Here is a 53,061-nt window from a genome sequence, read left to right as displayed (position 1 = left end):
TGTCGAGCGCCGCGGTGATCTCCTCGATCAGGGGCGCGATGTTGTCGGCTTCGTTGCGCACGGGAACGACGATGGAAACCGAAGGCTGGGACGTCGACAAATGAGGCTCGTGGTTGGAATTGGCCTGCGCCTCGGGGAACCGGCGGCCCCGGCAGGCAGCCGCTTTTATGGGGCGGAGGCCCCGCGGGCAACCCTTTTGAGGCGGCCGCCGACCGGTCCTGGAATGGCCAAGATGCTGCCATCGGCGCGGATGGCGAAGCCGAGCCTACGGGCCGCGAACCAGTAGCGGACCGCCATGGCGCCGACCATGCCGACCAGGGCGCCGGCCACGACGTCGCTCGGATGATGCGCGAGCAGCACCAGGCGCGTCAGCAGGATCACGATTGCGTAAGTGAACATGAAGACGCGCAGCCGCGGCCAGAGTGCCGACACCGCGAAAGCGAGCGCGAACGCCGTCACCGCATGGCCGGATGGCAGGCTGGCATAGGCCCCGCTGCCCTCGAACGGGATGAAGTTGAACGGGTCGGCCTTGCCGCCGACGAACGGACGTCCGCGGCCAATGAGATATTTCAGGATCTCGGCGATCAACACCGAGAATGCAACGGATAGAAACAGGAACTGGAGCCGCGTACCGAGGCCGAGCAGCAGCGCGCGGCGGGTGCCGTAAAGGCCGGCCGCAACGAGCGCCACGACCACGAGGGCGACGGCCAGCGCCGAGAGCACATACTCGTCCTTGCCGAAATCGGTCAGGATGCGGATCGGCCACAGGCCGGGCGTGCCGCGCGCCGGCATCAACTGGATCTCAGTCAGGTCGAACGCCAGCATCAGCGCGATGACCAGGGCCGCGCCCGCGGCGCTGAGCCATAGCGAATGGCGCGCCAGCTTTCGCGCGGCCTCGGCGCGGCGCGAATGCGAGGGCGAACGCACGAGCTGCGCCAGCGCACGCCCCGTCACGGTCAGAAACTGCGCGGGATAGCTCGGCCGCGGCGCGATGTTGGTCGAGGCCGGCATCCTATTCGGTGCCTTCCGAGCGGAAGATCGAGATCGAGATCGCGCGCCCTTGCGAGAAATTGTAGCCGTCGATGCGGGCGCCGACCTTGTAACGCAGCCCGATCGCCTCGGCGCGCTGCACGAAGCTGCGCTCCGAGCGCTGCTCGATCAGCGCGAAGCGGCAGCTGCCCTGCCGCAGGAAGTCCGCCGCGCCCGAGCCGTCGGTGAGCAGCGTCTGGGTGCCCGTCAGGAACACGAGGCTCGGCTCGTGATAGCCGGCGGCGGCCGCCTTCGGCCCGACGCAGGTGACGTTGCGCAGAGCACGCGCGACCTCGATGCTCGGAAACACCGGCGTCAGCGACGGCAGCACGATGCCGTAGACCACGACCGCAAGCATCAAGGCTGCGACCAGCGCGTTCAGCACCGAGCGCTCGGCGTGGTTGGTGTCGAACAGCCACCAGGCGAACAGGCCGAAGATCAGGGACGCCGCGATAAACGGCCAGGCCACGAAAGCCGGCTGCCGCGTCAGCATCACCGCGCCGACCACCGCGATGATCGAGGCGGCCGCGGGGATCGCGAACCACCAGGCCGAGCCGCGCATCAGCCAGGAGCGCGACAGCACGCGCCGCTCCAGCGCGCCCACGGTCAGGATCGCGATCGCCGGGTACAGCGGCAGCACGTAATGCGGCAGCTTGGTCAGCACCGCCTCGAACACGATCCAGGACGGGACCAGCCAGGCCAGCAGAAATTGCGCACCGGGCTCACGCCGCGCCCGCCACACCGCAGGCGCCGCCATTGCCGCGAGCGGCGCGCCCGGCCAGAAGGTGATCCAGAACAGCGCGAGGTACAGTCCGGGCGGCGCGCCATGGGATTCCTGCGCGCCGATCTTGCTCAGCATGTCGCCGCCGACGGAGTCCGCGAAGAAGGCATCGCCCGCGCGCCAGAAGATCGCGACGAACCAGGGCAGCACCAGCACCAGCATCCACATCAAGCCCCAGAGCGGGCGCAGCTTCCACAGCCAGGAGGCATCGCGGTCCTGGATCGCCAGTGCGACGATGGTCAGGCCGGCGAACATCAGGATCAGCGGCCCCTTGATCAGGATCCCGACGGCGAGCGCGGTCCAGAAGATCGCGGGCCAGCTCCAGGGCGGATGCGTCTCGTCCTCGGCGCGCTGCCACGACAGATAGGCCCGCGCCATCGCGCCCATCGCGGCGGTCACGCAGAACAGCAGCATCGCATCGGTCTTGGCGAGCCGCGCCTCGACGCCGAGCAGCACCGAGGCGCACATCAAGAGCGCCGCGAGCACCGCACCGCGCCGCGTGACGAAGCCGAGCGCCGCCCAATAGGTCATGAGCACGGCGCCGATCGCCCCTAGCAGCGACGGCAGCCGATAGACCCAGATCCGCAACTCGGCCTTCGGCAGCTTGAGCGCCGCGGCGGTTTCAACTGCCGCGGATTGCAGCCAGTAGATGCCGACCGGCTTCTTGTAGCGGACGTCCTCCTGGAAGCGGATGTCGACATAGTCGCCGCTCTCGACCATCTGCTTGGTGGCCTGCGCAAAGCGCGCCTCGTCGCGGTCGACAGGCGGGATCGTGAAGAAGCCCGGCAGGAACAGCAGCAGCGCGCACAGCACCAGAAAGGCCACCGCGCGGGCGTGGCTAGCCGTGACGACATCGAGCATCGACACCAGCCGGCTACCCGGATTTACGGGCGATTTCGGCTCGCGGGGGGCTCCAAAACGGGGGCTTGGGTAGGTCTCGGCCATTGGTTCCGCTTACGCTGAAACCGTCATTCCGACAACCGCTTAAGGCCGGGTCATTGAATTCGAATGACAACTGTGTCCGCGGCGCCAGTGGCATCGATCACGGTGAGCCGCGCAAAGCCCGGACCGGGCGGATCAATCAGGCGCTGGCGGCGCCCGTCGATCTCGCCGAGCGCCGTGCCATTAACCATGACGGTCATGGGCAGAACGCCGCCGGCGACCTTGACCGGCATGGCTGCGGCCTCAGAGCCACCCGACCGATCGACGTCGATCCGCGAGCCGTTCAGCGGGAACTGGATGTGCAGCGCCTGCTCGCTGCCGGTCCGCACCAGTTCCCCGACCGGGCGGAACCGTCTCAAGGGCAGCGGCAGCTTGGCGTTGCTGGCGACCAGGGTTCCCTTGGGCGGCTTCGGCAGCGGGGCCAGCGTCTTACCGGTTCGGGCGAAGGCGTCGAACAGGATGGGCGCGGCGGCGACACGGCCGATCAGACCGGGAACCGGCGCTCCATCGGGCCGACCGACCCAGACGCCGATGGTCATGCGGCCATCGAAGCCGACCGACCAGGCGTCGCGATAGCCGTAGGATGTGCCGGTCTTGAAGGCGATCCGGTTGTGGGCCGCGTTTTCCGGCGGTGGCGTACCCAGCAGCACATTGCCGACCTGCCAGGCCGCGACCTGATCGAGCAGCCGCAGCGGCTCGCGGTCGTCTCTGGCAGCCACGACCTCGCGCAGCGGCTTGGTGGTTCCAAGGCGGGCAAACCCGGCATAGAGCTGCGCAAGGTCCTGAAGCGTCACGCCGACGCCGCCGAGCCCCATGGCAAGCCCTGGCGCTTCGTCCTTGGGCAGGATGAGATTGCCGCCGGCCTGCCGCAGCCGCGACGCCAGCCGGCTCGCGCCGACGCGGTCGAGCAGCACGATCGCCGGCACATTCAGCGACAATTGCAGCGCCTTCTTCACCGGCACGGTGCCCTGGAACGTCATGTCGAAATTTTCCGGCGCGTAAGAGCCGAAGCGGACAGGCCGGTCGTCGATCAGGCTGTCGGGATGGACGAAGCCGTCCTCGAAGGCGAGGCCGTAGATGAAGGGCTTGAGCGTCGAACCCGGCGAGCGGATGGCGCGCGTCATGTCGACCTGCCCTGCCCGGCTCTCGTCGAAATAATCAGCCGAGCCGACGCGCGCGAGCACGTCGCCGCTCTCGTTGTCGACCACGATGATGCCGACCGAGATGTTCGCACCGAGCGCAACCGCGCGGTCGCGCGCCAGCGGTTCCAGCACCTTCTGAAGATTGGCGTCCAGCGTCAGCTTGATGACGGGCGCATCCTTGACCGTCGCAAGCGCGGTGTCGGACGCATGCGGCGCCAGGACCGGCATCGGCTTGCGCAGCTTCGGCACCGGCACGGCCTTGGCCTGCTTTGCGTCATCGAGGCTGACCACGTGCTCCTCGACCATGCGGTCGAGCACGCGGTCGCGAGCCTTGAGCGCCGCATCGGGATAGCGGTCGAGCCGGCGCGTCTCCGGCGATTGCGGCAGCGCCACCAGCAATGCGGCTTCAGCCAGCGAGAGCCGCTTCGGCTCCTTGCCGAGATAGGCGATCGAGGCGGCGCGGATACCTTCGAGATTGCCGCCATAAGGCGCCAGCGCGAGATAGAGGTCGAGGATTTCGCTCTTGCTGAGGGTCCGCTCGATCTCGATCGCGCGGACCATCTGCCGCAGCTTCGCATAGAGCGAGCGCTGCCGCCGCGGCTCCATCAGCCGTGCCAGCTGCATGGTGATGGTCGAGCCGCCGGACACGATCTGGCCGCGCGTTCCGAGCTGCAACGCGGCGCGGCCCAGCGCCAGCGGATCGATGCCGTCATGGGCATAGAAGCGCTGGTCCTCATAAGCGAGCAGCAGCTTGAGATAGATCGGATCGACGTTCGTCCTGGCGTCGACCGGAAGCCGCCAGCGCCCGTCAGCCATGGCATAGGCGCGCAGCAGTTTTCCGTTGCGGTCTACGATCGTGGTGGAGACCGCGCGAGCCTCGTCGAGGGGAAGCGGGCCGAGGGAGTAGACCCAGGTAACGAAACCGATGATGGCGAGGATGAATGTGAGAGCTGCGGCCGAGACGAGGCGACGGCCCCTGCCCCGCACTCCGCCGTTGTCATTCCGGGATGGTCCGAAGGACCAGACCCGGAATCTCGAGATTCCGGGTTCGGTGCTGCGCACCGCCCCGGAATGACGAGTTGAAATCGGAGTGTCAGTCATCCCAACCACTCACTTCGCCGCCCGTACCTCGACATTGCCCGTGCCCGTGCGGCCGTAGCGCGAGGGGTTGTACATGTCCTCGACATAAGCCTGCGGCAATACGTATTTACCCGGCGAAACGGCGCGGACAACATAGGCGACGGTGAAGACCGACTTGGAGTCCGAGGCCCGGTCAACGGCCGCCGTGAAGCGGTCGTCGCGGAACTCGGTATCCTCGGGCTCCTCGCCGTCCTCGATCCAGTCCAGCGTACCGCTGTCGCCGGACGAGACCAGCTTCGGATTGTCGATCTCAAGGCCCGCCGGCAGATAGTCGGACACCATGATGTGGCCGTACTCAGGCTTGGCCTCGGTGATCTTCAGCACCACCGCGAAGCGCTGGTTCTGCTTGACCTTGCTGATGTCGGCGGGCTTGCCGTCGAGCGTGAAGTAATTGCGCTCGATCTTGAAGCCGTTGGAGGCCGCCGGCTCCGGCGTCACCGGCGAGCCCGACACCGAGACCACCGCCTGCACCGGCGCATCGCCGGTGTTGGTGATCTTCAGCGGCTTGCCGCTCAGCGTGTCCGCCTTGTAGCTGCGGTAGAGCGCGGTCTTGACCGGCTGGCCGTCGACCTCGATCGACAGGTTCTCCTTGGCGAGCGCCCGCGCCGCCAGCACCAGCCACGCGTTCTCCTGCGTGGAGGTGTAGGGCGTCAGCCCGCGCGCGGTCTCGACCCGCGACACCGCCTGCGTCAGCGTCGCCCTCGGCGCGTTGCCTTCGCTGGCAAGCGAGACAAGCGCCGCCGCATCGCGAAGCTGCGAGCCGTAATCGGTGCGGCCGAACTCCAGCACCGGCTTGGGCGCGAGGCTGTCGAGCGCAGCACCATAAACCCGCTCCGCGCGGTTACGGTCGCCGACCAGCGCGAGCGCCGCGGCGAGCTGCGACTTCGCAATCGGCGTCGCAAGGTTGCTCAGCTTGGTGTCGGCGAGATAGCGCAGATCGCCGATCGGGGCCGCGCCGTTGCGTGCGAGCACGTAGAGGCCGTAGGCGAGATCGCGGCCGCCGTCCTTCTCCGGCTCATTGCCGTTGACGACGGAGTTGCGGACGCGGTCGAGCGCGTTCTTGAACAGCACGTCCGGCACCGCAAAGCCCTTCTCGCGGGCCCGGGTCAGGAAGTCCGTCACATAGGCGTCGAGCCAGGCATCGTCGCCGCCGGCCGACCACAGGCCGAACGACCCGTTCGAACCCTGGCGCGCCAGCAGCCGCTCGATCGCGTCGCGGATGCGCTGGTCGACCTCGGTGTCCATGGCAAGATGCGCGCCGGCCGCAAGCTCGTTGACATAGAGCAGCGGCATGGCGCGGCTCGTGATCTGCTCCGAGCAGCCATAGGGATAGCGGTCGAGCGCTTTCAGGATCGTCGCCGCATCGAGCGCCGTGGACAGGCTCGCCGAGACCGAGACGCTGCCGGTGCCCGGCACGAGGTCGGAGAACATGTCCGAGGTCAGCGTCAGGCTCTCGCCCTTCGCCAGCGTCCGGATCGAACGCCGCGCCAGCACCTGCGTCGCCGCCTTGACGTCGAACGCATAGTGGCGTGCGAGTGCGAGCCCGTTCGGCCCCTTGATGTCGACGTCGAGCGTCGCCTGCCCCGCCGCGGTCGCATCGAGCGCAAGCGAGAACGCGTTGCGCTGCTTGGCGGCGAGCTTGACCGTGGACGCGGGATTGCCGGTCATCTTCACCGGGCCGCCGGTCTTCACGTTGATGACGTAGTCGCCGGCCTGGCCCTCGACATTGTCGATTTCGAGGTTGACCGTGCCGTGGTCGCCATTGAGCAGGAACCGCGGCAGGGTCGTGGTCAGCACGACTGGATCGCGGATCACGACGTCGGTGTTGGCACGGCCGAGCTTGGTCGCGGTCCACGCCACCGCCATGACACGTGCGGTGCCGGCGAACTCCGGAATGTCGAAGCTCACCTCGGCGGTGCCGTCAGCGGCAACCGTGACGATGCCGGAATAGAGCGCGAGCGGCTTCTGCGCCGGCGGTGAGCCCTGGAGCTCGGCCGCACCGGCGTCGCCGCCGGACTTGATCTGGCCGCGCGTGCCCGACATGCCGTCGATGAGTTGCCCATAGAGATCGCGGATCTCCGCGGAAAGGCGGCGCTGGCCGAGATAGTAATCGTCGGGCGCCGGCGGCTTGTAATTGGTGAGGTTGAGGATGCCGACATCGACCGCGGCGATGACGATCTTGGCGTCCTCGCCCGGATTGAGCCCGTCGAGCTTGACCGGGATCTTCAACATCGCGTTCGGCCGGATCAGCGCCGGCGGCGTCAGCTTCACACTCAGCGTGCGGGTCTGCTTGTCGATGCCGAACCATTTCAGGCCGATGGCGCGGCCCGGCATGCGCTGGGCGACGGCATCGAGCGGACGGCGCAGCGTCGCCACCACATAGGCGCCGGTGCCCCAGTCCTTGCCGACCGGAAGCTTCACCTGCGCGGTGCCCTCCTTGACGTCGATCGTCTGCGTCGTCAGCAGGCGGTCGCCGAGCACGTTGACGGTGAGCTTGCCGGCGCTGCGCACGTTCACCGACACCGTCATGGTGTCGCCGGAGGCGTATTGCGGCTTGTCGATCGAGGTCTCCAGCAGGTCCGGCGTATCGGCGCTGCCGTCGGAATACCAGCCGACGTCGAACTGCACCGAGGTCACCGGCCCGTCAGCGTCGTTCGACTTGACGTCGAGCCGGTAGCGGCCGGGCCGCGGGCTGAGCGAGACCCGCGACGGCTTGTCGGCGGCGATGGTGAGATCGCCGTCCGCGACGCGCGAGGTCGACTTGACCGGCTCATACTCCCAGTAATTGTTCTGGCGATACCACTGGTAGCGCGACTCCATCTTCAGGAGCTCGTAGCGCAGGCCGTCACGCGGCAACGTCTTGCCCTCGGGCGAGACGAACACGACGTCGAACTCGGCCTTGTCGCCTTCGGCCACGTTCTTGTCGCCGAACAGCGGCTTGACGCCGATCAGGGCGCTCGCGGGCGCGACCGGCAGCACCAGCTTGCGCTCGACGGCGCGGCCGCCGGTCTCAACCATGCGGACGAAGATCTGCGCCTCCTGCGGGCGGGTCGAGGCCGGCTGCTTGTCCAGCGTCACCGGGAAGGTGGCAACGCCGTTGGCGTCGGCCTCGGGCAGATTCTCAAGCGGCGTGCGCTCGTTCGAGGTGGTCTCCTCGTCGGCGACGCCGAACTGGTAGCCGGCAAAACCCGGACGTTCCGAAGCGGGCGCGATCAGCATGTCGCCTTCGAGCTGGAGACCCGAGGCGGGTGCGCCGTAGAGGAAATGACCGTCGGCCTTAAGCTCCACTGGAGCGTTAGCTTTGATCAGCTTGTCCTTGGCAGACAATTCGAATTCGATCCGGTCGGGGACATAGTCCTCGACCATGAAGGTGGTTTCGCCGACCGACGAGCCCTTCGGATCGGTGAAGGCGCGCACCCGCCAGGTCCCGGTCGGCACAGCCGAGTTGAGCGGCACGGACAGCGCGCGGCCGCCGGCGCCCTGGTCGGACAGTACGGCGCGGCGGTATTCGACGCCGTCAGGGCGCTCGACCACCAGGGTCATCGGCCCGCCGGTGACGGCATTGCCCTGCCCGTCGCGCAAGAGCGCGGTGAGATAGACGGTCTCGCTGGAACGGTAGACGCCGCGCTCCGCATAGACGAAGGCATCGGCGCCAACAGGCACCACGCGGCCCGCCACGCCACGGTCACTGAGGTCGAAGGCCGAGGTCTTCAGGCTCAAGAAGGCATAGTCGGCCTTCTCGCCCGTCACCGTCAGCATCGCCGGCGACAGGCCGCCCTCGCCGCGCGCAAGGCCGGCCTCGAACAGCACATGACCGGAATCGTCGGTCTTGCGGGTGGCCAGGATCTCGTTGTTGCGCGCGACCAGTCGCACCTCGGCTTTGCCGACCGGCTCGGTCGAGGCCAGCGAGTTGATGAACACGTGGATGCCGTCGTTGCCGGAATAGGCCGACACGCCGAGATCGGAGACGATGAACCATTGCGTGGCGAGCTGGTACTCGTCGTCCGAGCCCGGGCCCTTGGCCGCGGCGGTCATCACATAGACGCCCGGCTGGAGCTCGCCCAGTGCCTGGTCAACGGGGAATGCCGTGGTGACGTCCTGGTTCAGCGTCATCGCGGTCGCGAGCTCGCCGGTCCAGACTTTCACGCCGCGCTCGTCGCCGAGATCGCTGAGCTGATACTTGGACAGCGTCTTCTGGAAGTCGCTGTCGACCACCGTGTTGATCAGGTTGCGGTCGCCGATCCGGAAGACGTTGATGTTGACCGCGGGCGTGTTGACGCTGACCACGGGAATGCCGCGCTGGCCGGTCCTGGGCAGCACATAGGCGCGGCTGGTGAAGCGCACGAAGGGCTTGCGGTCGCGCACATAGACGTTGAACTCGGCCGATTTCGGCAGCCCCTCCTTCACCGTGGACGGCAGGCCGGCGCGCAGATTGATGTTGTAGCGCTCGCCGTGCTTCAGGCCGTCGACGCAGAGCTGCTTGCCTTCGGCCGACAGCGCCGGCTTGTCCTGGCCCGCAAGCGCGAGGAACGGCGCAAAGTCGGTGCGCTTGGCGAGTTCCTCCGAGAACTGGAAGCAGGCGCGCGGACTGGCCGAATCCGAATCGACGGTATAGTCGAGCAGGCGGAAGCCGTGCTCGTCGCGCATCTTCTCGTATTGGCCGCGGACGTCGGCGACCTCGCGCATGTCGAGCGACAGCCGCAGCGCGTCCAGCGCCGGCCGCCACAGCTTGCGTTCGGCCAGCGACTTGCCGAGCACGGCGAGCGCGTCGGCCTCCTCGCCCGGATTGCCGGCGCGCTGATAGGCGATGTAGGCCGCGGTCGAGGCGCGCTCCAAAAGGAACGTCTGCTCGCTCGAGTTCTTCGGCCAGATCTGGAAGATCACCTTGGCAAGCCGCAGCCAGTTGCCGGCATCGTCAGGCGTCGTGGCCGCAATCTGGCCGAGCACCGACAGGCCGGCACGGTAATCATTGCGCCGGAAGGCGGCGTCAGCATCCGTGCGCAGCGTCGCGTTGGTCTTGGCGACCGGTCCCGCCTCGCTCTTGATCTGGGCCTCGAGCTTGATCGCGGAATCGGCGAGATCGTCGCGTTTGAAAGCCTTGTCGGCGGCTTGCGCAGCCGAAAGGCCGAGCGCCAGCGCGGCGCAGATTGTGACGGCGCGAACAAGACCGATCATGGATGGACTCCCGGAAATCGCGGACGAACGCCGCTTGTCGCATGAAATGCGTGGAAAGGTGACGGACTCAAGGCGATGGAACCAGAGGTGCAAAACGTCGCATTCGCCATGACAAGGCAGGCCCAGAGGAGACCGATCAAGATACCGCCGCGCACGCCGTCCTAATGGCGCAGCAATATCTAGCCGGTCGACCGGCGGCCGTGTCCCGGAAGCTGTTCAGCGTTCCCGGCGATGTGATCCATCGTCCGGTCCGCTGCCGCTCAACCCGGCACCCTGACACCCCACCGTTCCGTTTTGTCGCGCCATTGAGGAAAACGGTTCGGTTCAGGCTTGGCGGACGTGCGGATTTTTCATATTTGGCGTGATAGAAGACCGGCAGACGGTAGCCGAGGCCGGCTCAAGAGCGGCCTCAAGACGGTCCCATAGCTCAACTGGATAGAGTAGCGGATTTCTACTCCGCGGGTTGCAGGTTCGAGTCCTGCTGGGATCGCCAGTCTTAACTCTCCGAGCCGATCGGCTTCGTTCGGGCTGAGCCGAGCCGACGAGAGCCAGAAATTACCCCGGCCCGCGATCTCCGTGGCGGCGTGATTTGCAGATCCAGCGCACTTCAACAAAGCGTGCGCGGGCCTGTCCAGGCGGCGAGAGAATCCTACCTATCCGGCATGCAGAAAAGGTGTCGAAGGTTTTGTGATGCCGTCATCTGAATGGACAAGAATGGCTGTCGCGTCCGGAATTGCCGTCGGCGCAATGTCGTTTCTGGCGATCGATGCGGGCGTGGACTTGAACTCCAGCGGGATAGCCAAACACCTCGAGGCGGCACAAGCTTCCATTATGAACGTCGCGGCGAGCCAGCATCAGCTGGCCTTCGCCGTTCGTTCGCTGGCGGGCGGGAGCGACCAGAACGGCCATTCGGCGGATCGACCATGCTTCCAGGATTACGAGCACGGGTCGAAACCGGCAGGAATCGATCGCGGCGTGTAACGTCGCTTGCGGTGGATCGCAGGCTCAAGGATTCGGCAGGCAGTCGTCGGCTCGATCCGACTATTCCGTCGGTTCATCGTCGCGCCGGTCGCGGGCCAGCTGATGCCAGGCAATGGCGAGCTCGATGAGTCGTTGCCGGTCCGGGCCTTCTGATGCCGCGGCGCGCTTCATTGCCGCCTCGGCTTCGTGCTGTGGATCGTACTTGTTACACATGGGGCGGATTCTAGCCGTCCGATCTGGACAAGTGCATGGCAATTTCGTCCGTATGATTGCGGATAATCAGCGTTGTCGTGAGCGTTTTCCACACGCTTCAATTGTAGCTGATATGAAACTGCACCCGCGGTTTTAAAGCGCCCCACGGCGACCGTGCGACGCCCATACCGCACGAACCCGTGAGACTCGGCATCATTCAGACGGATGTGAATTGCGTCACAGCCTGCGCCCGGCGTCTCGGCTAGAACATCTCAGCGCTCCCAAAGGCGGGAGAAGGCACGGGTGGTCTTGCGGTCATGACACGAGAAGCAGCAGCTGAGGCTCACGTCCCCACACCGCGAAAAAGGTCCGACGCGTTCGGCGTCACCTTTCTTGCGACCATCGGCATCGTGATGCTGGCCTGGATCGCGGGCCTGGTCTGGGGCCTCATGGCGTTCATGACCTGGCTGGTGTCGTAGGCGCGCGGCAATCAGTCGTTCCGCCGCGGCGCCAAGCCAAGACGACAGACCCGGACAAAAAAGAAGCGGGCTTTCGCCCGCCTCTTCATTTCAGAGCTGCCTGGACCCTCAGTAACACGCGCGAGGATCGGCCTGCACATACTGGCCGCTCGGATAGCGGTAGTAGCAATTGCCCTCGGCCAGGTAGTAGCCGGGACGCGAGGCAGCCGTAGCACCGGCAATCGCGCCGGTGGCGCCGCCGATCACGGCGCCCGCGGCCGCGCCCGTCGCGTTGCCCGAGAGCAGACCGCCGAGCACGCCGCCGACGATGGCGCCGCCAAGCGCGCTCGCGCCGGGATCGGCCGGCGGCGGCGGAGGCGGCGGTTCGTAGGCAACCGGCGGCGGGGCGTAAGCCACCGGCACGTCGTCGTAATATTCCTCCGAGATATAGCCGGGCGGACCGGCCATCCGCTGCGGATAATAGTACCAGACGCCGCCGACATCCCACCACCAGCCGGAGCGGCCGTTGTGGACCTCGTGGCGCCAGCGCCCGCCATCCCAGGCGACGTGGCCGCGATAGGCGTGTCCGCCCCAGTCGCGCGCCGGTGCGGGCCCCCTGGCGTAGTTACGTCCGGGCGGCGGGCCGCCCGCATTGTGCGGACCGGCCCCGGGGCCCGCATGGGGCTGGCCGCCGGGCTGCGGCGCAGGCCGGGCCGCCTGCTGCGGCGGCGGGCCCTTGCGCATGTTCTGATTGTTCTGGGACGGTAAGCCCGGAGCTGGCGCTGCCGGAAATTGGCCGGCGTCCCTCGGTGGCCTGGCTTCCTGCGCCTGCGCCGAGAGCGCGAGCAAAGACATGGCCGAAACCAAGGGAATGATGATCTTCTTGCTGCTGGACGCACTCATGCGTGCTTGCCCCCCTACTCTTTCGATTGCCGTGGCCGATCGCCGTGGTCCCAGCGCGATAGACGATTCGCCGCGCGCTGGGCTGATGCCGGCTGACATGACTGACCTGCCTGATCGGTTAAGTCCCGTTACAAATGATTAAGATCACGGCGATTTTTCGGCCCAAAGAGCTGCAGAGGACAGCATTGGAGGCCTTCTAGCGGGCCGGCTCGATCACGTTGCAATTACTCCGCCCCGACATCAGGCAATCCTGCATCTTGCTGGCGGCGGTGAGATCGCGGGCCAGCCACCAGCCGACCCCGAGGATCACGATCGCGATAATCAGGCCGGCGACCGCGCCGCGGCGGTTGTCACCGGATTGAGGTCTTGGCGGGGATTTGGGCCCCTCACCCAGTTCAGGCTTGGGTTCGGGATTGGGCTCAGACTCGGGCTTGGTCATGACGGGATGATCACGGAGGCGAGCCGGCTTTAACACCTCTGCGGCGTGGCGTCACATCGCCATCAGTTCCGGTTCAGCCTCGGGTCGCCCGGATCGCATCCTTGCGCGAGGTTTCGACCGCGGGGATCGCCTCACGGACGCGTGGTGCGCAAGTCGTGAGCACGAACGCGGTCTGGCTGCACTCCCAGTCGGCGCCCAGGACGGCACTTTCGATCGGCTGCGGACGGGCGAGCAGGAACGCGGCGCCGGCCAAGGCGGCGACAGCGACGGTGATTGCGAGCGCCTTCAGGCTCAATCGGAAGATCATCATGCCCGTGCTCCGTCTCGTTGGCGCGGACGCTAGGCGCCGCTCCGCGTGCTCCCTTATGAGGGACATCACAATTCGGCAGTTTTTCCGGGCTACGAGGATCGTCGGGAGGCGATTTTCGTCTACCTGGTCGGCTGCGATTTGGGTGGCGTTGCGACGCGCGGCGATGTACACGCATCTGCGTCGCGTGGCGCCTGCTATGCCCAGCCGACGTACCAACACGCAGTGATGTAGGGTCGAAAGCGAGGAAGACAAGGCTCGTCGATGAGTGGATTCAGGGAACCAGGTTTCGCAGACCGGCAAAAGGCGGCGCAGGACGCCCGCAAAAATCTTTTGAACAAATTCAAATCCCAACCGGGACCGGATGATCCGTCGGTTGCGGCGAAGCGTGCCGAGCGTGAGGCGCTCGCGGCCAAGCGCGCCGAGGCAAAGGCTGCGCGCGAGGCGGAAAAGGCCGAGCAGAAGCGCCTTGAGGAAGAAGCCAAGGCCGCGGAAGCTGCGCGACTTGCGCGTGAGGCCGAGGAAGCGGCCGCCCAAGCGGCTGCGCTCGAGGCCGAACAGAAGGCCAAGCGCGACGCCCGTTACGCCGCCCGCAAGGCCAAGCGCAAGTAACGTTCACAAGTCACATTCAGTTGAACTTGAACTGAGACATCGCTCCGGGGCGGTCCACGGGACCGCTCCGGACTTTCGAGAGCGCGCGTCTGCCTTGCGCAAACGCCTCCCGCGACGATGGAAGATCAGTTCTTCTTCATCATCCCGTCGTCTTTCTTCATCCCGTCCTTCGACATGTGATCCTTCTTCATGCCGTCGTCCTTGGTCATGGCATCCTTCTTCATGCCGTCCTTGGACATGGTGTCCTTCTTCATCATGCCGTCCTCCTTGCCCATCTTGTCGCCCATCTTGTCTTGGGCAAAGGCGGCCGGCGACAGTGCGAGGCCAAGCGAGAGAGCGGCAACCGAGACGCCGAGCGCGATGCGGGTGCGAATGGTCATGATTGGTCTTCCCTTCGAGATGGTGTTTGTCAGCGACGGACGCCGCTATTCAATCTCGACGGATTGCCACGCGGCGTTGTTACGCGGTCGCTGATAAATTTCTGCGCGCCGCCGCCGTCCCTCGTTCCGCCTGGCCTAGGAGGACCAGAAGTGTGCAGCGCAGCACGGCCGACACTTGCCGCGGCATTCGGTCTCGAACTATCAGATGAGAGAACATCGGGCGAAAGACCGGCTAGGATGGGCCCAGGCACCGGTCTCACAAGGCCTGACCCAAATCACACCAAACAAGAACCGTCCAAGGGAATCACACCATGCTCACGCGCCGCCACCTGCTCGCGACCGCCGTCGCGGCACCCGCCATTCTCCGCTTCGGCACTGGCACCGCGCATGCCGCGACCACGCTGAAGATCTCGCACCAATTCCCGGGCGGCACCATCGACAAGGGCGATTTCCGCGACCGGCTCTGCCGCATGTTCGCCGCCGAAGTCGCCAAGCGCAGCAATGGCGACATTGCCGCTGAGATCTATCCGAACTCCTCGCTGATCAAGACCAACGCGCAGTTCTCCGCGATGCGCAAGGGCGCGCTCGATATCTCGCTCTATCCGATGCCTTACGCCGGCGGCGAATTGCCGGAGACCAATATCGGCCTGATGCCGGGCCTCGTCACCACCTACGACCAGGGCATGCGCTGGAAGAAGGAGCCGGTCGGCAAGGCGCTCTCCGACTTCCTCGCCGACAAGGGCATCATCCTGCTCACCTGGGTGTGGCAGGCCGGCGGCCTCGCCAGCCGCTCCAAGCCTATCGTCGCGCCTGAAGACGCCAAAGGCATGAAGGTGCGCGGCGGCTCGCGCGAGATGGACATGGTGCTCCAGACCGCCGGCGCCTCGGTGCTGTCGGTGCCTTCGAACGAAATCTACGCGGCGATGCAGACCGGCGCCTGCGACGCCGCTCTCACCTCCTCCACCAGCCTGATCTCGTTCCGGCTCGAAGAGGTCGCGAAGTCGCTGACCTCGGGCGCGGGCGCTTCCTACTGGTTCATGCTCGAGCCCTTGATGATGTCGAAGGCGATCTTCGACAAGCTACCGAAGAACCAGCAGGACGTGCTGCTCGCAGTTGGCGCCGAGCTCGAAGTCTTCGGCCGCAAGGGCGCGCAGGACGACGACGTCGAGGTCGCAAAGGTCTACGAGAAGGCCGGCGCCAAGGTCTCGGTGCTCGATGCCGCGACCGTCGGAAAGTGGCGCGACATCGCCCGCGACACCGCGTGGAAGGATTACGGCGCCAAGACCGCGACCGCCGCGAACCTGCTCAAGCTCGCCACCGACGTCGCGGCATGAGCCACGGTCCGCTTCCGGATCGTGACGACCAGGCCAACGCTGCCGCAAGGACCGGCCTTGCGGCAGCGATCGATCGCGGTCTCGCCATCCTCAACAGCATGATCGTCGTGTTCGCGGCGATCGCGCTGGTCGCGGCCTGCGCCATCCTGAGCTACAGCGTGCTGAGCCGCGCCTTGTTCAAGGCCGCCAATTACTGGCAGGACGAGGCCGCCGTGTTCCTGTTGGTCGGCGCGACCTTCATGACGGCCGCCTATGTGCAGCAGAACCGCGGTCATATCGGCATCGAGGCTTTCGTCGGCCTGCTCTCGCCGCTGGCGAACCGGATCAGGCTCTGGTTGGTCGATGCCGCGACATTCATGTTCTGCGCCTTCTTCACATGGAAATCCTGGACGCTGGCCCATGAGGCCTATGTCGACGGCCAGGTCTCGAACTCGATGTGGTCGCCGCCACTCGCCATTCCCTATTCGCTGATGGCGCTCGGCATGAGCCTGCTCTGCGTCCAGATTCTCGTGCAGCTTGCGCTGCCTTTCGCAGGAGCCAGGCGTCCATGAGCGTTTTCGGTATTGGCCTAGCTTACGCCATTGCGACGCTGGTCGTGATGTTCTCGGGCATGCCGATCGCCTTCGCACTTGGCGCGGTCGCGGTCGTGTTCATGGGCATCTACATGCCGTCGGCCTCCCTCGATACGGTGACGCAGAACGTCTACGAGGAAATGGCCTCGATCACGCTGCTGTCGATCCCGCTCTTCATCCTGAAGGGCGCGGCGATCGGCAAGTCGCGTGCCGGCCAGGATCTCTATTTGGCCCTGCATGCCTGGCTGCATCGCGTCCCCGGCGGGCTCGGCGTCGCCAACGTGTTCGCCTGCGCGCTATTCGCGGCGATGGCGGGCTCGAGCCCAGCGACCTGCTCGGCGATCGGCTCGGCCGGCATCCCCGAGATGCGCAAGCGCGGCTATTCCGGCGGCTTTGCCGCGGGCATCATCGCCGCCGGCGGCACGCTCGGCATCCTGCTGCCGCCCTCGATCACCATGATCCTGTTTGCGGTCGCGGCGGAAAAGTCACTCGGGCGTCTCTTCCTCGCCGGCATCGGGCCGGGCCTGCTGCTGGTGTCCCTGTTCGGCACCTATGCCGTGATCCGCTTCCGCCGGGAATATGCCGCCGCTGAGGCCATCTACAGGAAAGGCGGACCGGAAGCCGCAATTCTCGCCCGCGACGAGTACACGCTGGCAGAGCGTTTCAGCGTGCTGCCGCGTGTGATCCCGTTCGTGCTTCTGCTCACCGGCGTCATGATCGCGCTCTATGGCGGCTATGCCACGCCGTCGGAGACCGCCGGCCTCGGCGGGCTCCTCGCGCTGGGGCTGATCGCCGCGATCTACAGCGTGTGGCGGCCGAGCGACCTTGCGCCGATCATGAAGTCGACGATCCGGGAATCGACCATGCTGATGATGATCATCGGCATGTCGCTGCTCTATTCCTACGTGATGAGCTATCTGCACATCTCGCAATCGGTCGCCGAATCCGTTGTCGCGATGCATCTGCCGCGCTGGGGCCTGTTGTTCGCGATCCTCGTCATGGTCGTCGTGCTCGGCTTCTTCCTGCCGCCGGTCTCGATCATCCTGATGACCGCGCCGATCATCCTGCCTCCCTTACGCGCCGCGAACTTCGACATCATCTGGTTCGGCGTGGTCATGACCATCGTGATGGAGATGGGGCTGATCCACCCACCTGTGGGATTGAACATCTTCGTCATCCGCAACGTCGCGCCCGATATTCCCCTCAGCGAGGTGATCTGGGGCACCCTGCCCTTCGTGCTGCTGATGATGCTCGCCGTGCTGCTGCTCTGCTTCGTGCCGGGCATCTCGACCGCGCTGCCGGATCTCGTGATGGGGCCGGACGGGAGCAGGTAGCGGCAATCGCACCTTCCGTAGGGTGCGCAAAGCGTAGCGTGCCCACCAGAATGTACGACGCCTAGACGGTGGGCACGGCGCTATGCGCCTTTGCCCACCCTACGATTTCTCCTTCCGCCGTGATTTCGGCGCGATCGTGCTGCCGGCCACGACCTGCAACAGATCCTTGCGCACGGCCTCGATGTGCCGCTCCAAAAACCGGCAGGCCTCATCGACCTTCTGCGCGCGGCAGAGCGCGATCAGGTGGGCGTGCTCTTTCTCGGCCGTCCCCATCGCCTTGGTGTTGGAGAGCTGCAGGCGCGTGTAGCGGTCGCTGGTCTGGAGCAGCGACAGCACGATCGCGCGCGTGCGCGGCTGCGGGGCGTGGACGTAGAGCGCCATGTGGAAGTCGGCGTTGAGCTGGCCCCAGTCGCTGACGTTGCGCGCCTTGATCGCCTTCTCGAAACTCCTGTGGATGTCGTCGAGCCCCGCGAAGTCCTCCGCAGTGAAACGCGGCGCCGACTGCGCCAGGAGGCGCGGCTCCAGGATGCGGCGGAGGTCGAACACGTCGTTGATCTCGTCCAGTGACAGTTCCGAGACGATGGCGCCCTTCTGCGGAACGATGCGCACCAGCCCTTCGGCCTCGAGCTGGAACAGCGCCTCGCGCACCGGAATGCGGCTGACGCCGTAGGCATCGCCAAGCGCATCCTGGCGCAATTGCGATCCCGCCGGATAGGTGCCGTCGAGGATCGCCTGCCGGAGCTGGTCGACGATCGCAGCCGACAGGGTGCGATGCTTCAGAGGCTGTTTCATCTGACCTTCCGTCTTTCTTCGCGACTCGTCCGGCAGAAAGCGGTCCCTCTCTTGCATGTTGAGGGCGCCAGCAAAAGCCAGCCCCCCCACAAAACCAGGTGCCCAGCAAAAGCGCGTCCTGCCGCCGAAATGACCGCAATCTCCGTTTGACACCCAAAATGTATAAATTATACATTTTGCCTTGGCACGAGAATTCTGACGGGGGATTGGGGCCTTTGATGATCGAAGGGACGATGCCGGATACGGGCGCGCTCAGCGCCCGGCGGATTGTGATCAGGGGTTCGAGCGCACTGCTGGCCTTCGAACGTCTGGCGCTGATGGGCCTGATGTACCTGCTCACCGCACTGATCCTGGTGAACGTGGTCACCCGCTACTCGCATTTCCCGATCTACTGGATCGATGAATCCGCAGTCTATTGCGTGGTCTGGCTGACCTTCATCGGCGCCTCCGCCATGACGCGGTTGCGGCTGGACTTCGCCGTCACGATGCTGACGGAGCGTCTTTCGCCGCAGCACCAGAAGATCGCCAAAGTGATCTCGACAGGTCTCGTCGTCGTGTTCGGCGTCGCCCTGATCGTCACCTGCGTGCTCTGGATGGACCCGATCGGGCTCGCACGCGCCGGCTTCGACGGGCGCAAGCTCGCGGCCGAGACCTTCAACTTCCTCTACACCGAGCACACCCAGACGCTGAACTGGCCGACCTGGGTGCTCTATTTGACGCTGCCGATCTTCGCGGTGTCGATGACCATTCACGGCCTCGCCAATCTACTTGAAGATCTCGAGCTGGTCCCGCGCACGCCGCTGAGGGGCTTCCAGCTCTCCGAGCTCGACGGGGTCAACTGATGATCACGTCTGCCGCCTTCGTCGCGATCATGCTGGTCGGCGTGCCGATCGGGCTCTGCCTGTGCCTCGCCGGCCTCGTCTACATCGCCGCATCCGGCAATCCGGTGCTGTTCCAGTCCTATCCGCTCCAGCTGTTCGGCGGCGTCGACAGCTACGGCCTGATCGCCATTCCGCTCTTCATCCTGATCGGCGAGATCATGAACGGCGGCGGCATCACCCGCCGCATCGTCGACATGGCGATGGCCTTCGTCGGCTCGCTGAAGGGCGGACTCGCCTACGTCAACATCCTCGCCAACATGTTCATCTCCTCGATCCTGGGATCTGCGACCGCGCAGGTCGCGATCATGGCCCAGATCATGGTGCCGGAGATGGAGAAGAAGGGTTACGACAAGACCTTTGCGGCGGGACTGACCGCCTATGGCGGCATGCTCGGCCCGATCATCCCGCCCTCGGTGATGTTCGTGGTCTACAGCGTTCTCGCGCAGGTCTCGGTCAGCGACATGCTGATCGCCGGAATCGTGCCGGGCGTCATCCTGACCGTGATGTTCTGCCTCGTCATCGCGCTGATGGGATACATCTACAATTATCCCCGCGCCGACTATCAGACGCCGCGCCAGCGCGTCATGACGATCCTGCGCACCTCACCCACCCTGCTGATCCCCATCGTCATCGTCGGCACCATCCTCGGCGGACTCGCCAACGCGACTGAATCCGCCGCGGTCGGCGCCGTGGCCGCTGCCCTGGTCGGGAAATACTGGACCAAAGAGTTCGAGTTCTCCCAGCTGCCGCAGATGATGCTGCGCAGTGCCATCTATTCGGCCATCGTGCTGTTCCTCGTCGCCGCCGCCGCGGTGTTCTCCTGGGTCCTGATCTTCGGCAAGGTGCCGCAGGAGACCGCCGGCTGGATCCAGTCGGCCGCCAAGGACCCGATCAGCTTCATGCTGATCTGCAACGTCATCCTGCTGGTGATCGGCACTGTCATCGACGGCATACCCGGCCTGATCATGACGGTGCCGATCCTGCTGCCGGTCGCAACCGACGTCTATCACATCGACCCCCGGCATTTCGGCGTCGTCGTGGTGATCAACCTGGTGCTCGGCCTGTTGTCGCCGCCGGTCGGGCTCTGCTTCTTCGTCGCGGCCGCCGTCACCGGCGCCAAGCCCGGCAAGATGTTCATGGTGACGCTGCCCTTCTTCGTCATCTCCTGCGTCCTCCTGGTGCTGCTCTCGCTCTTCCCTTCGCTCTCGCTGATCCTCGTCAAATAGGCCCGTCCAAAAGGAGCCCGACCATGCCGCTTTCTCGTCGCCGCTTTCTCGCCGCCAGCGCAGCCGCATCGGTGTTCGCGCCGTCGCTGGCGCTCGCGCAGGCCAAGGAATTCCGCCTCGGCCTGATCACGCCGAACGGCCATTCCTGGAACAAGGCCGCACTCAAATTCGGCGACGAGCTCAAGGCCGCCACCAACGGCCGGCTGACGCTGACCGTGTTCCACTCCGGCCAGCTCGGCAACGAGCCCGCGATGATGCAGCAATTGCAGTCCGGCGCGCTCGACATGGGCTTCATCCAGGCCGCCGAGCTCGGCTCGCGCGTCCCGCACATCGCCGCGATCAATGCGCCCTACATCGTCCGCTCGACGCCGGCGGTCGCGAAATTCGTGCGGCATCCCGCGGCGGTGAAGCTGTTCGACGTGCTGCCGCAGGAGACCGGCACGATCGGGCTCGGCTGGGGCATCACCGGCATGCGCGCCGTGTTCTCCTCCAGGGACCTGAATTCGCTCGCCGACATCAAGGGCATGAAGCTGCGCATCAACCCGACGCCGGTCTATCGCGATTTCTATTCCTCGCTTGGCGCGGCGCCGACGCCGATTCCGACGCCGCAGGTGTTCGACGCGATGGCCAACGGCCAGGTCGACGGCCTCGAGGCCGATCTCGAATTCTCCTGGAACCAGCGCTTCGACAAGGTCTCGAAGGTGATCCTCCAGATGAACGCCGTCTTCATGCCGATGGCCGCAGTGGTCTCGGGCCGGGTCTGGCAGTCGCTCCCCGCAGCCGACCGCGAGCTGATCGCCAAGACGGTCAAGTCGACGCTGGACGCGCAGATCGACGAGCTCGCCGGTAACGAGCCCGCGCTGATCGAGAATTTCAAGAACGCGCCGATCCCGATCCGCCAGGTTCCTGCCGGCGACACCGAGGCGGTCATTGCCGAGTTCGACAAGATCTGGCTGCCCAAGGCTCCGGTGCTCGCCGAATTGCGCAAGGTCGGCGCCACGCTCTGATCCCGCCCGCCATCCTCTTCACCACAGCCGGCGGCCCCAGCCCCCCGCCGGCAAAACTTACTTGGAGTTAGACCATGAGCCGCCGCGTTTCCTGGGAAGGCGTCTTCCCGGCCGTCACCACGCAATTCCACGACGATCTCTCGCTCGACATCGACGCGACCGCGAAGGTGATGGACGGACTGATCCGCGACGGCGTCTCCGGTCTGATCGTCTGCGGCTCCGTCGGCGAGAACACGTCGCTGGATCGCAAGGAGAAGGTCGCGATCATGGAGACGGCGAAATCCGTCGCGGCCGGGCGCGTGCCCGTGCTGTGCGGCATCGCCGAGTTCACCACGGCTTTCGCGGTCGAGACGGCGAAGGAAGCCGCGCGCGTCGGCATCGACGGCGTCATGGTGATGCCGGCCCTGGTCTATTCGTCGAAGCCACACGAGACCGCCGCGCATTTCCGCGCCGTCGCCACCGCGACGGACCTTCCCGTGATGCTCTACAACAACCCGCCGATCTACAAGAACGACGTCACCCCCGACATCCTGGCCTCGCTCGCCGACGTCGAGACGGTCGTCTGCTTCAAGGATTCCTCCGGCGACACAAGGCGCTTCATCGACACAAGGAACATGGTCGGCGACCGCTTCGTGCTGTTCGCAGGCCTCGACGACGTCATCGTCGAGAGCGTCGCCATGGGCGCCGTGGGCTGGGTCTCCGGCATGTCGAACGCCTTCCCGCGCGAGGGCGAGACGCTGTTTCGCCTGGCCAAAGCCGGCCGCTTTGCCGAGGCGATGCCGCTCTACGAATGGTTCATGCCGCTCTTGCATCTCGATGCGCGCCCGGACCTCGTCCAGTGCATCAAGCTGTGCGAGCACATCATGGGCCGCGGCACGGCGCTGACCCGTCCGCCGCGCCTCGCCCTGCTGCCGCAGGAAAAGGCCGAGGTCGAGGCCATGATGGTGAAGGCGCTCAAGAGCCGGCCGCGTCTGCCGGATGTCGGGCTGAAGGCGGCCTGACCGCGTATTTCGTAGGGTGGGCAAAGCGAAAGCGTGCCCACCATTTCCAAATTCGATCGCGGAGAGATGGTGGGCACGGCGCCATGCGCCTTTGCCCACCCTACGAAGCTAGGAAGCCGCGCGCTTCCGCTTCGCATTCAGCGCGGACGCCACGCGGCTCACGGGCGGCTTGCCCAGCACGCCGCTCATCTCGTTCGTCGCCGCCAACAGCTTCTCCATGTCGACGCCGGTGCTGATGCCCATGCCTTCGAGCATGTAGACGACATCCTCGGTCGCGACATTGCCGGTCGCGCCGGGGGCGTAGGGGCAGCCGCCGAGGCCGCCGGCGGCGGCATCGATGACGCGGACGCCCTGCTCCAGCCCGGCATAGAGGTTGGCGAGCGCCTGGCCGTAGGTGTCATGAAAGTGCATCGCGAGATTGGCGGCGGGGATGTCGGCGCTGACGGCGCGCAGCATTTCCTTCGCCTTGGCCGGGGTGCCGACGCCGATGGTGTCGCCGAGCGAGATCTCGTAGCAGCCGAGGTCCCACAGCGTGCTCGCAAGATCGGCAACCGCCTTTGGCTTGATCTCGCCGTCGAACGGACAGCCCAGCACGCAGGAGATATAGCCGCGCACCTTGACGCCGTCGGTCTTGGCGCGCGCCAGCACCGGCTTGAACCGTTCGATCGACTCCGCGACTGTGCAGTTGATGTTGGCCCGCGAAAAGCCTTCGGAGGCTGCCGCGAACACCGAGACCACCCTCGCGCCCGCGGCGCGCGCGGCGTCATAGCCCTTCTCGTTCGGCACCAGCACGTGGAATTCGGCACCCGTTATATGGCTCACGCCGCGCAGCACGGCATCGGAGCTTGCCATTTGCGGGATCGCCTTCGGCGACACGTAGGCGCCGACCTCGACCGTATTGAGGCCGGCTGCGACCAGCGCCTCGACAAAGGCGATGCGGGCCTCGACGCTCACGGGCGTCTTCTCGTTCTGGAGGCCGTCGCGCGGCCCCATCTCGATGATGCGGACGGGCTCGCTCATCTCATTCTCCCGAAGGCTCGACCACGGCGAGCTCGACGCCTTCCTGCACGATGTCGCCGACCTTGCACTTGATCGACGTCAGCACGCCGGCATAGGGCGCCCGCAGGGTCTGCTCCATCTTCATCACTTCGAGGGTGAGGATCGGCGCGCCCTTCTCCAGCGTTGCGCCCTCCTCGGCCAGCACGGCGACGACCGTGCCCGGCAAGGGTGCCGCGATCTTGTCCGCGCCGGCCTGCTCCTCGGTCTCGCCGCCGAACGGATCGACCCAATGCAGGTCGAAGCGGCCGTGGCGCGTGCGCAAATAGAGCTCATGGCCGTCGATCACGGCGGCGACCTGGGATTTGACGCCGTCGAGCGTCAGATCGAAGCCGCCATCGCGCGGCGCAATTGCAAATGCCAGCTCGCGGTCGCCGATCACAAGCGTCGACGGCCCGCTGCCGTAGTTGAGGGTGATCTTCTGCTCAGGCCCGTGGCCAACGCGGAAGGCAAAGCTGCGCTGACGGCGGCCGACCGGCATCCAGCCGAACGTCTGCCAGGGCGAATTCGCCTCTGCCTGCGCGGCCTGCCGTTCGTCGTTCACGATCGCGGCGACCGCGGCGCAGAGCTCGAGCTCGCCGGGCGCCGGCGTGGCCTGCGTCAGCACCGCCAGCTCGCGCTCGATGAAGCCGGTGTCGATCGCATTCGCCCGCACTTTTTGATGCGTGATCAGCGCCGACAAGAACGGGATATTGGTGACGATGCCGCGAACGTCGGAGTCCTCCAGTCCGCGGTTCAGCCGCTCGATCGCGACATCCCGGGTCGGTGCCCAGGCGATCATTTTTGCGAGCATCGCGTCATAGTACGGCGAGACGCTGTCGCCTTCGCGATAGCCCGCGTCGATGCGCAGGCCACCGGTCTCTGCGGGCAGCCGCCAGGTCGAGATCTTTCCGACCGAGGGCATGAAGTTCTTGGTCGGATTTTCGGCGTAGACGCGCGCCTCGACCGCGTGGCCGTTGAGGCGGATCTCGTCCTGCCGCAGCGGCAACGCCTCGCCGAAGGCGACGCGCAGCTGCCATTCGACGAGGTCGATTCCGGTGATCAGCTCGGTCACGGGATGCTCGACCTGGAGACGCGTGTTCATCTCGATGAAGAACACGTCCTTGCCGTCGGAGACGAACTCGATTGTGCCGGCGCCGACATAGTTCACCGCGCCGGCCGCCTTTCGCGCCGCGGCGCAGACCGTCTCGCGCTGTGCCGCATTGAGCGTCGGCGACGGCGCTTCCTCGATCACCTTCTGGTGCCGGCGCTGCAGCGTGCATTCGCGCTCGAACAGCGAGAGCAGATTGCCGTGGCTGTCGCCGATGATCTGCACCTCGATGTGGCGGGGATTGTCGACATATTTCTCGATCAGCATGCGGTCGTCGCCGAACGCGGCCTTGGCCTCGCGCTTGGCGCTGACGATCGCGGGCCCGAGCTCGGCCGCCGAGCGCACGATCCGCATGCCGCGGCCACCGCCGCCGGCGGACGCTTTCACCAGGATCGGGAAGCCGATCTGGTTCGCGGCCTTCGCCAGCGTCGCCTCGTCCTGGGCCTCGCCGTGATAGCCGGGCACCAGCGGCACGCCCGCCTTCTCCATCAGCGCTTTCGAGCCGGACTTCGAGCCCATCGCCGTCATCATCCCGGCGGTCGGCCCCACGAAGACCAGCCCCGCGTCGAGGCAGGCATGCGCAAACTCGGCATTCTCCGACAGGAAGCCGTAGCCGGGATGCACGGCCTCCGCCCCGGTCTTTCGCGCGGCTTCGATCAGACGCTCGACATTGAGATAACTGTCGCGCGCCCGCGCGGGGCCGAGCAGCACGGCTTCGTCGGCGAGCGCGACATGCATCGCGTCGCGGTCGGCCTCGGAATAAACCGCGACCGTGCGCAGGCCCATGGCGCGCGCGGTGCGGATGACGCGGCAGGCGATCTCGCCGCGGTTGGCGATCAGGAGCGTGCGAAAACGCCGGTAGAGCTTTGAGCGGTCCATCGCATCACATCCTGAACAGGCCGAATTTGGTGGGCTCGATCGGCGCATTCGACGCCGCCGAGAGGCCAAGCCCGAGCACCAGGCGCGTGTCGGCCGGGTCGATCACGCCGTCGTCCCACAGACGCGCGGTCGCGTAATAGGGGTGCCCCTGGCTCTCATATTGTGCGCGGATCGGCTCGCGGAACTTATCTTCCTCGTCCTTCGACCAGCTATCGCCTCTGGCCTCGATATTGTCGCGCCGGACCTGGCTCAGCACCATCGAGGCCTGCTCGCCGCCCATCACCGAGATGCGCGCGTTCGGCCACATCCAGAGAAAGCGCGGTGAGTAGGCGCGGCCGCACATGCCGTAATTGCCGGCGCCGTAGGAGCCGCCGATCACGACGGTGAACTTCGGCACCGAGGCGGTCGCAACCGCCGTCACGAGCTTGGCGCCGTCGCGCGCGATGCCGCCGGCCTCGTACTTCTTGCCGACCATGAAGCCGGTGATGTTCTGCAGGAACACCAACGGAATGCCGCGCTGGCAGCACAGCTCGATGAAATGCGCCCCCTTCAGCGAACTCTCGCTGAACAGGATGCCGTTGTTGGCGATGATGCCGACCGGATAGCCCCAGATATGGGCGAAGCCGCACACCAGCGTCGTGCCGTAGAGTTTCTTGAACTCGTCGAATTCCGAGCCATCCACGACGCGCGCGATGATGTCGCGCACGTCGAACGGCTTGCGGCCATCGACCGGCACCACGCCGTAGATCTCCTCGGCCGCGAACAGCGGATCGCGCGGCGGATGCATGTTGAGGTTCGGCCGGCTCGACGGCTTCAGGGTGCCGACGATGCGACGGGCGATGCCGATCGCGTGGGCGTCGTTCTGCGCGTAGTGATCGGTCACACCTGATTGCCGCGAATGCACGTCGGCGCCGCCGAGCTCCTCCGCGGTCACCACCTCGCCGGTCGCCGCCTTCACCAGCGGCGGGCCGCCGAGGAAGATGGTGCCCTGGTTGCGCACGATGATGCTCTCGTCCGACATGGCCGGCACATAGGCGCCGCCGGCGGTGCAGGACCCCATCACGATCGCGACCTGCGGGATGCCTTGCGACGACATCTGCGCCTGGTTGTAGAAGATGCGGCCGAAGTGGCGCTCGTCCGGAAAGATTTCGTCCTGGAGCGGCAGGAAGGCGCCGCCGGAATCGACCATGTAGACACAGGGAAGATTGTTCTGCCGCGCGATGTCCTGCGCGCGCAGATGCTTCTTCACGGTCATCGGATAATAGGTGCCGCCCTTGATGGTGGCGTCGTTGGCGACGATCACGCATTCGCGGCCCGAGATGCGCCCCACCCCGGTGACGACGCTCGCCGAATGCACGTCGCCGCCATAGAGGCCGTAGGCCGCCAGCGGCGACAGCTCCAGGAACGAGGTCCCGGGATCGACCAAGAGGTCAACGCGCTCGCGCGCCAGCATCTTGCCGCGCGAGGTGTGGCGGTTGCGCGAGGCCTCGCCGCCGCCGCCGGCGACCTGGCTGAGCTTTTCGCGCAAGTCCGCGACGAGGGAGCGCATGGCCTCGGAATTGCGCGCAAAGTCTGACGACGACGGATCGATGCTGGAATGGAGCGGCATGTTGTCCCGCGTTTCTGGTGATCTGGTGAGAGGCCGCGGCCAGGTGGGACCACGGCAATTCCAAGTGCGCCGGACCTACGCCGTCTCGGCCATCAGCTCGCGGCCGATCAGCATGCGGCGGACCTCGGATGTACCGGCGCCGATCTCGTACAGCTTGGCGTCGCGCCACAGCCGGCCGACCGGAAATTCGGATGTGTAGCCGACGCCGCCGAGCGCCTGGATCGCCTCGCCCGCCATCCAAGTCGCCTTCTCCGCGGAATAGAGGATCGCAGCCGCGGCATCCTTGCGCAGGGTCCGCGCATGGTCGGCGCGGTCGCAGGCGCGCCCGACCGCATAGACATAGGCGCGTGTGGCCTGCCAGGTCGCATACATGTCGGCGAGCTTGCCCTGCATCAGCTGGAAGTCGCCGATCGGCTGGCCGAACTGCTTGCGCTCGTGCATGTAGGGCACCACCGCGTCCATGCAGGCCGCCATGATCCCGAGCGGGCCGCCCGAGAGCACGGTGCGCTCATAATCGAGGCCGGACATCAGCACCTTGACGCCCTCGCCCACCTTGCCGAGCACGTTCTCCTCCGGCACCTCGCATTCGTCGAAGAACAAGGGATAGGTGTTGGAGCCGCGCATGCCGAGCTTGTCGAGATGCTGGCCGTGGGTAAATCCCTTGAAGCCCTTCTCGACGAGGAAGGCAGTCATGCCGCGCGGGCCGGCCTCCGGATCGGTCTTGGCGTAGACGACCAGCACGTCCGCGTCGCCGCCATTGGTGATCCACATTTTCGAGCCGTTGAGCACGTAGCGGTCGCCGCGCTTGTCGGCACGCAGCTTCATCGAGACGACGTCGGAGCCGGCGCCGGGCTCGGACATCGCCAGCGCGCCGACATACTCGCCGGAGATCAGTTTTGGCAGATAGCGCTCGCGCTGCGCGTCGTTGCCGTTGCGGCGGATCTGGTTGACGCAGAGGTTAGAATGCGCGCCGTAGGACAGGCCCACGGCTGCCGACCCGCGCGAAATCTCCTCCATGGCGACGATATGGGCGAGATAGCCCATGTTGGAGCCGCCATATTGCTCCGGTGCCGTCATGCCGAGCAGGCCGAGGTCGCCAAGGCGCTTCCAGAGATCCGCCGGGAACAGGTTGGCCTTCTCGATCTCGGCGGCGCGCGGGGCGATCTCCGCCTCCACGAAGGCGCGCAGCGTGTCGCGCAGCATGCTGATGTCTTCGCCCAGATCGAAATCGATGCTCGGGATGTTCAAGGCGATTCCTCCGTGTTCTTGTCGGGTCCGAACCTACCCCTGCCCGGGCGTCCTGGCGGTCGAAAAGGTTGCATTTTCCGCCAACTTTGGCGAGGATTTTTCATGCCGTTCCAAGCCGCAACCGCGACGCCCCGCCGCGCCATGACCCCAGCCGCCTTCGTCCACGGCGTGGTTGCCGCTTATGCCGTTTACGGGCGGGATCCGGCCGAGGCATTGGGCAAGGGGCAGGTCACCGAGGATCTCGTTCGATCCCAGGACGGACGTGTGACGGCGGCCCAGTTCGAGGCGCTGGCCGGCCACGCCATGCGCGAGCTCGACGACGAAGCGCTCGGCTGGTTCTCGCGCCGGCTGCCTTGGGGAACCTATGGCATGCTGTGCCGCGCCTCGATCACGGCCCCCAATCTCGAAGTCGCGCTAAAGCGCTGGTGCCGGCATCATCGCCTGCTGACCGAGGACGTGCTGTTCGAGCTCTCGCTTGGTGATGAGACCGCGACCATCTCCCTTCGCGAGCAGCGCGATCTCGGCCCCTTGCGCGAATTCTGCCTCGTCACCCTGCTCCGCTATGTCCTCGGCTTCTCCTGCTGGGCCGTCGATTCCGCGATCGCGCTGCGTGCGGCCGAGTTTCCCTATTCCGAGCCGGGCCACGTCTCGGTCTATCCGACGATCTTCTGCAGGCATTTGAGCTTTGATGCGGATAGCGCCCGCATCGTGTTCGACAAGCACTATCTTTCACTGCCGCTGACCCGCAGCCCGGCCGATCTCGACAGCATGCTCAAGGGCGCGCTGCGGCTGACCGTGCTGCCCTATCGGCGCGACCGGCTGCTGGTCGAGCGCGTGCGCCGCGTGCTGCGCAATGCGCGCGGACGCAGTCTCGGCGCCGAGGATGTCGCAAGCGAGCTGGCCCTCTCCACCCGCACCATGCACCGGCGCCTGCGCGAGGAAGCGACCTCGCTGCGCGATCTCAAGGAAGAGGCAAAATTCGAGCTCGCCAAGCAGGAGCTGATGCGCGGCCGCACCCCGATCAAGCGGATCGCGGAGATCGCCGGCTTCCGCAACGAGAAGAGCTTTTCCCGCGCCTTCCGCGGCTGGACCGGCGCCAGTCCCCGCGAGTTTCGCGGAAGGTATCGCTGATGGGCGCCGCAGCGCATTGTTGTCTGCTTGTCATAAGTTAACGGCCCCCGAGATCGCTCTCGGAGGCCGCAATGTCCCGGATCCGGTCTCGATGTCAGGCGTTAGTTTTGCGCGCCCGAACGAGGCTTGGTGCGCGACTGCGTCTGCTTCGGCTGGAAGGCGAGCGCGTCGTTGGTGGTCTTCGCGCCGCCGGCCTGCGAGCACGAGCCGCCGATGCCGCCGGCCGCCTGCCGGCAGGCTTCCATCGTCGGATAGCCGCAACCATGGGCGGCCTGGGCGCCATTGGTGATGCAGTAGTCTTCGGCCTTCGCAGCCGGTGCCGACAGAACAAAAAACGCAGACGCACACAGCGCCGCAGCAGACGCCGCGATCGTCTTCGAAGTCGATGTCATGATGTCTTTTCCTGCTAAGGGTCCCACAAAAGCATCCCCAGCGTGCGATGCAGGCTGAGGTTCACACCCTGCGTCTAGGCAGCGCGCAGGAACCGACAATCACGGTCCGGCGCATTGCAGGGCTTCGCAAATCACATGTCAAACTTATGTGAGTTACTAAGATATATAGTTCCGCTACGACGCCCTTACCGGTCCTGGCGCCCCATGACGTGGATCGGGCTGAAGCAGCCCAGGATCAGGCGCTTCGGATCGAACGGAATGTCGCCCGCAGCCTCAAATCGCTTGTCGTCGCCCATCCCGGCTTCGGCGGCCTCGAGCGTTGCCTTGTCGGGCCAGACCTGCCAGGTGAAGACGATCTTCTCGCCGTCCTTCGCATTCACGGCGCGGCGAAAGTCGGTGTGCGTGCCACTGGGGACGTTGTCCTCCCAGGACTCGACGATCTCCAGACACCCGTATTCCCTGAACAGCGCCGCCCCGTTCTCGGCCCATCGGCGATAGGCCTCCATCTTGTCCTCCGGCACCGGAATGACGAAGCCTGCGATATACATGATTTCAGCTCCTTCGCAGTCTCTGTGAGCCTCACACCGGCGGAGCGATCTCCTATCCCGCCGCCGCCGCCGCAACCTCCTGCAACGGCAGCGGCACGTCCTTCGCGACGCCCAGCACCGGAAAGCTGCGGACGTTCTTCACGTCGGGCATCGCGGCGAAATGCAGCAGCTGCTGGCGCATGCTCTCGACGCTCGGCGCGACGCATTTCAAGAGATAATCGGTCTCGCCCGAAATCCGCCAGCACTGCTGGATGCGCGGGATCGCAGCGATCGAGCCCTCGAACGCCTCCAGCACCGGCTGGGCCTGGCTGCCGAGCTGGATCGAGACGAACGACACCACCTCATAGCCGAGCAGCCGCTCGTCGATGACGGCGCGCACCGCCCGGATCACGCCGCGGCTGAACAGCGATTTCAACCGCCGCAGGCAGTTGGGCGCGGACACGCCGACGCGCAGCGCCAGCTCGTTGTTGCGCACCCGCCCGTCCTGCTGCAGCTCGGATAAGATCTTCAGATCGACGCCGTCGAGCTGGTCACGCCCGGCCATCCCCCACCTCGCCCTGATCCCGTGATGCCGGGACCAGCGAAGCATGAGGCGGAATTGGTGCCAAGAGCCAAGGGCGCGGCGCTATCGAGTTCGGGGGAATACCGCCCCACCGTCATGGCCGGGCATAGCCGTCTGAAGGACGGCGTCGCTTCCGCTCGCCTATGTCCCGGCCATCCACGCTCTTTCACGCGGCCCAAAACGTGGATGCCCGGGACAAGCCCGGGCATGACGAGTACGTCGCGTCGTATGAAGTCGGAGCAGCCACCTGCCCCCTCAATGCGTCCAGGGCTCGCCGCGCCGGAACGAGAAATTGTCGGCATAGGCGACCGGCCGGCGGATCGAATCCTGGGGCTCGATCACCTGGTAGGCGATGCCCTTGCGCTCGCAATAGGCGACCGCCTCTTCCTTGCTGTCGAAGCGCAGGGTGATCTGCTGCTTCATGTCGCCGGACGAGGTCCAGCCCATCAGCGGCTCGACCGCACGCGGCTGCTCCGGCTCGTAGTCAAGCTGCCATTCCCGGGTCTTGGACCGGCCGGATTGCATCGCGTTCTTGGCGGGCTTGAAAATGCGTGCGGTCATGGGGTGGTCCGGGCCTTTTCGTCTTTTCGTTCGATTTCGATGCGTCAGGGTGGCAGTTGGTGGAAACCTCAGGGATAGTATAGAGACACCGATCGGGAACTGATCGGTGATTCCGGCCCCCCGGTCACCCTTACCGACGGTATAGTCATTATGCTGCACCGTGACAATTCCGTACCCGCCTTCCGCGCCGGGATTCCGCCCGGCCGAACTGCCTCGCCGACATCAGCGCATCTATCCCCTCCGAGAGCTCCCGTCGCATGGCCTTCCTGAACATCAACGCCACGCTCCCTGAAAAAGGCCGTGACCTACGGCTCGACCTGTTTCGCGGCGTCGCCAACTGGGCGATCTTCCTCGACCACATCCCCGACAACGTCGTGAACTGGATCACGACGCGCAATTACGGCTTTTCCGACGCGGCCGACCTGTTCGTCTTCATCTCCGGCTACACTGCCTCCTTCGTCTATGCGCGCATGATGCTGGAGCGCGGCTTCATCGTCGGCGCCACGCGCCTGACCAAGCGGGTCTGGCAGCTCTACGTCGCCCACATCATCCTGTTCGTGATCTACATCGCCTCGATCAGCTATCTGGCGCTGCGCTTCGGCGATTCAGATATGATCAACGAGTTCAACGTCGCCGGCCTCGTCGACAACGCCACCGAGACGCTGCGCCAGGGCCTGTTCCTGCGCTTCAAGCCGCTCAATCTCGACGTGCTGCCGCTCTACATCGTGCTGATGGGACTGTTTCCGCCGGTGCTGTGGTTCATGCTGCGCAAGCCCGATTTGACGATGGTGCTGTCGATCGTGCTGTGGCTCGCCGCGCGCCATTTCGGCTGGAACCTGACCGCCTATCCGGCTGGCCAGTGGTACTTCAATCCATATGCCTGGCAGGTGCTGTTCGTGTTCGGCGCCTGGTGCGCGATGGGCGGCGCGCGGCGCTCGATGACGCTGATCAATTCGCCGATCACGCTGTGGCTCTGCCTCGGCTATCTCCTGTTCGCGCTGGTCATGACCATGGCCGGCCGCTTCCCCGCCATCGGCGGCATGTTCCCGGAATGGCTGTTCTCGGCCTTCAACCCCAACGACAAGACCAACCTTGCGCCTTACCGCTTCATCCATTTCGTCGTGATCGTGATCCTGGTGATCCGCTTCGTGCCGAAGGACTGGCCGGGCCTGGAATGGAAGGTGTTCGATCCCTTGATCGTCTGCGGCCAGCAATCGCTCGCGGTGTTCTGCGTCGGCGTGTTCCTGTCCTTCGTCGGCCATTTCGAGCTGTCGATGAGCTCGGGCTCGCTGTTCGCGCAGCTCTTCGTCAGCATCGCCGGCATCGCGATCATGACGACGGTGGCGTATTACATCTCGTGGTCGAAGCGGCAGGACAAGCCGCTGAAGCCCCCGCCGTCCAAGCCGGCGCCCGCAACGAAGGCCGCCTGAGCCGGAACGCCCGTTCGTCCGGGCGCACCGTCCCGACGCCGCTGTCGGTTCGTCCGGGATTGGATTGACCTGCGTCAACCAGGGCCGGCGCCGGCCGAACTAGTGTCGCCGCGACTCGCGCCGCCGCATCGACGTCGGCGCTTCCTCCCGGACAAGGCCAAGCACATGCCCTCTCATTTTCACGCCATTGTATGGATCGACCACACGCAGGCCCGGATCTTCCATCTCGGCCTGAGCGGCTCCGACGAAATCACGCTGCATCCGCATCTGGCAACGCGTCATCTCCATCACAAGGCCAATGAGATCGGCAGCGGCCATGCCGCGCCTGACAAGACGTTCTACGCTGAGGTGACCAAAGCCCTCGCCGATGCCGGCGAAGTCCTGATCATCGGCCCGGCCAACGCGAAGACCGAGCTCGCCAGCCACATCCGCGCCAACGCGCCAGATGTCGCCAAGCGGATTGCCGCAGTGGAAACGGCCGACCATCCTTCCGACAACGAGATCGTCGCTTACGCGAAACGTCACTTCAAATTGCCGCTGCCGCGCGTGCAGGCACCAACCTGAAAGCGGGATGACGATTTACGATCGCATCGCTTCAGGCCGCTTCTTCGCTGTCGAACTCGGTGAATTTCTTGTAGATCCAGTCGCGGCCGTCGTGCCGGCGCCAGACCTTGCCGTAAACGAGCTGCCCGTTGATCGAGCGGCGCGGCACGATCACGGTCCAGAGGTGCCAGATTTCGGTCCAGCTCGACTGCGGGCTGGCCGTTTTTAAGTTGCGATCGAAAGACATGACACAGAACTCACAGGATACGCGCGCCGCGACGAACTGTGATCTTGTATGAGCACGAATTCCAGGCAGCCCATCGCGAGCCGGCACCGATCTCATAACGATCGCCAAAGTGGCCGCAACAACCGCTCGCCCTTAACCTAACCCATCAACCTTACCAGTCGCGAACTGGTGGCCGGGCTGGTTGAAAGCCGGCGCCGGTTTTTCTACAATGCCTGCGCGATTTGAGAGCGAGTGCGCCGTTTTCGGGACCCGCGATTCAATTTGAGCTGACGTCGCGTTTTTAAAGAGCTTGGAATTTGAAGACGACTTGGATTTTGAGGAAGACTCGGAAGTTTTGAAGACTCGAAGGTTTAAGACTCGGACGTTTTGAAAAAAGACATACTGGCTGGGGCGACCACAATGAATTTGCAGTGTGCATGTCTGCGCTTGGCGGTGCGATCGACGCCGCCTGTCCCGGCCGTCAGGACGTCGGCTCACGAACCGCCAAGGGCCGCCAACGACAACCAGATGGTCTGGCCGTTCGTGCCGTTTCCGCCCGGCTGGCACGCCTCGAGCTGATTGGGCAATTCTGAAGAACGCGACGTCTGAAGATCGCGACGCCTGCAAAAAAGACGTTTGAAAAGCGCAACGCCGCGCAAGCGGAGTATTATCGCTTGGCGGCGTCCGTTAGGCATTGGGCGCTGAAATCCCCAACATCCATATGTCCATGGCGACAGCCAAAGGTTCGATGAATCTTTGGTAATTCTGCGTCGGGCCGACCGCGCCAATGCCTTGAAAAATCGCGCGGAAGTCGGGCTGCGCAAGCAACGAGCGCGAGGGCTTCAGGCCGAACGCGCCGGGTCTGCAAAGCAGGCGCTGGCCGCGTGAGAAAGTTCGATCCGGCACGCATGTTCCGCGCCGGACGGCCGCAACCAATCGCCGCGCGGCGCGTTGCAGCTTCTTCCCATCCGTCCGGGGTCCTGGCGAGCGCCAACGATCAGCGCGCGCCCGCCATGGACGGACGGTCATCGCGTCTCACGTCCGTGTGAGCTGGAGCCCGGTCGGTGAATTTCGTCGAGCGAGAAGAGACCAATGAACAACGGGCCGCAAGGCAAGGGGGATGCTGTGAGCCAGATCGATACGACAGAGAAACTCTCCGAGGCGCCGGAGCCCGGAGACTCGCTGTTCGCACTCTGCGGACTCGGCGTCGCGGGGATCGTCATGCTGGGCTGGATCTGCGCCCTCGCCTGGATCGCCTGGCGCCTCGCCGATTGGCTGCTGTTCTGAGCCGGGATCCGCGAGTCGAAATTTCGAAGGAAATGAAGGAGGTTCGACCTCGGGACTGGTCGGGGCAGCTGGATTCGAACCAACGACCTGCAGTACCCAAAACTGCCGCGCTACCAGGCTGCGCTATACCCCGAATGTCCGGCGAGCCCTGTCGATACACGCTTCCCAAAGCGCCAGCAAGCGTCCTAAAGGCGCCGGCAAGGCCGGGAAGGCCCCCACCGGACGGCTCTATTTGCTGCCGAACAGCGGGTGGCCGACGCGGTCGCCGGGGCGGATGCCGTATTTCTGCGCCGTTCCCGCCACCACCTCCAAAACAGCCCGCGCGGGGCCCTTGGACGAGATGATCTTGGTCGACAGCGGCTCGGTGTTCTCGGCAATGCGCAGGATGCGGCCGTCGGCGCGGATGAAGATCATGTCGAGCGGGACATAGGTATTCTTCATCCACATCGACACTTCCTGCTCGGGATTGAAGTCGAACAGCATGCCTTTGCCGTCGGCCAGCTCCTTGCGGTACATCAGGCCGGTCTGCTTCTCCTCCTCGGTCGTTGCCATCTCCACCGAGAACACCTGCACGCCGCTTTTGGTGACGATCTCGAGCGGCTGGAAGCTCGCGGCACGGACGGATCCGCCGGTCACGACAACGCCGGCGATGACCAGGATGGCGGCAAGCCAGCCCTTCGCAACGGACCAGACAGCCTTTCGATCAAGATTCATGGGATGGCACTCAGGGCGTGGGAATGGAACAGTCCTACGCGGCGACCGCCCGAAAAGCCAGAGGCGCGCCGGTCAGCCGGCGCGCCTCTGCTCACGATTGCGGGAATTGGCGATCCTGCCGCCGCTAGTGCGACTGCAGTCCGGGCGATCCGGTCTCGGGATGGATCTCGGCTGCCATCATGCCCTTGGAACCGGGCCCGAAGCGGACCAGGACATATTGGCCGGGGCGCAATTCGGTCATGCCGAAGCGGCGCAGCGTCTCCATGTGCACGAAGATGTCGGGCGTGCCCTCGCCGCAGGTCAGGAAGCCGAAGCCGCGCAGCCGGTTGAACCATTTGACCTGGGCCCGCTCCAGCCCGCTGGTCGGGGTGACCGTGACGTGGGTGCGCGGCGGCAGCATCTGCGCCGGATGGATCGCGGTCGACTCGTCCATCGAGACCACGCGGAAGGCCTGGTAGCCCTTCGCGCGCTGGATGCATTCGACGACGATGCGCGCGCCCTCATAGGCGGTCTGGAAGCCGTCGCGTCTAAGCACGGTGACATGCAGCAGCACGTCCGGCCAGCCGTTGTCGGGAACGATGAAGCCGTAGCCCTTCGACGCGTCGAACCATTTGATGACGCCGTGGACTTCGACGAGGTTGGCGCTGGCCTCGCCAAGGCCGGTGAACGGGCTGAGCCCGCTCTCGCGGCCGCTGCCGTGCTCGCCCGGCGTCATGCGCCCCGGCGACGTGCCCTGTCCGGGAACTCCAAGCTTTTTGGACTCAAATCCGTCCGACGACCCCATAACCCCGGACCCCACACTGCCATGCAACCCGCCACATTGGCGGAGCTCGAATCACGCGTCTTAAGAGAATGTTCTCAATTCGACGCGACGCGAATCTTTCGACTCAAAAGATAACACTCCCGGTTGCGGCGCATAGACAAAAAAGAGATTCGCCGGAACCTATGAACAGCTTGCACAGCCGCGAATCAAACTAACGCCTCAATTGCCGACAAAGGGTCCGAGCGTTTCGCCGATGTCGTGGCGGATGACGAGGTCGGCGATGTCGTCCTGTTCGGTCGGCTCGCGATTGATGATCACCAAACGTGCACCCGCGCGCTTCGCCATCATCGGAAAGCCCGCTGCCGGCCACACCACGAGCGAGGAACCGATCGCGATGAAGAGGTCGCAGGCGCGCGACAGCGCGGTTGCGCGCTGCATCTCCTCCTCCGGCATCATCTGGCCGAACGAGATCGTGGCGGTCTTCACCGGCTCGTCGCACTCGGTGCAGTTGGGAGCGCCGTCCTGGTCGAATCGGCGCTTCACCCAGTCGAGCTGATAGGTCTGCCCGCATCCGACGCATCGCGCATAAGTAGTATTTCCGTGAAGTTCAATCACGTGCTCGTGCGCGAAGCCCGAGACCTGGTGCAGATTGTCGATGTTCTGGGTGATGACCGCGGGGACCTTGCCGGCGCGGTAGAGCGAGGCGAGCGCGCGATGGCCGCGGCCGGGCCTTGCCGCCGCGAAGGTCTCCTCCATCGCGAAGCGCCGGCGCCAGGATTCGTCGCGCGCCTCTTGGCTCGCAACGAATTCGTCGAACGGGATCGGACGGTTGCGCGTCCAGATGCCGCCCGGCGAGCGGAAGTCGGGGATGCCGCATTCGGTCGAGATGCCGGCGCCGGTGAACGGTACGATGGTCTTCGCCTCGGCGATCATGTCGCCGAGACGTTCAACGCCGCTGCGAAGATCCGATGCAATCAATCACACGCCTCCCGCTTTGGTCTTGCGCTAGCTGCAAGATGCGCAAGCGACAAGATTGTTGACGCTGTTATCAACTGCGAACGCAGGTGCGCTCGGCAATTTTTTCCGCCCATCGCATATCACAATCCTGCAATGCCTCCTCCCCATTGACGCCCCAATCAGAAGCGCCAATGCATGTGTTATGCGACTCAAGGCCCGGTGCGGCGGCAGCGCTTGAGGACACTCGTAAACACGACCCTGTAAAAACAACCCGAGTAACATCGTCCAAGTGTGAACAGAGGGGATGGACATGACCGAAGACGAACAACGCAAGATCCGTGAACGCGAAGAGATCGCCGCCCGTGTCGCCGCCTTCCGTGCCACCCAGGAGAAGTTCAAGCGCGAGCGCGAAGAGTATTTCGTGTCGACGCTTGAGAACGCACGCAAGGTCGAGCGACCCTCGCTCTGGCCGTAGCACGCGCCTGATCGCCACGCATGAAAAAAGCCCGGAGCATCGCTCCGGGCTTTTCACTTACCCCCGCCGTTACCAGTGACGGTAATAGTGGCGGCGATAGTAATACGGTCCGTCGCCATAATAGGCGTACGGGCCAGATCCGTAATAGTAGCCCGGGCTGTCATAATAGCCGTAGCCAGGGCCGTAATAGCCGTAGGGGTGGGACGCGGCGATCGCGCCCGCGGTGATCGCGCCGGCGGCAAGACCGAACGCGAGGCCCGGGCCGATGCCGCGGCCGCGCGCCTCGGCAGGCGCAGGCGCCGCCACCGCGGTCACGCCGACGGCTGCGACGGTGGCCAGAACTGCCAGTGTCTTTTTCATGAGCTCCTCCTTCGCGTCTGGGGTGACAACGCGAGTGCCGTTTGATGGTTGCGCGCGGCGCGGAACCGGAGCCGGTCAAAAAAAATCGATGCGAGGCGGAACGAAATCGCCGTGCGGCGGTTGGAATTGCAAGTGCGAAGCCTCCGCTATCCGGTGAAGGCCCAGCACGAAAGCCCCGTCAGTATCCTCCGCGATGCTGGCGGGGTTTTTGTTCCACGGGAGCAAATGGGCAGCAGAGAACAACGGCTGCCCGCGGGGCGGAAGGCCGAGGAGGAAGGATTGCCGATATCCGCTTTGCTTGCCCGGATCCGCCGGCTCGTTCCCGGATCCGGCGATCGACATTACGACGAGATCGTCCGCAGTTTCGGTGTCGGCGCGCTGCGCCCGCCGCCGACGCCGATGAGCGACGGCGAGCTGGCGCGGGCCATCGCCGAGTTCCTCAGGGAACAGCCCTCCTCCGAGTCCGTCGCGACCCTCGGCCGGCGGCTCGACCCCTCCTCCCGGCTCTAGCCGGACTTCTTGCTAGGCGGATCTCTTTTGCGCGAGCCGGGAACAAGCGCCGCGCATGCAAGTTGAGGTTGTCTTCACGCAAGTGAGGTTCGACATGTTCGACATGCCCGTGTGGCTCGAAGTCCTGCTCAACCTGTCCGGCTATGCCGGCTTCGTCGCGCTCGCGAGCCGCGGCACCTCGTGCCCGCGCGCAGCGGCCGACGACCGGATCGGTGGTGACGAGCGCTAGTTGGTGTGCGGCGCCTGGCCTGCCGTGCGCACCAGCCGGTCGGCCTTGAGCGCGACGCGCGTGTCCTCGGCTTGCTGCCGCAGCGAAAAACTGATCAGCACGAAAGCGAGACAGAACAGCGTGCCGACGATGGCAACGCGCCGGTAGGTGTGGCGGTCGCCTTGATAAAAGGACGGCTCTGAAAAAGGTGTCATGGCAAAGCGGCTTCTTGGCAAAGTCGTTTCTTGTCGTTGCCAGACACCTACTCCAACCCGCGGCAAGCGCAACGCGATTGGGCTTTTAACCTAACCGAATAGGGTTATCGTTTCCCGCGCAATCTTTCGTTAGGAGTTGGCGCAGCGCCGTTTGGATCTCGGCCAGCCGCTTGAGGCATCGCGCGATCGCCGAGGCAGGCCCGCCCCTCGCCGACCGTTTTTGTTCCAGCTTCGCCCGCATTTCGTTCTCGAAGAACGAATCGGAATCGAAGAAATCGGCGCGGAGCAACTCTTAACGAGTGGTGTCGCGCGCGAAGATTCTCGTCACGTCGTCTCGGCCGGCGTCGATCGCAGCGGCATCACCTGCGGCACCGATCGAGCGCCGTTGCGCAGTCTCGCGTATGGCCTTGCACTCCTGTCAGACCAAAACACTTTTGCGATTTCGGCGAACATCCCGATCAACCAGCTCTCCTCGCTCATCTCCTGCGCGGGAGACGAGAACGGCACTGTGCGAGACTTCACGCTGTCTCGTTCTGACACGCGCGCTCGCATCGACATCGAGGACGCGCAACTTGTTCTGCATCCGACTCCATTTCGTTCTCGAAGAACGAATCGGAGTCGGGAAAATCAGCGAGAATCGATTCCTAACGATCGATGAAACCGCGTGCGCTCACGTCTTCGCCGGCAGACATCTTCGGCGGCGAAACATCGAGACCGCCGCAAACACGATGACGACCTCGTGCGCCATCGCGGCCGGCGTCCGCCCGCGCGCGCATCACGCCGCGCGCTTCTCCTTGCCCTTCTCGGAGAAGCATTCGAGAATCTGGATGCGGAGTTCTTCTGCGGCCGGCCCCTCGACCTTCCTGAGCTCGTTCCAGAGTCTGATCACTTCGCGCTGCTTTTCGACGGTCATGAGTCACCTCCCAAAGGATTCCAAAAGATGATGGCTCATAGGAACAAAATGAGAACAAAAAGTCCAGCCCCCTCGCGCGATTTCCCACGCCCATCGTCTTGAACCTTTTGGGCGCCGCAAAGACCCATCGAGGCTGGGGATTTCAGCGCCCAGTCATACGGCAGCGCCGCCTGACGAACATACTCCGTCACGGCGGCGCTGTTGCTTTTTGGATTTTCTACCCCAGGTTTGATCTACGGCTGACGGCCAGGCGCTGAAATCCCATCGCCGTCAGTTTGGAAAGCCCCGCGCGAAAGCGCGGGGTTTTCTCTTTCTCTTCTTCGGAAGGCTGAACCTTTTACTGGGCTGGCGCGTCTCATTCCTGAAGCTTCCCCCAGGCTTCATCCCCATCAGAAAGCCCCGCTCCCCCCAGGCGGGGCTTTCGCTTTTGCGGACATCGCGCCGCCCAAGACAAAAACAAAGAGACAAAACAAAGAGCCCCGCTCCGACATCATCGGAACGGGGCTCTGGGCACGCAAGCGGTGCGCGATGGCAGGATCAGACGGCGTCCTTGGCGACCTTCAGGGGCGATGCCTTCACCGACTTGCTCGCGGGCTTGGCCGCAAACTGCATCGGCTCCTTGGTGAAGGGATTGACGCCCATGCGGGCTTCGGTCGCCGGCTTGTTCACGACCGACATCTTCACGAAACCGGGAATGACGAACTCGCCGGACTCGTTGAGCTCCTTGTAGCCGACCGTCGCCATGTACTCGATGACCGACTTCACGTCGTTCTTCGCAAGCTGCGTGCCCTCGGCAATCGCGTCGATCAATTGAGTCTTGGTCATCTTCGCCATGTCAAACGTCCTTCTGAATGGGGTGCGCGCGGGCTGTGGGGTAACCGTGCCGGGCACGCGACAAAGCCGCGCAGCGCGCTTTGTGTTCATGCCAGCGGTCAGGAAGTCACCGGGCTTAGAACCCATCGGGGCCGAAAACGCAAGCCGCAGTTTGACGTCGGTTCCGCCTGTTTCGGCGGGATGACAGCGCTTGCATCGACCCGCGCCGAATCGAATTCAGCAATGTCCATAGAGGGTTCTGCCGGTTCGCCAGCAGGCAGCAGCGATGCCCGTATTAGCCGAAGTCACGAAAGCCCCTAACCGGTTCTCTTTCGAAAGCATTTGTTGCATAGTGGCGCATGGCCAAAACAAAAGTGACGTTTAGAGCGGTCCGGATCGCCGATGGCGACTGGAAGATCCTGGCGGACTACCCCGACCACGAGCAGCGCGAAATCACCGGATTTACCAGCAAGGCGGATGCCGACGACTGGATCAACGGCGATCGCAAGATCGCGTGGCTCCGGTCCCAGGGCTACGCCAAGTGACTTAGCGCAAGTGACTTAGCGCAAGTGACTTAACGCAAGTGACGTAGCGCTCCCGCGCGGCAACGGCGTTCACGGGCGGCCGCAAGCCACCTCATCCAGCCAGCTCAGCAAGACACCTCACCGTGAAACCTGTGGTTCGAGCCGAGTTGTTGACACTTCAGTAACCCAACGCATCCAAGCTCCCCTTGGTATCGTTGCGTTGGAGTATCCCCACAGTGCTGGATTTTCACGAGCTGCGTGAACTCGCGGCCGATGTTCGCGTGTTTGTCGATGTCGCCGAGGACAAGGCCGAGGCGCTCAGAGCCGTCATCGCGGCCTATGACGTCGTGCTGGCAATCTTCCCTTCCGAAGAGGGCATGGGCCTCCACGTCATCAAGGGCAAAGCGATCCTGGACAAGATCGCCAAATCACGCAGCCATGCGACCTACAGCCATACGGCGATCGCGGTCCCTGACCTCGAGCATGCCGAAGTGCTCAAGCTTCTGACGGCGCCGGCCGAGCAGCGGATCGCTGCCTAAGCGCAGACGGCGAGAAATTCAGCGGCGGGCCGCACCAGGTTCGTTCGCCGTTGCTCGGCGCGGAACCGGTCGAAGCCTCGGTTCTCTGGAGCCGAGGGCCTGCCTAGCTCTCGCTGGGCAAGCCATCGCGAACCATCCCGCCGACGGCTCCGCCCAAAATGACGGACACTGTGACGGGCCATACAGCCGCCATCACGATGACAGCTCCAAAGCGAACGTCCCTGTTGGGGCGATCGTAGGAGTCCATGGCCGTGAAAACGAACAGGGCAATCAGGCAACCGATCGCGTATTTCTTCTTCCAGCTCATGTGATGAAGACCTTGTGAAGCCGAGCATTGGTCGCGCCGGCTTTTCCGTGGGTTCATCCGCGCCGTCGCGATCCGGTGACGGCGCACTAAATTCGTTCGCCCGATAGATCCGGCCTGCCAAAGCCCGCTATTGCGGCATAGAGAAAGGCTGCCAAAAGGCACCAGGAGAAAGCGATGGCCCAGTTCCAGCCTGTCGATCCGTACGAGACTGGATTGCTGGATGTGGGCGACGGCCACCAGATCTACTGGGAATGTTGCGGCAATCCCGCGGGCAAGCCGGCGCTTTTCCTGCATGGCGGTCCGGGCACCGGCTGCTCTGTTGGTCAGAGACGATTTTTCGATCCTGATGTCTACAGGGCTGTGCTGTTCGATCAGCGTGGCTCCGGTCGCAGCCTTCCGCTCGCAAGTCAGTCGGGTTCGAACCTGGCAAGCAATACCACCGCTCACCTTGTCGCGGACATCGAGAGGCTGCGCGAGCTGCTCGGTGTCGAAAGCTGGATCATCCTGGGCTTGTCCTGGGGCACCACGCTTGGCCTCGCCTACGCACAAGCGCACCCGCGACGCGTGAAAGCGATGCTGCTCGGATTCGTGACGACGACATCGCGTGCAGAGGTGCAATGGATCACCAAGGATGTCGGGCGCATCTTTCCAAGGGAATGGGAGCGCTTTTCCGAGACCGTCCCCCGGCATCTCCGCGACATGCCGCTCGTCGATGCCTACGCAATCATGCTTGCCGATGCCGACGAGACCGTTCGCGACAGGGCCGCCCGGGCATGGTGCGAGTGGGAGGATGCGCACGTCTCGCTCACCCCGGGACACCGGCCAAATCCCCGATTTGACGACGCGGAATTTCGATTGCGATTTGCGCGCCTGGTCACTCACTATTGGCGCCACGCCGCATTTCTCGCGGAGGATCAATTGATCCGCGACGCATCGAGATTGAACGGCATTCCCGGCGCCCTGATCCATGGCCGTTTCGACGTCAGCGGACCGTTGTCCACGGCGTGGCAACTGCACAAGCGATGGACGACCTCCAGGCTGCATATTCTCGAAGACGCCGGCCACGGCGGCGGCAACGAGTTCATGCCCTTGGTCATCAGAACTCTGGCTGAGTTCGGGAAGCTGTAGGCGTGTGAGCTGTTACGGCGTGGGACCGCCAGGCGAATGAATTCAGGCACTGTCACCATAATCCCGCGCCTTGCCGATCGCGACATCACCATCAGCATGAGCAGGCCGGGCAATCCCTTCGACAACGCCAAGGCTGAAAGCTTCATGAAAACACTCAACGCTGAACCGATTAACGGCAAAGCCTTTGCCGACCTCAGCGACGCCCGCCGCCACATCAACAGCTTAATCGCGGAGGTCTACAACAAGGAGCGCCTGCACTCGGCGCTCGGATACAATCGCCTCTTGAGCTCGAAACCGCGTTCGCGCAAAACAACGTGCGGTAACGCATCATGACAACCCCACGGTCACTGCAATTATCGTGTCTCACTTCAGGGGTGCAGTCCAGCACTGTCACCGTAATCCCGGATAGACCCTCAGCTTGGTGTCGAGCGGCAAGGCCTCAAAATCGGCAACAATCTTCGTCATGCAACCTCCCGCTGAAGATAGCCGTAGGCTATGCTTTGCGCCGAAGACGGCCAAGTTGGCTTGGCGGGGCAAAGGGAGGAAGGAAATGGATAAGATCCTTGAGAAGAAGGTTGAGGGCAAAGCGGACGTCTATCTACACAACCACCTTGCGAACTCGGCTTACTGGTTCAAACAGCAAATCGAGAAGAAGATCGAGAGTGGCGACCGGAGCGGCATAGCGTTCGACTACCTCGCCTGCGCAACGTCGATCGCCTTCACCAATGAGGCTCACATTAATTTCTTCGGCATGAAGTGCGTCAAAGGGTTCGTCGAGCGCGAACCCATCGAGGCCAAGGTAGCCACAGTGTTCACCGCGTTCAAAATGCCGATAGTCTGGGAGACCAGGCCGCTAAGTTCGTTTCGGGCGATGAAGAACCTTCGCGATACGCTAGCCCATGGTAAGCCCGCAGAAATACGTCACAACAGCGTCACCAGCGCCACTCCAGATCAGCAGAACATCATCGATAACCTCAAGGCCGATTGGCAGAAGGCACTCACTCACGAGCCTATTATGACGGCCTACAAGGATATGGACGACCTGTTCAAACAGTTGCTGGAGAAGTCTGGGCTGAGCCTGTTCGACACGATCGAGCAGACGAACTACACAATCAGCCTCATCGAGAGGAAGCAGGCCTAGTCCTCATCGTCCTCCTCATCGTCTTCGCTGATGGCCCGCACGCCATACCGGTACGGGTAGGTCGAGTATTCCCGAGTCTTGAAGCCGGAGAAGCCCAGGGCGACGGCAAATACAGTGCCCTGTATACGCATCTTGCCCGATGTGGTGCGGGAGATCGTAGAGACCCTTATGATGGTCGTCACGTCTACCCTGCCCGACAACCATCGACCGTGGGCGGAATTCGACGTCGCCTCCCACCGGTCGAACGTGAACTCCACGATGACTTGGTTCGCCTTGCGGACACCGTCCGTGGTTTGGCCAGGTCGTCGATGGCTCAGCCCCCGCGGAGAGAATGTGTGTGAGCCCTGCACCAGGATGAAGTCGCCGACACTCAACAGGGCTGAAAGAGCGCCGCGCTCCAGGTCATTAGAGATGTTGGCTACCGTCAACTTTTCCAATGAGGCATGCAGCACGGAACGTACATACGTGTAGAGCGCTTGGCCGTCGCCACCGTCGTACATGTACCCAGTGTCTTTCGGACGCGGCAAGAGGAGACCTGCCTCGTCACACATGTCCAATCTCCACGCGGTTTCGTAGCCGTTCAACTGCTTGAACTTAATACGTTGCTCAGTGGCTAGTTCGAAAAGCCGCAGGTGGTTGAAGTACTGCCAGGCGGAAGTGTGCTGGCGCGACTGGTCGAGGATGGCCTCCGTATCCATCTCGGCGACTTCGCCTTCCCACTTCTTCTTAATGCCGCGGAGCGTCTTTGGGTCGAGGTTCTTGGTCAGCTCACTCTTGGTATGAACCTTCTCGTGGTCCAACGTGCACAGAACAGCGAGATTCGGCACTTCATGGTCCCGAGTCTTGGCCCACTTCCGGATGTGATGAACGACAACGCCGCGCTTGTGGTTCCGGCAGACACAACAGGTGAACCGGTTGGCAAACAGCACCTCGATAAGCTTGTCGGAAGGGATTGCCGGACGGCCATCACCAAGAATGTTGTCGATCGCAAGCGTGTCTATACCAACCTTCCGAAGCGCAGCCCGGTTCATCTGTTGCAGTTTGCCGAGCGTGTACCCAGCGGCTCTAAGCTTAACCGCCTTGGTGTTGCTGATACCGCGCGCCATTAGGGCAAGGTCTGACCGATTGAGGCTGGTATCAGGCCCTTTCCGCATTCCCGGCTCTTGACCATCAATCCGGCTCACCATCTAATTCCTTATCAAAAATGCTTCCGGCTTCAATTTCAGCGCCCTCATCTCGTCCCGCATCCAACGCGGCATCGAGCCCCTGCCCGTCCAAACCAGTTTCTTGTCTTTCCGGCTGCGATACTTGGCGGAAGGCTTTGCCCGCGTCTTCTTAATGCCTTTGGCCCTTCTTTCCAGTTCACCGAACCGGCGCATCTCCCGTGCGATCATCTCGTCGTGAGACTTGCGGGCCTTGTCGTAGGCACGATGCATCGCATCGAGCGCGTACTTCATTTCGTTCACACCAAGGTCCATGAAGGCCAGGATAACTCGACGACGGGCTTCATGCTCGGGGGGCGGAGTAAACGTCTGCTTTTTCATGCGGCACCTTTAAGGGGATCCAAGGCTTAAAGGCTTGTTGCCGGGAGTCAAATGCTGTGAGCGGGTAAGGGCTCGAGCGCCCCCTTGGTTGGCAGATTAAGTGGATGCCCGTTTATTTTGCAGAAAGGGCATTATTTCTTTGATGTATACAATTGGTTGAGTGGTGATTCTCCTGCTAGCCAAGGAGAAAACATCATGCAAGAGACTAGCGTTCCCGTTGCGGCAGAGCACGCAACGACCTTCTATCAATCCATGCGCCATCCCCTCACCGCTGCCGAGCGCGGTGTCCGTCCTTGGCCGGAGAAGCTTACGGCTGAGACTGTGGCTTCATGGATTGTAGCCAATGTCAGCTACAGCATGCCTATGGATGCACACGACATCCTTGAGGCAATGGTTTTCGAGAACAACGCTTAAGAGAAAGTGAGGGTTTTGGAAAACGAACGGTCCACTCCAACGCCGACTGCAGAAATCGCGGCTCATGACTGTCTGGCTATGCTGCCCTTCCTCTTTCAGGACCAGGAGCAGTACAAACTCTATCTATCGCGAAACACTGCCATCATCCAACGAGCCATAGATGGGGGTGACTGGCAGCCGATAAGCACGGCGCCGAGACAGAGATTCGTGCTTTTGAACAATCCGAAGGGCACGTCAGTACAGGCAGCTGTCGGACGTTACACGAGACGCTTCTACGGCACGCACCTTCGCGAAGGACGGTTCTTGGCGGGCAGCAACATGGTCATTTATCCAACTCACTGGCGCCCTCTTCCTGCACCCCTGGCGAATGACAACCTGAAGGCGGAGGCGGCGGCGTGACTATCCTCATTATGGTCACTGAAAGTGGTTGGTACCAATCGATGCCGTTCCTGGAATAGCCCTTGAACAGCAGGCCAACGACCATGGCGAGCTGAACGACCACATCCTTCAGGTAAAGACCGTGGAAGGCGAAGTGCTGTGGTCAAAGCCGTTGCACTAGACGCTTGTGTTCCCGCTTCGACGGTCAATCGAGAACGGAAAAAAGATACTCCTTGAACCTCGACTCCCGGCCTGAATCCATGAGCGCATGGACTTATGGGAGCGCATCACCGAACGGGTAAAGTCCCCGGCCAACCTCATTTGGCTGGCGGTCGTCGCCGTCACCGTCCTCACGGCTTGGATGGCTAGGTGGGTGGTTCTGGCGCTTCGCATGAAGGGGGATTGACGCGGCCGACTACGCACGGCGCCTAAACGTCACGACCGCGACAATGACGACAATGACGATGAGAGCGCCAATGGCCAGCTGGCCTTCCGCATCCGCACTCATGCCCCAAAGGTGAACCGACAACTTTTCCATAACCAAGCATCTCCGTTGCGCGGAGCGATGTGCTGCGCGCTATCCGATTGACAGAAAGCCTGGGCGGAGCGAGAACCTTCAGTGTTCAAGCGGAGAGTCCTTCGGGATCTCCACCCAGGCGTCAGACGATTCACATCGTCTGGCGCCATTTTACTGTTTCCGAAATTGACACGAAGCCGGACATGTACGGGGTCCGGTCACGACCCGGTGAGACGGCGCGACTCACCCACCAACACAGATACCAGCTGATTTTGAGTGGGCGCGAGCTTCGTCCGGTTTATCCGGGTTATTCGACCTATTCACAGCTAAAGGGACATCCCACTTGTCCCCGTTAATCCACAGGCCGCGGGCTTGCATTTATCAAACGCCCCGCCCTTCGGGCGCTATCCCCACACCACCCACCCTGTGGGCGTTTAGGTGATGCGCGGACAGACACGCGCATCACGATAGACCACTCGTCGGGCCAGATTCTGCACTGGCCAGCAGAAGAACACGCCCTGAACAGCTGACATGCAATTGACACGCAACACCCTGCCCGGCGTTGCATTTTGCTGCTATTTGTTACCCCCGACGGCCCCAACGAGCGGAGAGACCGCCAATGTTCTCAAGGAGTTCTGCAAAATGAGATACCTCCACACCATGCTGCGCGTGCGCAATCTCGATGTCGCGCTGAAGTTTTACCAGAATGCGCTGGGGCTGAAGGAGGTGCGGCGGATCGAGAACGACAAGGGGCGCTTCACGCTGGTGTTCCTCTGCTCGGCGGACGATCTCGAGGCGCTGAAGAAGCAGCCGCAAACGCGCGGCGCGCCGCTGGTCGAGCTCACCTACAATTGGGACGAGGAGAAGTACGGCGAGGATCGCTTCTTCGGCCATCTCGCCTATGAGGTCGACGACATCTACGCCACCTGCGAGAAGCTGATGAAGGCCGGCGTCACCATCAACCGGCCGCCGCGCGACGGCAACATGGCCTTCGTCCGTTCGCCCGATCTGCACTCGATCGAGCTGCTGCAGAAGGGCGAGCCGAAAGCGCCGCAGGAACCGTGGTCGTCGATGCCGAACACCGGCCACTGGTAGGGCCTTCTCCATAGGAACAAGCCCTCGCCGCGCACGTTCACTCCTCGACAAGATGATTGGAGGAGGACGCGATGGGACGAGGATTGTTGTTGTGGATGCTGGGCGTGCCGATCCCGGTGATCCTTCTGCTGTGGCTGTTCTTCGGCCACTGACGAGCTGGCTCAACCTGCAATGAAAGCTCTGCCCATGGCGGAGCTTTTTGCATGAGGGGCGCGCCGCAAACGCCGTCGTCCGGCACAGGAAATTCCGCTATCACCCGCACAATTGAAAACGCCGCGGGAGACGCTTCATGCCTGACACCAAGCCGACGATCTGGGGCCGCGCCAACTCGGTCAACGTGCAGAAGGTGCTGTGGTGCCTCACCGAGCTTGGCCTTCCCTACGAGCGCATCGATGCCGGCATGCAATACGGCAAGACCCGCGAGGCCGAGTATCTCGCGATGAACCCGAATGCGCGGATCCCGACGCTGGTCGAAGGCGACTTCGTGCTGTGGGAATCCAATTCCATCATGCGCTATCTCTGCCTCGCGCATGGACGCGGCACGCCGATCTATCCGGACGCGCCGAAGCAGCGAGCTTCGGTCGACCGCTGGCTCGACTGGACACTGTCGGCGGTGCAGCCGGTCGACCGCCCGGTGTTCTGGGGCATCGTGCGCACGGCGCCCGCCGAGCGCGACATGATCCAGGTGCAGCGCGATGCCGATGCCGCCGTCGAGGTCTGGGCGATCGCCGATCGCCTGCTCTCGACGCGCCGCTTCATGGAGGGCGACCAGTTCACGCTCGCCGATATCGCGATCGGCGCCTATGCGCGGCGCTGGCTCGGCGTCGAGGGCATCACCCGGCCGGCGCAGCCGAACCTGACGCGCTGGCTCGCCGAGCTCGGCAAACGCCCCGGCTTTGCCCAGTTTGTCGCACCGCCGATGTCGTGAGCCGCTGGCGCGGCGTAAGCTGCGAAGAGCGCGCAAGGAATCGCCATTTTGGCGCACGCGGCCGGCGGCATCGCCGCACTTGACGGCTACTGTGCATGGGGTTGTTTTCGCACTTTTTGTTTTGACGGCCGCGCCTAGAGCCAGCCGCGCTCGACGAGCAGCACGCAGATGATCAGCACCAGCGTCACGACAGCAGTGGCGAGCCGCGCCGGCCAGCTCAGGCCGCGGCCGACCCACCACAGCAGCGCGCAATACATCAGCACGGGGACGACGATATCGAGCCGCAACAGATCCGGCGGCATGCGGCTTTAGCGCCGGACCGCGGCGTCGACGCTGATCGAGCCGCCGATCTTCACGCAAGTGCCGGTGCCCTTGACCATGTGGTAGCCACGGCCATAGGACGCGCATGCGCCCGCCTTTGCCGTCCCGCCAGCGCCCTTCAGCGGCAGGGTCTTGCCCTGCTGCGGCGGCTCGGCGGCCGGAAGGCGCAAGCCTTCGGCCGCGGCCGCGGACGTGGCCAGCAACGAGATCAGGATGAGGAGCTGTGTGCGCATGCGAGCGTTCTAGCCCGGCGAGGTGCCGCGCGCCATCCGGGTCGCACTAGGTGGATGTCAGATGAACTTGATCCCGGCCGACTTGCCGCGGCGCCAGACCACCTGGCAGTTCCGCCCGGTGCGGGCATCGCGCGCGAAGGCCAGCCGGATCACGCCCGGAAGCTGGCTTGCGTCCTCGTCCAGGGTGATCTTGGCGCCCGAGCTCGAGATGTCCTGGACCAGGCAATGCCGCGCCGCGAACCCGCCGTCGAGCGTGATCCAGGCGTGTTGCGACAGCAGCTTGCGGTCGGCGCGCTTCTTGGGCGGTGGCATTGGCGTGAAATCTCCCGCTCCAGCGCTACCTCAGGGAGCCCTAAGAAACCGTTGAAATCGGGTCCGAATCATCCCCTCGCCGGCGCTGTCCACGGTTCCAAAAGACCGTTCCCGAACGGCTTGCCCACGGGCCGAAAGGCCACTATACGTTCGCCCGCTGCAAGCCGCCGGGCACGACTCGCGCGGCCGCGGCCGTGCCGTCAAAAGCGGCGGGGCTTAGCGTTTGCTCCCTTCGTCTATCGGTTAGGACGCCACCCTTTCACGGTGGAGAGAGCGGTTCGATTCCGCTAGGGAGCGCCACCCGCGCGACGGTGTGCGGACGATGCGGCGAAATTCACACCCCACGCGTGAACCTCCCCGGCCCTCACCTCCGACCAACATCCTGTTGGAACCGGTGTGGACCCATGGAGCAGCGCAAATCCCCCTCGGACGGCCAATCCGGCATTGCCTCGCCGGCACTGCCGCCCTGGATGCAGCGCACGACGCCCTACACACCGGACCGCCGCGCCAGGATGCTGGAGCACATGGCGCGAGCGAGGTTGCTTCCGCCGCGCCAGGCCGCGACCGCGCCGGAGCCCTCGCGCGTCAGCGGCATGCACATTCTCGGCGACGCCTACGGCTACGCGGTTCTGTTCGGACTGATGGCCCTCCTCTTCATGTCGCGGGTTCCGCTCTACCTCGGCGCCTTTCTCTTCTTCGCCGACGGTGAGCGCATCGAGCGCGCGCTCGCAGCGATCGGCATCCGGCTCGAGCCCGATGCGCCCGGACCCGACGTCATCAAGAGCTTCGCATACCTGTTCGGATGGTTCGCGCTGCTCGCGTCCCTCAAAGGCTCGGTGCCTGCCTGGCTGGTGCCATGGATCCCCCCGGCCGAGTCATGGGCGTTCCTTGCCGGCATCGCCCTCGCGCTCGCCATCGTCGAAGCATTCGCAACGCGCGCGCTGCGGCACGCATTGCCGTGGTTCGGATTGAAGGTCGGTGCGGAGAGTCTGGCCTGGAAAACGACCCGGCTCCTCGTTGCCGTTGCCGTGCTGGCCTGTCTCGTTCTGCTCGGCTCTCTCTGAACGCCACGGCCGAGCCGTCGCTCTCAATGACGGTGTTGTGAACTTGCGTGCCCGATAATCGGGACCTTATGCCGCTTTCGCCGCTGCGTGACCGGGCCGCGCGTTTACCGGAAATTTACCCCTGCTCCTGAGCGGCGGTATCATTTACTTAGAATTTGACCGCTACCGTGGAAGTACGGAAATACTCCGAAACCCGATTGGCGCGGATGTCCATCGCAGAATTCCTCAGGCAGCGTGCAGTGGAAGTCACCGTGAGCGGCAGCTACTCGCTGCCGCGCTGGTACGATTGCGAGGGCAAGCTCCGCACCTTCGCCTGCCGGACCAAGCGCGTCTCGCCGTTCCGCATGATCGTGGACGTGCCTGTTGTCGGCAAGATCGGCGAGCGCGTGACCTCGTACTTCCAGGATTTCGGCGAATTCCAGTGCACGATCAGCGCGACGCTGAAGTCGGGCTTCCTGATGGAACTCGACATGACGCGGGCGCGGCGCGCCTGGATGTCGGAGAAGCTGACCTGGCTGGAGAAGAAGCAGAGGGACGCCAGCGTCCAAGAGCTGCGCAATGACGCCCGCTTCGTTCCGCAGGTCTCGCACACCTTCCTGACGCTCGCCGACGGCAGCACCCATCCCTGCTTCATCATCGACGTCTCCACCGCCGGCGTCGCAATATCCTGCGAATACGATCCGCCGATCGGTACCCCGCTTGCGGTCGGCGCCTGCGTCGGCCGCGTCATCCGCAAGTTCGACAACGGCTTTGCGGTCAAATTCGCCGAGAAGCAGCAGTGGGACGACGTCGTCCGCCTGATCGTGCGCTCGCCCGTGCCGCAGCCGGCCTGAGACCGGCTGGTTCCATCTTAACTCTTTCTTAACGAAACGCTGGAGGCGGCAAGCCCTGCGCGATAGGGTGTGATCCAGTACGTCCGCAATCATTGCGGGCCTAACGTATTGGAAGTCCCGGAATGTCCATCGCTGACGCTGAGTTCGCCCAGGCAAAGACTGCTCAGAGCGCGCCCACCGCCGCCAAGCCGCAGCTTCCCCCCGGTGTCGTGACCGAGGGACCGCTCGTCAAAGCCAAGCTGCGCGAAAGCTATCTCCTCCTCGGCATCCTCTATGTCGGCGCGGTCGCGGGCATCATCTGGGCCGTCACGCAGGGCATCGGCAAGGTGGAGCTGTTTACGTTTGCCTGGATGTTCGCGCTGACGACATTCGGCATCGGCGCCGGCATGCACCGTCTGTTCGTCCATCGCAGCTTCCGCACCGGCCCGATCATGCGCGTCTTCTTCTGCGCCATCGCCCAGATGGCGGTGCAGGGCTCGATCGCCAAATGGGTCGCAAACCACCGCCGCCACCATCTCTATGCCGATGACGTCGGCGACCCCCACAGCCCGCAATTCGACGGCTTCGGCAATCGCTATGTCAGCGCGCTCAAGGGCTTCCTGCACGCCCAGGGCAGCTGGGTGTTCGACCAGGCGACCACCGACAACGAATACTATGCCAAAGAC

At 64.1% G+C, this 53,061-nt stretch carries 62 protein-coding genes and 3 tRNA genes (2 of these 65 only partly in view); 31 read left to right on the top strand and 34 right to left on the bottom strand.

The window, feature by feature from the left end; genetic code table 11:
* The 5 genes from AAFG50_RS21160 to AAFG50_RS21140 all read right to left on the bottom strand — a co-directional run.
* Positions 1–100, bottom strand: partial view of a glycosyltransferase family 2 protein gene (locus AAFG50_RS21160; RefSeq protein WP_028174100.1) — the beginning only. The gene continues 641 nt to the left of window position 1, outside the view; only the first 100 of its 741 coding nucleotides appear in the window; it begins with the start codon at positions 98–100; its stop codon lies off the left edge, out of view.
* A 65-nt stretch (positions 101–165) separates the two neighbouring features.
* Positions 166–1,011 (bottom strand): phosphatase PAP2 family protein, encoded by an 846-nt coding sequence (locus tag AAFG50_RS21155; protein WP_011087213.1) that lies wholly within the window; start codon positions 1,009–1,011, stop codon positions 166–168.
* A gap of 1 nt (position 1,012) precedes the next feature.
* Positions 1,013–2,755 (bottom strand): glycosyltransferase family 39 protein, encoded by a 1,743-nt coding sequence (locus AAFG50_RS21150; RefSeq protein ID WP_028174101.1) that lies wholly within the window; start codon positions 2,753–2,755, stop codon positions 1,013–1,015.
* Between the two features lie 50 nt (positions 2,756–2,805).
* Entirely contained in the window at positions 2,806–4,995 is a 2,190-nt protein-coding gene (gene pbpC, locus AAFG50_RS21145) for a penicillin-binding protein 1C (protein ID WP_122975489.1), read from the bottom strand.
* Positions 4,996–5,004: 9 nt separating this feature from the next.
* Positions 5,005–10,209, bottom strand: coding sequence for an alpha-2-macroglobulin (locus tag AAFG50_RS21140; protein WP_028174103.1), 5,205 nt, complete (start codon positions 10,207–10,209; stop codon positions 5,005–5,007).
* Positions 10,210–10,625: 416 nt separating this feature from the next.
* Between AAFG50_RS21140 and AAFG50_RS21135 the strand changes: the two genes are divergently transcribed.
* Both AAFG50_RS21135 and AAFG50_RS21130 read left to right on the top strand, forming a co-directional pair.
* Positions 10,626–10,702: transfer RNA gene (locus tag AAFG50_RS21135), tRNA-Arg, on the top strand.
* Positions 10,703–10,923: 221 nt separating this feature from the next.
* A complete protein-coding gene (locus tag AAFG50_RS21130) occupies positions 10,924–11,190 on the top strand; it encodes a hypothetical protein (protein ID WP_063623006.1) in 267 nt (88 codons plus the stop codon).
* Between the two features lie 60 nt (positions 11,191–11,250).
* On the opposite strand, the gene AAFG50_RS21125 is transcribed toward AAFG50_RS21130, so the two are convergent.
* Entirely contained in the window at positions 11,251–11,403 is a 153-nt protein-coding gene (locus tag AAFG50_RS21125; RefSeq protein WP_165448158.1) for a hypothetical protein, read from the bottom strand.
* A gap of 296 nt (positions 11,404–11,699) precedes the next feature.
* Here AAFG50_RS21125 and AAFG50_RS21120 point away from each other — a divergent pair, with 296 nt between their 5' ends.
* Entirely contained in the window at positions 11,700–11,861 is a 162-nt protein-coding gene (locus tag AAFG50_RS21120) for a hypothetical protein (protein ID WP_011087208.1), read from the top strand.
* 108 nt (positions 11,862–11,969) lie between these two features.
* Here the strand turns inward: AAFG50_RS21120 and AAFG50_RS21115 are convergent, their stop codons facing one another.
* The 3 genes from AAFG50_RS21115 to AAFG50_RS21105 form a co-directional block, all read right to left on the bottom strand.
* Positions 11,970–12,743, bottom strand: coding sequence for a hypothetical protein (locus AAFG50_RS21115; RefSeq protein WP_028171348.1), 774 nt, complete (start codon positions 12,741–12,743; stop codon positions 11,970–11,972).
* 196 nt (positions 12,744–12,939) lie between these two features.
* Positions 12,940–13,182, bottom strand: a complete 243-nt coding sequence (locus AAFG50_RS21110; RefSeq protein ID WP_028171347.1) for a hypothetical protein — start codon at positions 13,180–13,182, stop codon at positions 12,940–12,942.
* 73 nt (positions 13,183–13,255) lie between these two features.
* Positions 13,256–13,492 (bottom strand): hypothetical protein, encoded by a 237-nt coding sequence (locus AAFG50_RS21105; RefSeq protein WP_028171346.1) that lies wholly within the window; start codon positions 13,490–13,492, stop codon positions 13,256–13,258.
* 261 nt (positions 13,493–13,753) lie between these two features.
* Here AAFG50_RS21105 and AAFG50_RS21100 point away from each other — a divergent pair, with 261 nt between their 5' ends.
* On the top strand, positions 13,754–14,101 hold the full coding sequence (locus AAFG50_RS21100; protein ID WP_028171345.1) for a DUF6481 family protein: 348 nt from the start codon (positions 13,754–13,756) through the stop codon (positions 14,099–14,101).
* 125 nt (positions 14,102–14,226) lie between these two features.
* Here the strand turns inward: AAFG50_RS21100 and AAFG50_RS21095 are convergent, their stop codons facing one another.
* Positions 14,227–14,481, bottom strand: a complete 255-nt coding sequence (locus tag AAFG50_RS21095) for a pentapeptide MXKDX repeat protein (protein WP_028171344.1) — start codon at positions 14,479–14,481, stop codon at positions 14,227–14,229.
* Between the two features lie 311 nt (positions 14,482–14,792).
* Here AAFG50_RS21095 and dctP point away from each other — a divergent pair, with 311 nt between their 5' ends.
* Genes dctP through AAFG50_RS21080 form a run of 3 tightly spaced genes read left to right on the top strand, consistent with a single transcriptional unit; the run spans position 14,793 to position 17,721 of the window.
* Positions 14,793–15,815: a TRAP transporter substrate-binding protein DctP gene (gene dctP, locus AAFG50_RS21090; RefSeq protein WP_011087202.1), complete on the top strand. Its 1,023-nt coding sequence runs from the start codon at positions 14,793–14,795 to the stop codon at positions 15,813–15,815.
* Positions 15,812–16,366: a TRAP transporter small permease gene (locus tag AAFG50_RS21085; protein WP_011087201.1), complete on the top strand. Its 555-nt coding sequence runs from the start codon at positions 15,812–15,814 to the stop codon at positions 16,364–16,366. Before dctP ends, AAFG50_RS21085 begins: the two co-directional genes overlap by 4 nt.
* Positions 16,363–17,721: a TRAP transporter large permease gene (locus AAFG50_RS21080; RefSeq protein WP_011087200.1), complete on the top strand. Its 1,359-nt coding sequence runs from the start codon at positions 16,363–16,365 to the stop codon at positions 17,719–17,721. The genes AAFG50_RS21085 and AAFG50_RS21080 overlap by 4 nt, the downstream gene beginning before the upstream one ends.
* Positions 17,722–17,820: 99 nt before the next feature.
* Here the strand turns inward: AAFG50_RS21080 and AAFG50_RS21075 are convergent, their stop codons facing one another.
* Positions 17,821–18,513, bottom strand: a complete 693-nt coding sequence (locus AAFG50_RS21075) for a GntR family transcriptional regulator (RefSeq protein ID WP_028171343.1) — start codon at positions 18,511–18,513, stop codon at positions 17,821–17,823.
* Between the two features lie 233 nt (positions 18,514–18,746).
* On the opposite strand from AAFG50_RS21075, the gene AAFG50_RS21070 reads away from it, so the two are divergent.
* The 4 genes from AAFG50_RS21070 to AAFG50_RS21055 all read left to right on the top strand — a co-directional run bounded on the left by AAFG50_RS21070 (position 18,747) and on the right by AAFG50_RS21055 (position 22,628).
* Positions 18,747–19,355 carry a TRAP transporter small permease gene (locus tag AAFG50_RS21070; RefSeq protein WP_028171342.1) on the top strand — a complete coding sequence of 203 codons (609 nt, stop codon included), beginning with the start codon at positions 18,747–18,749 and terminating at the stop codon, positions 19,353–19,355.
* Positions 19,355–20,620 carry a TRAP transporter large permease gene (locus AAFG50_RS21065; protein ID WP_011087197.1) on the top strand — a complete coding sequence of 422 codons (1,266 nt, stop codon included), beginning with the start codon at positions 19,355–19,357 and terminating at the stop codon, positions 20,618–20,620. Before AAFG50_RS21070 ends, AAFG50_RS21065 begins: the two co-directional genes overlap by 1 nt.
* A 23-nt stretch (positions 20,621–20,643) precedes the next feature.
* Entirely contained in the window at positions 20,644–21,627 is a 984-nt protein-coding gene (locus AAFG50_RS21060) for a TRAP transporter substrate-binding protein (RefSeq protein WP_011087196.1), read from the top strand.
* Positions 21,628–21,701: 74 nt separating this feature from the next.
* On the top strand, positions 21,702–22,628 hold the full coding sequence (locus AAFG50_RS21055) for a dihydrodipicolinate synthase family protein (RefSeq protein ID WP_028171341.1): 927 nt from the start codon (positions 21,702–21,704) through the stop codon (positions 22,626–22,628).
* Between the two features lie 108 nt (positions 22,629–22,736).
* On the opposite strand, the gene AAFG50_RS21050 is transcribed toward AAFG50_RS21055, so the two are convergent.
* The 4 genes from AAFG50_RS21050 to AAFG50_RS21035 form a co-directional block, all read right to left on the bottom strand.
* Positions 22,737–23,648 (bottom strand): hydroxymethylglutaryl-CoA lyase, encoded by a 912-nt coding sequence (locus AAFG50_RS21050; RefSeq protein WP_028171340.1) that lies wholly within the window; start codon positions 23,646–23,648, stop codon positions 22,737–22,739.
* Position 23,649: 1 nt separating this feature from the next.
* Positions 23,650–25,653 carry an acetyl/propionyl/methylcrotonyl-CoA carboxylase subunit alpha gene (locus AAFG50_RS21045; RefSeq protein ID WP_028171339.1) on the bottom strand — a complete coding sequence of 668 codons (2,004 nt, stop codon included), beginning with the start codon at positions 25,651–25,653 and terminating at the stop codon, positions 23,650–23,652.
* Between the two features lie 4 nt (positions 25,654–25,657).
* Positions 25,658–27,262 (bottom strand): carboxyl transferase domain-containing protein, encoded by a 1,605-nt coding sequence (locus AAFG50_RS21040; RefSeq protein ID WP_028171338.1) that lies wholly within the window; start codon positions 27,260–27,262, stop codon positions 25,658–25,660.
* A gap of 75 nt (positions 27,263–27,337) precedes the next feature.
* Positions 27,338–28,510, bottom strand: coding sequence for an isovaleryl-CoA dehydrogenase (locus tag AAFG50_RS21035; RefSeq protein WP_028171337.1), 1,173 nt, complete (start codon positions 28,508–28,510; stop codon positions 27,338–27,340).
* Positions 28,511–28,612: 102 nt separating this feature from the next.
* Between AAFG50_RS21035 and AAFG50_RS21030 the strand changes: the two genes are divergently transcribed.
* On the top strand, positions 28,613–29,641 hold the full coding sequence (locus tag AAFG50_RS21030; protein WP_028171336.1) for an AraC family transcriptional regulator: 1,029 nt from the start codon (positions 28,613–28,615) through the stop codon (positions 29,639–29,641).
* Between the two features lie 101 nt (positions 29,642–29,742).
* On the opposite strand, the gene AAFG50_RS21025 is transcribed toward AAFG50_RS21030, so the two are convergent.
* From AAFG50_RS21025 to AAFG50_RS21010, 4 genes are all read right to left on the bottom strand, one after another.
* Positions 29,743–30,033 (bottom strand): DUF3551 domain-containing protein, encoded by a 291-nt coding sequence (locus AAFG50_RS21025; protein WP_028171335.1) that lies wholly within the window; start codon positions 30,031–30,033, stop codon positions 29,743–29,745.
* Positions 30,034–30,218: 185 nt separating this feature from the next.
* Positions 30,219–30,581: a DUF1428 domain-containing protein gene (locus tag AAFG50_RS21020; RefSeq protein WP_039184454.1), complete on the bottom strand. Its 363-nt coding sequence runs from the start codon at positions 30,579–30,581 to the stop codon at positions 30,219–30,221.
* Positions 30,582–30,633: 52 nt separating this feature from the next.
* Positions 30,634–31,125 (bottom strand): Lrp/AsnC family transcriptional regulator, encoded by a 492-nt coding sequence (locus AAFG50_RS21015; RefSeq protein ID WP_028171333.1) that lies wholly within the window; start codon positions 31,123–31,125, stop codon positions 30,634–30,636.
* Positions 31,126–31,398: 273 nt separating this feature from the next.
* Positions 31,399–31,704 (bottom strand): ETC complex I subunit, encoded by a 306-nt coding sequence (locus AAFG50_RS21010; protein ID WP_028171332.1) that lies wholly within the window; start codon positions 31,702–31,704, stop codon positions 31,399–31,401.
* Between the two features lie 257 nt (positions 31,705–31,961).
* On the opposite strand from AAFG50_RS21010, the gene AAFG50_RS21005 reads away from it, so the two are divergent.
* On the top strand, positions 31,962–33,134 hold the full coding sequence (locus tag AAFG50_RS21005) for an OpgC domain-containing protein (RefSeq protein ID WP_011087185.1): 1,173 nt from the start codon (positions 31,962–31,964) through the stop codon (positions 33,132–33,134).
* A gap of 165 nt (positions 33,135–33,299) precedes the next feature.
* A complete protein-coding gene (locus AAFG50_RS21000) occupies positions 33,300–33,698 on the top strand; it encodes a hypothetical protein (protein ID WP_028171331.1) in 399 nt (132 codons plus the stop codon).
* A gap of 31 nt (positions 33,699–33,729) precedes the next feature.
* Here AAFG50_RS21000 and AAFG50_RS20995 read toward each other — a convergent pair whose 3' ends face one another.
* On the bottom strand, positions 33,730–33,924 hold the full coding sequence (locus AAFG50_RS20995; RefSeq protein WP_028171330.1) for a hypothetical protein: 195 nt from the start codon (positions 33,922–33,924) through the stop codon (positions 33,730–33,732).
* A 1,071-nt stretch (positions 33,925–34,995) separates the two neighbouring features.
* On the opposite strand from AAFG50_RS20995, the gene AAFG50_RS20990 reads away from it, so the two are divergent.
* Positions 34,996–35,190 (top strand): RNA-binding protein, encoded by a 195-nt coding sequence (locus AAFG50_RS20990; RefSeq protein WP_231166472.1) that lies wholly within the window; start codon positions 34,996–34,998, stop codon positions 35,188–35,190.
* 56 nt (positions 35,191–35,246) lie between these two features.
* On the opposite strand, the gene AAFG50_RS20985 is transcribed toward AAFG50_RS20990, so the two are convergent.
* The 4 genes from AAFG50_RS20985 to AAFG50_RS20970 form a co-directional block, all read right to left on the bottom strand.
* Positions 35,247–35,323, bottom strand: a tRNA-Pro gene (locus AAFG50_RS20985).
* A 95-nt stretch (positions 35,324–35,418) separates the two neighbouring features.
* A complete protein-coding gene (locus tag AAFG50_RS20980; RefSeq protein WP_028171328.1) occupies positions 35,419–35,904 on the bottom strand; it encodes a DUF192 domain-containing protein in 486 nt (161 codons plus the stop codon).
* A gap of 124 nt (positions 35,905–36,028) precedes the next feature.
* The gene (locus tag AAFG50_RS20975; protein ID WP_027542689.1) at positions 36,029–36,688 is read right to left on the bottom strand and encodes a cold-shock protein; all 660 of its coding nucleotides are present in this window, start codon (positions 36,686–36,688) and stop codon (positions 36,029–36,031) included.
* Between the two features lie 198 nt (positions 36,689–36,886).
* Complete coding sequence (locus AAFG50_RS20970; RefSeq protein WP_028171327.1) at positions 36,887–37,645, bottom strand: NAD-dependent protein deacetylase; 759 nt, start codon at positions 37,643–37,645, stop codon at positions 36,887–36,889.
* Positions 37,646–37,934: 289 nt separating this feature from the next.
* Here AAFG50_RS20970 and AAFG50_RS20965 point away from each other — a divergent pair, with 289 nt between their 5' ends.
* Complete coding sequence (locus AAFG50_RS20965) at positions 37,935–38,099, top strand: hypothetical protein (protein WP_164933808.1); 165 nt, start codon at positions 37,935–37,937, stop codon at positions 38,097–38,099.
* 69 nt (positions 38,100–38,168) lie between these two features.
* Here AAFG50_RS20965 and AAFG50_RS20960 read toward each other — a convergent pair whose 3' ends face one another.
* Entirely contained in the window at positions 38,169–38,459 is a 291-nt protein-coding gene (locus AAFG50_RS20960) for a hypothetical protein (protein ID WP_011087180.1), read from the bottom strand.
* Between the two features lie 111 nt (positions 38,460–38,570).
* Here AAFG50_RS20960 and AAFG50_RS20955 point away from each other — a divergent pair, with 111 nt between their 5' ends.
* The gene (locus AAFG50_RS20955) at positions 38,571–38,969 is read left to right on the top strand and encodes a hypothetical protein (protein ID WP_231166471.1); all 399 of its coding nucleotides are present in this window, start codon (positions 38,571–38,573) and stop codon (positions 38,967–38,969) included.
* A 55-nt stretch (positions 38,970–39,024) separates the two neighbouring features.
* Entirely contained in the window at positions 39,025–39,198 is a 174-nt protein-coding gene (locus AAFG50_RS20950; RefSeq protein WP_074076975.1) for a hypothetical protein, read from the top strand.
* On the opposite strand, the gene AAFG50_RS20945 is transcribed toward AAFG50_RS20950, so the two are convergent.
* Positions 39,195–39,392 (bottom strand): hypothetical protein, encoded by a 198-nt coding sequence (locus tag AAFG50_RS20945; protein ID WP_028171325.1) that lies wholly within the window; start codon positions 39,390–39,392, stop codon positions 39,195–39,197. The two genes, AAFG50_RS20950 and AAFG50_RS20945, sit on opposite strands and share 4 nt — an antisense overlap.
* A gap of 151 nt (positions 39,393–39,543) precedes the next feature.
* Here AAFG50_RS20945 and AAFG50_RS20940 point away from each other — a divergent pair, with 151 nt between their 5' ends.
* Entirely contained in the window at positions 39,544–40,050 is a 507-nt protein-coding gene (locus tag AAFG50_RS20940) for a hypothetical protein (protein WP_156149839.1), read from the top strand.
* Positions 40,051–40,167: 117 nt separating this feature from the next.
* On the opposite strand, the gene AAFG50_RS20935 is transcribed toward AAFG50_RS20940, so the two are convergent.
* Complete coding sequence (locus AAFG50_RS20935) at positions 40,168–40,305, bottom strand: hypothetical protein (protein ID WP_165448157.1); 138 nt, start codon at positions 40,303–40,305, stop codon at positions 40,168–40,170.
* Positions 40,306–40,842: 537 nt separating this feature from the next.
* A complete protein-coding gene (locus AAFG50_RS20930; RefSeq protein ID WP_027542683.1) occupies positions 40,843–41,139 on the bottom strand; it encodes an HU family DNA-binding protein in 297 nt (98 codons plus the stop codon).
* A gap of 338 nt (positions 41,140–41,477) precedes the next feature.
* Here AAFG50_RS20930 and AAFG50_RS20925 point away from each other — a divergent pair, with 338 nt between their 5' ends.
* The gene (locus AAFG50_RS20925; protein WP_027542681.1) at positions 41,478–41,663 is read left to right on the top strand and encodes a hypothetical protein; all 186 of its coding nucleotides are present in this window, start codon (positions 41,478–41,480) and stop codon (positions 41,661–41,663) included.
* A gap of 215 nt (positions 41,664–41,878) precedes the next feature.
* Positions 41,879–42,181: a hypothetical protein gene (locus AAFG50_RS20920; RefSeq protein ID WP_028171323.1), complete on the top strand. Its 303-nt coding sequence runs from the start codon at positions 41,879–41,881 to the stop codon at positions 42,179–42,181.
* Positions 42,182–42,284: 103 nt separating this feature from the next.
* On the opposite strand, the gene AAFG50_RS20915 is transcribed toward AAFG50_RS20920, so the two are convergent.
* Positions 42,285–42,488: a hypothetical protein gene (locus AAFG50_RS20915; RefSeq protein ID WP_028171322.1), complete on the bottom strand. Its 204-nt coding sequence runs from the start codon at positions 42,486–42,488 to the stop codon at positions 42,285–42,287.
* A gap of 174 nt (positions 42,489–42,662) precedes the next feature.
* Between AAFG50_RS20915 and pip the strand changes: the two genes are divergently transcribed.
* The 3 genes from pip (at position 42,663) to AAFG50_RS20900 (ending at position 44,757) form a co-directional block, all read left to right on the top strand.
* On the top strand, positions 42,663–43,616 hold the full coding sequence (pip, locus tag AAFG50_RS20910) for a prolyl aminopeptidase (protein WP_028171321.1): 954 nt from the start codon (positions 42,663–42,665) through the stop codon (positions 43,614–43,616).
* Positions 43,617–43,652: 36 nt separating this feature from the next.
* The gene (locus AAFG50_RS20905) at positions 43,653–43,949 is read left to right on the top strand and encodes an integrase core domain-containing protein (RefSeq protein ID WP_080668009.1); all 297 of its coding nucleotides are present in this window, start codon (positions 43,653–43,655) and stop codon (positions 43,947–43,949) included.
* Positions 43,950–44,166: 217 nt separating this feature from the next.
* The gene (locus tag AAFG50_RS20900) at positions 44,167–44,757 is read left to right on the top strand and encodes a hypothetical protein (RefSeq protein ID WP_074076976.1); all 591 of its coding nucleotides are present in this window, start codon (positions 44,167–44,169) and stop codon (positions 44,755–44,757) included.
* On the opposite strand, the gene AAFG50_RS20895 is transcribed toward AAFG50_RS20900, so the two are convergent.
* Entirely contained in the window at positions 44,754–45,941 is a 1,188-nt protein-coding gene (locus AAFG50_RS20895; RefSeq protein ID WP_131234178.1) for an HNH endonuclease signature motif containing protein, read from the bottom strand. The two genes, AAFG50_RS20900 and AAFG50_RS20895, sit on opposite strands and share 4 nt — an antisense overlap.
* A 3-nt stretch (positions 45,942–45,944) precedes the next feature.
* A complete protein-coding gene (locus AAFG50_RS20890; RefSeq protein WP_039184444.1) occupies positions 45,945–46,301 on the bottom strand; it encodes an H-NS family nucleoid-associated regulatory protein in 357 nt (118 codons plus the stop codon).
* Positions 46,302–46,385: 84 nt separating this feature from the next.
* Between AAFG50_RS20890 and AAFG50_RS20885 the strand changes: the two genes are divergently transcribed.
* From AAFG50_RS20885 to AAFG50_RS20875, 3 genes are all read left to right on the top strand, one after another.
* Positions 46,386–46,715: a hypothetical protein gene (locus AAFG50_RS20885; RefSeq protein ID WP_131234177.1), complete on the top strand. Its 330-nt coding sequence runs from the start codon at positions 46,386–46,388 to the stop codon at positions 46,713–46,715.
* Positions 46,716–48,252: 1,537 nt separating this feature from the next.
* The gene (locus AAFG50_RS20880) at positions 48,253–48,705 is read left to right on the top strand and encodes a VOC family protein (RefSeq protein WP_028171315.1); all 453 of its coding nucleotides are present in this window, start codon (positions 48,253–48,255) and stop codon (positions 48,703–48,705) included.
* A 289-nt stretch (positions 48,706–48,994) separates the two neighbouring features.
* Complete coding sequence (locus tag AAFG50_RS20875; RefSeq protein WP_028171314.1) at positions 48,995–49,633, top strand: glutathione S-transferase; 639 nt, start codon at positions 48,995–48,997, stop codon at positions 49,631–49,633.
* A gap of 134 nt (positions 49,634–49,767) precedes the next feature.
* Here AAFG50_RS20875 and AAFG50_RS20870 read toward each other — a convergent pair whose 3' ends face one another.
* The 3 genes from AAFG50_RS20870 to AAFG50_RS20860 are packed head-to-tail and all read right to left on the bottom strand — an operon-like array spanning position 49,768 to position 50,499.
* Complete coding sequence (locus AAFG50_RS20870; protein WP_011087169.1) at positions 49,768–49,935, bottom strand: hypothetical protein; 168 nt, start codon at positions 49,933–49,935, stop codon at positions 49,768–49,770.
* Positions 49,936–49,941: 6 nt separating this feature from the next.
* Positions 49,942–50,187 (bottom strand): porin, encoded by a 246-nt coding sequence (locus AAFG50_RS20865; protein ID WP_028171313.1) that lies wholly within the window; start codon positions 50,185–50,187, stop codon positions 49,942–49,944.
* A 57-nt stretch (positions 50,188–50,244) separates the two neighbouring features.
* Positions 50,245–50,499: a PilZ domain-containing protein gene (locus AAFG50_RS20860; RefSeq protein WP_028171312.1), complete on the bottom strand. Its 255-nt coding sequence runs from the start codon at positions 50,497–50,499 to the stop codon at positions 50,245–50,247.
* Positions 50,500–50,724: 225 nt separating this feature from the next.
* On the opposite strand from AAFG50_RS20860, the gene AAFG50_RS20855 reads away from it, so the two are divergent.
* The 4 genes from AAFG50_RS20855 to AAFG50_RS20840 form a co-directional block, all read left to right on the top strand.
* Positions 50,725–50,799: transfer RNA gene (locus AAFG50_RS20855), tRNA-Glu, on the top strand.
* Positions 50,800–50,903: 104 nt separating this feature from the next.
* Positions 50,904–51,563: a hypothetical protein gene (locus tag AAFG50_RS20850; protein WP_028171311.1), complete on the top strand. Its 660-nt coding sequence runs from the start codon at positions 50,904–50,906 to the stop codon at positions 51,561–51,563.
* A 206-nt stretch (positions 51,564–51,769) separates the two neighbouring features.
* On the top strand, positions 51,770–52,396 hold the full coding sequence (locus AAFG50_RS20845; protein WP_028171310.1) for a pilus assembly protein PilZ: 627 nt from the start codon (positions 51,770–51,772) through the stop codon (positions 52,394–52,396).
* A gap of 122 nt (positions 52,397–52,518) precedes the next feature.
* A protein-coding gene (locus AAFG50_RS20840; RefSeq protein ID WP_028171309.1) for an acyl-CoA desaturase crosses the window boundary here: on the top strand, positions 52,519–53,061 show its 5' portion. Its footprint extends 462 nt past the window's final position; only the first 543 of its 1,005 coding nucleotides appear in the window; its start codon is at positions 52,519–52,521; its stop codon lies beyond the right edge, outside the window.

It is taken from the genome of Bradyrhizobium sp. B039, assembly GCF_038965675.1.
GTDB classification, from domain to species: Bacteria; Pseudomonadota; Alphaproteobacteria; order Rhizobiales; family Xanthobacteraceae; genus Bradyrhizobium; species Bradyrhizobium diazoefficiens.
This window is presented reverse-complemented; position numbering and strand designations above follow the sequence as displayed.

What these genes read in the sequence shown, in the direction of transcription:
- AAFG50_RS21050 (WP_028171340.1), bottom strand. Translation starts at nt 23,648, where the DNA reads ATGAGCGAGCCCGTCCGCATCATCGAGATGGGGCCGCGCGACGGCCTC.
- AAFG50_RS20875 (WP_028171314.1), top strand. Translation starts at nt 48,995, where the DNA reads ATGCCTGACACCAAGCCGACGATCTGGGGCCGCGCCAACTCGGTCAAC.
- AAFG50_RS20900 (WP_074076976.1), top strand. Translation starts at nt 44,167, where the DNA reads ATGGATAAGATCCTTGAGAAGAAGGTTGAGGGCAAAGCGGACGTCTAT.
- AAFG50_RS20945 (WP_028171325.1), bottom strand. Translation starts at nt 39,392, where the DNA reads ATGACACCTTTTTCAGAGCCGTCCTTTTATCAAGGCGACCGCCACACC.
- AAFG50_RS20960 (WP_011087180.1), bottom strand. Translation starts at nt 38,459, where the DNA reads ATGAAAAAGACACTGGCAGTTCTGGCCACCGTCGCAGCCGTCGGCGTG.
- AAFG50_RS20935 (WP_165448157.1), bottom strand. Translation starts at nt 40,305, where the DNA reads ATGACCGTCGAAAAGCAGCGCGAAGTGATCAGACTCTGGAACGAGCTC.
- AAFG50_RS21115 (WP_028171348.1), bottom strand. Translation starts at nt 12,743, where the DNA reads ATGAGTGCGTCCAGCAGCAAGAAGATCATCATTCCCTTGGTTTCGGCC.
- AAFG50_RS21010 (WP_028171332.1), bottom strand. Translation starts at nt 31,704, where the DNA reads ATGACCGCACGCATTTTCAAGCCCGCCAAGAACGCGATGCAATCCGGC.
- AAFG50_RS21000 (WP_028171331.1), top strand. Translation starts at nt 33,300, where the DNA reads ATGCCCTCTCATTTTCACGCCATTGTATGGATCGACCACACGCAGGCC.
- AAFG50_RS21060 (WP_011087196.1), top strand. Translation starts at nt 20,644, where the DNA reads ATGCCGCTTTCTCGTCGCCGCTTTCTCGCCGCCAGCGCAGCCGCATCG.
- AAFG50_RS21030 (WP_028171336.1), top strand. Translation starts at nt 28,613, where the DNA reads ATGCCGTTCCAAGCCGCAACCGCGACGCCCCGCCGCGCCATGACCCCA.
- pip (WP_028171321.1), top strand. Translation starts at nt 42,663, where the DNA reads ATGGCCCAGTTCCAGCCTGTCGATCCGTACGAGACTGGATTGCTGGAT.
- AAFG50_RS20845 (WP_028171310.1), top strand. Translation starts at nt 51,770, where the DNA reads ATGTCCATCGCAGAATTCCTCAGGCAGCGTGCAGTGGAAGTCACCGTG.
- AAFG50_RS20865 (WP_028171313.1), bottom strand. Translation starts at nt 50,187, where the DNA reads ATGCGCACACAGCTCCTCATCCTGATCTCGTTGCTGGCCACGTCCGCG.
- AAFG50_RS20925 (WP_027542681.1), top strand. Translation starts at nt 41,478, where the DNA reads ATGGCCAAAACAAAAGTGACGTTTAGAGCGGTCCGGATCGCCGATGGC.
- AAFG50_RS21075 (WP_028171343.1), bottom strand. Translation starts at nt 18,513, where the DNA reads ATGAAACAGCCTCTGAAGCATCGCACCCTGTCGGCTGCGATCGTCGAC.
- AAFG50_RS20890 (WP_039184444.1), bottom strand. Translation starts at nt 46,301, where the DNA reads ATGAAAAAGCAGACGTTTACTCCGCCCCCCGAGCATGAAGCCCGTCGT.
- AAFG50_RS20965 (WP_164933808.1), top strand. Translation starts at nt 37,935, where the DNA reads ATGACCGAAGACGAACAACGCAAGATCCGTGAACGCGAAGAGATCGCC.
- AAFG50_RS21070 (WP_028171342.1), top strand. Translation starts at nt 18,747, where the DNA reads ATGCCGGATACGGGCGCGCTCAGCGCCCGGCGGATTGTGATCAGGGGT.
- AAFG50_RS20870 (WP_011087169.1), bottom strand. Translation starts at nt 49,935, where the DNA reads ATGCCGCCGGATCTGTTGCGGCTCGATATCGTCGTCCCCGTGCTGATG.
- AAFG50_RS21015 (WP_028171333.1), bottom strand. Translation starts at nt 31,125, where the DNA reads ATGGCCGGGCGTGACCAGCTCGACGGCGTCGATCTGAAGATCTTATCC.
- AAFG50_RS21055 (WP_028171341.1), top strand. Translation starts at nt 21,702, where the DNA reads ATGAGCCGCCGCGTTTCCTGGGAAGGCGTCTTCCCGGCCGTCACCACG.
- AAFG50_RS20880 (WP_028171315.1), top strand. Translation starts at nt 48,253, where the DNA reads ATGAGATACCTCCACACCATGCTGCGCGTGCGCAATCTCGATGTCGCG.
- AAFG50_RS21130 (WP_063623006.1), top strand. Translation starts at nt 10,924, where the DNA reads ATGGCTGTCGCGTCCGGAATTGCCGTCGGCGCAATGTCGTTTCTGGCG.
- AAFG50_RS20905 (WP_080668009.1), top strand. Translation starts at nt 43,653, where the DNA reads ATGAATTCAGGCACTGTCACCATAATCCCGCGCCTTGCCGATCGCGAC.
- AAFG50_RS21045 (WP_028171339.1), bottom strand. Translation starts at nt 25,653, where the DNA reads ATGGACCGCTCAAAGCTCTACCGGCGTTTTCGCACGCTCCTGATCGCC.
- AAFG50_RS21105 (WP_028171346.1), bottom strand. Translation starts at nt 13,492, where the DNA reads ATGATGATCTTCCGATTGAGCCTGAAGGCGCTCGCAATCACCGTCGCT.
- AAFG50_RS21100 (WP_028171345.1), top strand. Translation starts at nt 13,754, where the DNA reads ATGAGTGGATTCAGGGAACCAGGTTTCGCAGACCGGCAAAAGGCGGCG.
- AAFG50_RS21095 (WP_028171344.1), bottom strand. Translation starts at nt 14,481, where the DNA reads ATGACCATTCGCACCCGCATCGCGCTCGGCGTCTCGGTTGCCGCTCTC.
- AAFG50_RS21155 (WP_011087213.1), bottom strand. Translation starts at nt 1,011, where the DNA reads ATGCCGGCCTCGACCAACATCGCGCCGCGGCCGAGCTATCCCGCGCAG.
- AAFG50_RS21080 (WP_011087200.1), top strand. Translation starts at nt 16,363, where the DNA reads ATGAGCGTTTTCGGTATTGGCCTAGCTTACGCCATTGCGACGCTGGTC.
- AAFG50_RS20950 (WP_074076975.1), top strand. Translation starts at nt 39,025, where the DNA reads ATGCAAGTTGAGGTTGTCTTCACGCAAGTGAGGTTCGACATGTTCGAC.
- AAFG50_RS21065 (WP_011087197.1), top strand. Translation starts at nt 19,355, where the DNA reads ATGATCACGTCTGCCGCCTTCGTCGCGATCATGCTGGTCGGCGTGCCG.
- dctP (WP_011087202.1), top strand. Translation starts at nt 14,793, where the DNA reads ATGCTCACGCGCCGCCACCTGCTCGCGACCGCCGTCGCGGCACCCGCC.
- AAFG50_RS21150 (WP_028174101.1), bottom strand. Translation starts at nt 2,755, where the DNA reads ATGGCCGAGACCTACCCAAGCCCCCGTTTTGGAGCCCCCCGCGAGCCG.
- AAFG50_RS21140 (WP_028174103.1), bottom strand. Translation starts at nt 10,209, where the DNA reads ATGATCGGTCTTGTTCGCGCCGTCACAATCTGCGCCGCGCTGGCGCTC.
- AAFG50_RS21120 (WP_011087208.1), top strand. Translation starts at nt 11,700, where the DNA reads ATGACACGAGAAGCAGCAGCTGAGGCTCACGTCCCCACACCGCGAAAA.
- AAFG50_RS21020 (WP_039184454.1), bottom strand. Translation starts at nt 30,581, where the DNA reads ATGTATATCGCAGGCTTCGTCATTCCGGTGCCGGAGGACAAGATGGAG.
- AAFG50_RS21005 (WP_011087185.1), top strand. Translation starts at nt 31,962, where the DNA reads ATGGCCTTCCTGAACATCAACGCCACGCTCCCTGAAAAAGGCCGTGAC.
- AAFG50_RS21040 (WP_028171338.1), bottom strand. Translation starts at nt 27,262, where the DNA reads ATGCCGCTCCATTCCAGCATCGATCCGTCGTCGTCAGACTTTGCGCGC.
- AAFG50_RS20995 (WP_028171330.1), bottom strand. Translation starts at nt 33,924, where the DNA reads ATGTCTTTCGATCGCAACTTAAAAACGGCCAGCCCGCAGTCGAGCTGG.
- AAFG50_RS20850 (WP_028171311.1), top strand. Translation starts at nt 50,904, where the DNA reads ATGGAGCAGCGCAAATCCCCCTCGGACGGCCAATCCGGCATTGCCTCG.
- AAFG50_RS20975 (WP_027542689.1), bottom strand. Translation starts at nt 36,688, where the DNA reads ATGGGGTCGTCGGACGGATTTGAGTCCAAAAAGCTTGGAGTTCCCGGA.
- AAFG50_RS20860 (WP_028171312.1), bottom strand. Translation starts at nt 50,499, where the DNA reads ATGCCACCGCCCAAGAAGCGCGCCGACCGCAAGCTGCTGTCGCAACAC.
- AAFG50_RS20980 (WP_028171328.1), bottom strand. Translation starts at nt 35,904, where the DNA reads ATGAATCTTGATCGAAAGGCTGTCTGGTCCGTTGCGAAGGGCTGGCTT.
- pbpC (WP_122975489.1), bottom strand. Translation starts at nt 4,995, where the DNA reads ATGACTGACACTCCGATTTCAACTCGTCATTCCGGGGCGGTGCGCAGC.
- AAFG50_RS20915 (WP_028171322.1), bottom strand. Translation starts at nt 42,488, where the DNA reads ATGAGCTGGAAGAAGAAATACGCGATCGGTTGCCTGATTGCCCTGTTC.
- AAFG50_RS20990 (WP_231166472.1), top strand. Translation starts at nt 34,996, where the DNA reads ATGAACAACGGGCCGCAAGGCAAGGGGGATGCTGTGAGCCAGATCGAT.
- AAFG50_RS20930 (WP_027542683.1), bottom strand. Translation starts at nt 41,139, where the DNA reads ATGGCGAAGATGACCAAGACTCAATTGATCGACGCGATTGCCGAGGGC.
- AAFG50_RS21025 (WP_028171335.1), bottom strand. Translation starts at nt 30,033, where the DNA reads ATGACATCGACTTCGAAGACGATCGCGGCGTCTGCTGCGGCGCTGTGT.
- AAFG50_RS21125 (WP_165448158.1), bottom strand. Translation starts at nt 11,403, where the DNA reads ATGTGTAACAAGTACGATCCACAGCACGAAGCCGAGGCGGCAATGAAG.
- AAFG50_RS21110 (WP_028171347.1), bottom strand. Translation starts at nt 13,182, where the DNA reads ATGACCAAGCCCGAGTCTGAGCCCAATCCCGAACCCAAGCCTGAACTG.
- AAFG50_RS21085 (WP_011087201.1), top strand. Translation starts at nt 15,812, where the DNA reads ATGAGCCACGGTCCGCTTCCGGATCGTGACGACCAGGCCAACGCTGCC.